Annotated in this window: 60 protein-coding genes (1 of these 60 running past the window's edge); all 60 read left to right on the top strand. The window is 47.2% G+C overall.

Annotated elements, in window-relative coordinates:
• On the top strand, window positions 1–2 hold a 2-nt sliver of the coding sequence (gene hcp, locus Selli1_RS12185) for a hydroxylamine reductase (RefSeq protein WP_281873116.1). It extends 1,591 nt beyond the left edge of the window; just 2 of its 1,593 coding nucleotides fall inside the window; the start codon falls outside the window, past its left edge; its stop codon straddles the left edge of the window (only 2 of its three bases are visible, at window positions 1–2).
• 256 nt (window positions 3–258) lie between these two features.
• Complete coding sequence (locus tag Selli1_RS12180) at window positions 259–1,029, top strand: ABC transporter ATP-binding protein (protein WP_087252475.1); 771 nt, start codon at window positions 259–261, stop codon at window positions 1,027–1,029.
• Between the two features lie 31 nt (window positions 1,030–1,060).
• On the top strand, window positions 1,061–1,372 hold the full coding sequence (locus Selli1_RS12175; RefSeq protein WP_087169428.1) for a PadR family transcriptional regulator: 312 nt from the start codon (window positions 1,061–1,063) through the stop codon (window positions 1,370–1,372).
• Between the two features lie 15 nt (window positions 1,373–1,387).
• Window positions 1,388–2,047, top strand: a complete 660-nt coding sequence (locus Selli1_RS12170; protein ID WP_087252476.1) for a hypothetical protein — start codon at window positions 1,388–1,390, stop codon at window positions 2,045–2,047.
• Window positions 2,048–2,064: 17 nt separating this feature from the next.
• Window positions 2,065–2,820 carry an ABC transporter ATP-binding protein gene (locus Selli1_RS12165; protein WP_281873115.1) on the top strand — a complete coding sequence of 252 codons (756 nt, stop codon included), beginning with the start codon at window positions 2,065–2,067 and terminating at the stop codon, window positions 2,818–2,820.
• Between the two features lie 39 nt (window positions 2,821–2,859).
• On the top strand, window positions 2,860–3,573 hold the full coding sequence (locus Selli1_RS12160) for a hypothetical protein (RefSeq protein WP_281873113.1): 714 nt from the start codon (window positions 2,860–2,862) through the stop codon (window positions 3,571–3,573).
• Between the two features lie 27 nt (window positions 3,574–3,600).
• Entirely contained in the window at window positions 3,601–4,278 is a 678-nt protein-coding gene (locus Selli1_RS12155; protein WP_087169424.1) for a hypothetical protein, read from the top strand.
• A 189-nt stretch (window positions 4,279–4,467) separates the two neighbouring features.
• The gene (gene pfkB / locus Selli1_RS12150) at window positions 4,468–5,385 is read left to right on the top strand and encodes a 1-phosphofructokinase (RefSeq protein WP_087252479.1); all 918 of its coding nucleotides are present in this window, start codon (window positions 4,468–4,470) and stop codon (window positions 5,383–5,385) included.
• 3 nt (window positions 5,386–5,388) lie between these two features.
• Window positions 5,389–7,305, top strand: coding sequence for a PTS fructose transporter subunit IIABC (locus tag Selli1_RS12145; RefSeq protein ID WP_204864401.1), 1,917 nt, complete (start codon window positions 5,389–5,391; stop codon window positions 7,303–7,305).
• Between the two features lie 137 nt (window positions 7,306–7,442).
• Complete coding sequence (locus tag Selli1_RS12140) at window positions 7,443–8,189, top strand: DeoR/GlpR family DNA-binding transcription regulator (protein ID WP_087169437.1); 747 nt, start codon at window positions 7,443–7,445, stop codon at window positions 8,187–8,189.
• A gap of 354 nt (window positions 8,190–8,543) precedes the next feature.
• Window positions 8,544–8,840, top strand: a complete 297-nt coding sequence (locus tag Selli1_RS12135; RefSeq protein ID WP_191437328.1) for a hypothetical protein — start codon at window positions 8,544–8,546, stop codon at window positions 8,838–8,840.
• A 91-nt stretch (window positions 8,841–8,931) separates the two neighbouring features.
• Entirely contained in the window at window positions 8,932–9,624 is a 693-nt protein-coding gene (locus Selli1_RS12130; protein ID WP_281873112.1) for a response regulator transcription factor, read from the top strand.
• Window positions 9,617–10,936, top strand: coding sequence for a HAMP domain-containing sensor histidine kinase (locus Selli1_RS12125; protein WP_204864403.1), 1,320 nt, complete (start codon window positions 9,617–9,619; stop codon window positions 10,934–10,936). The genes Selli1_RS12130 and Selli1_RS12125 overlap by 8 nt, the downstream gene beginning before the upstream one ends.
• A 362-nt stretch (window positions 10,937–11,298) precedes the next feature.
• On the top strand, window positions 11,299–12,201 hold the full coding sequence (locus Selli1_RS12120; RefSeq protein WP_281844695.1) for a ComEC/Rec2 family competence protein: 903 nt from the start codon (window positions 11,299–11,301) through the stop codon (window positions 12,199–12,201).
• A gap of 80 nt (window positions 12,202–12,281) precedes the next feature.
• The gene (locus tag Selli1_RS12115) at window positions 12,282–12,965 is read left to right on the top strand and encodes a response regulator transcription factor (RefSeq protein ID WP_087169417.1); all 684 of its coding nucleotides are present in this window, start codon (window positions 12,282–12,284) and stop codon (window positions 12,963–12,965) included.
• On the top strand, window positions 12,962–14,431 hold the full coding sequence (locus tag Selli1_RS12110; RefSeq protein ID WP_087252485.1) for a sensor histidine kinase: 1,470 nt from the start codon (window positions 12,962–12,964) through the stop codon (window positions 14,429–14,431). Before Selli1_RS12115 ends, Selli1_RS12110 begins: the two co-directional genes overlap by 4 nt.
• A gap of 81 nt (window positions 14,432–14,512) precedes the next feature.
• Window positions 14,513–15,127, top strand: a complete 615-nt coding sequence (gene hisH / locus Selli1_RS12105) for an imidazole glycerol phosphate synthase subunit HisH (RefSeq protein ID WP_087169415.1) — start codon at window positions 14,513–14,515, stop codon at window positions 15,125–15,127.
• Window positions 15,128–15,130: 3 nt separating this feature from the next.
• The gene (gene hisF, locus Selli1_RS12100; RefSeq protein ID WP_087169414.1) at window positions 15,131–15,892 is read left to right on the top strand and encodes an imidazole glycerol phosphate synthase subunit HisF; all 762 of its coding nucleotides are present in this window, start codon (window positions 15,131–15,133) and stop codon (window positions 15,890–15,892) included.
• A 14-nt stretch (window positions 15,893–15,906) separates the two neighbouring features.
• Window positions 15,907–16,581: a uracil-DNA glycosylase gene (gene ung / locus Selli1_RS12095; protein WP_191427020.1), complete on the top strand. Its 675-nt coding sequence runs from the start codon at window positions 15,907–15,909 to the stop codon at window positions 16,579–16,581.
• A gap of 18 nt (window positions 16,582–16,599) precedes the next feature.
• Window positions 16,600–16,971: an ArsR/SmtB family transcription factor gene (locus Selli1_RS12090; RefSeq protein ID WP_087169412.1), complete on the top strand. Its 372-nt coding sequence runs from the start codon at window positions 16,600–16,602 to the stop codon at window positions 16,969–16,971.
• Window positions 16,972–17,011: 40 nt separating this feature from the next.
• Window positions 17,012–17,548 (top strand): tetratricopeptide repeat protein, encoded by a 537-nt coding sequence (locus Selli1_RS12085; RefSeq protein WP_281873111.1) that lies wholly within the window; start codon window positions 17,012–17,014, stop codon window positions 17,546–17,548.
• Complete coding sequence (hflX, locus tag Selli1_RS12080; RefSeq protein WP_281873109.1) at window positions 17,545–18,783, top strand: GTPase HflX; 1,239 nt, start codon at window positions 17,545–17,547, stop codon at window positions 18,781–18,783. Before Selli1_RS12085 ends, hflX begins: the two co-directional genes overlap by 4 nt.
• A 9-nt stretch (window positions 18,784–18,792) precedes the next feature.
• Window positions 18,793–22,140 carry a helicase-exonuclease AddAB subunit AddB gene (gene addB, locus Selli1_RS12075; protein WP_281873107.1) on the top strand — a complete coding sequence of 1,116 codons (3,348 nt, stop codon included), beginning with the start codon at window positions 18,793–18,795 and terminating at the stop codon, window positions 22,138–22,140.
• Between the two features lie 5 nt (window positions 22,141–22,145).
• Window positions 22,146–25,703 (top strand): helicase-exonuclease AddAB subunit AddA, encoded by a 3,558-nt coding sequence (addA, locus tag Selli1_RS12070; protein ID WP_281873105.1) that lies wholly within the window; start codon window positions 22,146–22,148, stop codon window positions 25,701–25,703.
• Window positions 25,704–25,712: 9 nt separating this feature from the next.
• Window positions 25,713–25,982: a DUF1294 domain-containing protein gene (locus Selli1_RS12065; protein ID WP_281873104.1), complete on the top strand. Its 270-nt coding sequence runs from the start codon at window positions 25,713–25,715 to the stop codon at window positions 25,980–25,982.
• A gap of 15 nt (window positions 25,983–25,997) precedes the next feature.
• Window positions 25,998–26,900 (top strand): carbon-nitrogen hydrolase family protein, encoded by a 903-nt coding sequence (locus Selli1_RS12060; RefSeq protein WP_118637533.1) that lies wholly within the window; start codon window positions 25,998–26,000, stop codon window positions 26,898–26,900.
• A gap of 1 nt (window position 26,901) precedes the next feature.
• Complete coding sequence (gene crcB, locus Selli1_RS12055; RefSeq protein ID WP_281873102.1) at window positions 26,902–27,276, top strand: fluoride efflux transporter CrcB; 375 nt, start codon at window positions 26,902–26,904, stop codon at window positions 27,274–27,276.
• A gap of 203 nt (window positions 27,277–27,479) precedes the next feature.
• On the top strand, window positions 27,480–27,800 hold the full coding sequence (locus Selli1_RS12050) for a PadR family transcriptional regulator (protein WP_087169404.1): 321 nt from the start codon (window positions 27,480–27,482) through the stop codon (window positions 27,798–27,800).
• Window positions 27,800–28,528, top strand: a complete 729-nt coding sequence (locus tag Selli1_RS12045) for a DUF1700 domain-containing protein (protein ID WP_281873101.1) — start codon at window positions 27,800–27,802, stop codon at window positions 28,526–28,528. Before Selli1_RS12050 ends, Selli1_RS12045 begins: the two co-directional genes overlap by 1 nt.
• A gap of 1 nt (window position 28,529) precedes the next feature.
• Entirely contained in the window at window positions 28,530–29,363 is an 834-nt protein-coding gene (locus Selli1_RS12040) for a DUF4097 family beta strand repeat-containing protein (RefSeq protein ID WP_281873099.1), read from the top strand.
• A gap of 50 nt (window positions 29,364–29,413) precedes the next feature.
• Window positions 29,414–29,617 carry a PspC domain-containing protein gene (locus tag Selli1_RS12035; RefSeq protein WP_087169401.1) on the top strand — a complete coding sequence of 68 codons (204 nt, stop codon included), beginning with the start codon at window positions 29,414–29,416 and terminating at the stop codon, window positions 29,615–29,617.
• Between the two features lie 50 nt (window positions 29,618–29,667).
• Entirely contained in the window at window positions 29,668–29,865 is a 198-nt protein-coding gene (locus Selli1_RS12030) for an alpha/beta-type small acid-soluble spore protein (protein WP_204864409.1), read from the top strand.
• A 276-nt stretch (window positions 29,866–30,141) separates the two neighbouring features.
• Window positions 30,142–30,840: a WecB/TagA/CpsF family glycosyltransferase gene (locus Selli1_RS12025; protein WP_158099221.1), complete on the top strand. Its 699-nt coding sequence runs from the start codon at window positions 30,142–30,144 to the stop codon at window positions 30,838–30,840.
• Between the two features lie 197 nt (window positions 30,841–31,037).
• On the top strand, window positions 31,038–32,126 hold the full coding sequence (locus Selli1_RS12020; protein WP_087169398.1) for a PucR family transcriptional regulator: 1,089 nt from the start codon (window positions 31,038–31,040) through the stop codon (window positions 32,124–32,126).
• A gap of 48 nt (window positions 32,127–32,174) precedes the next feature.
• Window positions 32,175–32,861: a cell division ATP-binding protein FtsE gene (gene ftsE / locus Selli1_RS12015; RefSeq protein ID WP_087169397.1), complete on the top strand. Its 687-nt coding sequence runs from the start codon at window positions 32,175–32,177 to the stop codon at window positions 32,859–32,861.
• A complete protein-coding gene (gene ftsX / locus Selli1_RS12010; RefSeq protein ID WP_191427027.1) occupies window positions 32,851–33,759 on the top strand; it encodes a permease-like cell division protein FtsX in 909 nt (302 codons plus the stop codon). Before ftsE ends, ftsX begins: the two co-directional genes overlap by 11 nt.
• A gap of 21 nt (window positions 33,760–33,780) precedes the next feature.
• Entirely contained in the window at window positions 33,781–34,953 is a 1,173-nt protein-coding gene (locus Selli1_RS12005) for a murein hydrolase activator EnvC family protein (protein ID WP_281873097.1), read from the top strand.
• Between the two features lie 23 nt (window positions 34,954–34,976).
• The gene (locus Selli1_RS12000) at window positions 34,977–36,185 is read left to right on the top strand and encodes a S41 family peptidase (RefSeq protein WP_087252496.1); all 1,209 of its coding nucleotides are present in this window, start codon (window positions 34,977–34,979) and stop codon (window positions 36,183–36,185) included.
• Window positions 36,186–36,281: 96 nt separating this feature from the next.
• The gene (locus tag Selli1_RS11995; RefSeq protein ID WP_281873096.1) at window positions 36,282–37,616 is read left to right on the top strand and encodes a dihydroorotase; all 1,335 of its coding nucleotides are present in this window, start codon (window positions 36,282–36,284) and stop codon (window positions 37,614–37,616) included.
• A 5-nt stretch (window positions 37,617–37,621) separates the two neighbouring features.
• A complete protein-coding gene (pyrF, locus tag Selli1_RS11990) occupies window positions 37,622–38,548 on the top strand; it encodes an orotidine-5'-phosphate decarboxylase (protein ID WP_087169393.1) in 927 nt (308 codons plus the stop codon).
• 24 nt (window positions 38,549–38,572) lie between these two features.
• Window positions 38,573–39,355: a dihydroorotate dehydrogenase electron transfer subunit gene (locus Selli1_RS11985; protein WP_087169392.1), complete on the top strand. Its 783-nt coding sequence runs from the start codon at window positions 38,573–38,575 to the stop codon at window positions 39,353–39,355.
• On the top strand, window positions 39,355–40,260 hold the full coding sequence (locus Selli1_RS11980; protein ID WP_087169391.1) for a dihydroorotate dehydrogenase: 906 nt from the start codon (window positions 39,355–39,357) through the stop codon (window positions 40,258–40,260). The genes Selli1_RS11985 and Selli1_RS11980 overlap by 1 nt, the downstream gene beginning before the upstream one ends.
• A gap of 125 nt (window positions 40,261–40,385) precedes the next feature.
• Entirely contained in the window at window positions 40,386–40,811 is a 426-nt protein-coding gene (locus Selli1_RS11975; RefSeq protein WP_087252499.1) for a GNAT family N-acetyltransferase, read from the top strand.
• A gap of 163 nt (window positions 40,812–40,974) precedes the next feature.
• Window positions 40,975–41,655 carry an orotate phosphoribosyltransferase gene (gene pyrE, locus Selli1_RS11970; protein ID WP_087169390.1) on the top strand — a complete coding sequence of 227 codons (681 nt, stop codon included), beginning with the start codon at window positions 40,975–40,977 and terminating at the stop codon, window positions 41,653–41,655.
• A 13-nt stretch (window positions 41,656–41,668) separates the two neighbouring features.
• Window positions 41,669–41,821 (top strand): hypothetical protein, encoded by a 153-nt coding sequence (locus tag Selli1_RS11965; protein WP_171027886.1) that lies wholly within the window; start codon window positions 41,669–41,671, stop codon window positions 41,819–41,821.
• 12 nt (window positions 41,822–41,833) lie between these two features.
• Entirely contained in the window at window positions 41,834–42,337 is a 504-nt protein-coding gene (locus Selli1_RS11960) for a VanZ family protein (RefSeq protein ID WP_087169389.1), read from the top strand.
• Window positions 42,285–42,686, top strand: coding sequence for a DUF6142 family protein (locus Selli1_RS11955; RefSeq protein WP_087169388.1), 402 nt, complete (start codon window positions 42,285–42,287; stop codon window positions 42,684–42,686). The genes Selli1_RS11960 and Selli1_RS11955 overlap by 53 nt, the downstream gene beginning before the upstream one ends.
• Before the next feature lies 1 nt (window position 42,687).
• Window positions 42,688–44,736 (top strand): aminopeptidase, encoded by a 2,049-nt coding sequence (locus Selli1_RS11950; RefSeq protein ID WP_242960256.1) that lies wholly within the window; start codon window positions 42,688–42,690, stop codon window positions 44,734–44,736.
• Window positions 44,737–44,900: 164 nt separating this feature from the next.
• The gene (gene purE / locus Selli1_RS11945) at window positions 44,901–45,422 is read left to right on the top strand and encodes a 5-(carboxyamino)imidazole ribonucleotide mutase (RefSeq protein WP_087169387.1); all 522 of its coding nucleotides are present in this window, start codon (window positions 44,901–44,903) and stop codon (window positions 45,420–45,422) included.
• Between the two features lie 33 nt (window positions 45,423–45,455).
• The gene (gene purM / locus Selli1_RS11940) at window positions 45,456–46,481 is read left to right on the top strand and encodes a phosphoribosylformylglycinamidine cyclo-ligase (RefSeq protein ID WP_087169386.1); all 1,026 of its coding nucleotides are present in this window, start codon (window positions 45,456–45,458) and stop codon (window positions 46,479–46,481) included.
• The gene (gene purN / locus Selli1_RS11935; RefSeq protein ID WP_281844710.1) at window positions 46,475–47,101 is read left to right on the top strand and encodes a phosphoribosylglycinamide formyltransferase; all 627 of its coding nucleotides are present in this window, start codon (window positions 46,475–46,477) and stop codon (window positions 47,099–47,101) included. The genes purM and purN overlap by 7 nt, the downstream gene beginning before the upstream one ends.
• 72 nt (window positions 47,102–47,173) lie before the next feature.
• Window positions 47,174–48,448 (top strand): phosphoribosylamine--glycine ligase, encoded by a 1,275-nt coding sequence (gene purD / locus Selli1_RS11930; RefSeq protein ID WP_087169384.1) that lies wholly within the window; start codon window positions 47,174–47,176, stop codon window positions 48,446–48,448.
• 203 nt (window positions 48,449–48,651) lie between these two features.
• Entirely contained in the window at window positions 48,652–49,581 is a 930-nt protein-coding gene (gene cysK, locus Selli1_RS11925; protein ID WP_087169383.1) for a cysteine synthase A, read from the top strand.
• Window positions 49,582–49,679: 98 nt separating this feature from the next.
• Window positions 49,680–50,054 (top strand): GntR family transcriptional regulator, encoded by a 375-nt coding sequence (locus Selli1_RS11920; RefSeq protein ID WP_087169434.1) that lies wholly within the window; start codon window positions 49,680–49,682, stop codon window positions 50,052–50,054.
• A gap of 20 nt (window positions 50,055–50,074) precedes the next feature.
• A complete protein-coding gene (locus Selli1_RS11915; protein ID WP_281873094.1) occupies window positions 50,075–52,513 on the top strand; it encodes an ATP-dependent Clp protease ATP-binding subunit in 2,439 nt (812 codons plus the stop codon).
• 68 nt (window positions 52,514–52,581) lie between these two features.
• A complete protein-coding gene (locus Selli1_RS11910; protein ID WP_087169381.1) occupies window positions 52,582–52,995 on the top strand; it encodes an endosialidase in 414 nt (137 codons plus the stop codon).
• 130 nt (window positions 52,996–53,125) lie between these two features.
• Window positions 53,126–54,481 carry a DNA repair protein RadA gene (gene radA, locus Selli1_RS11905; protein ID WP_087169433.1) on the top strand — a complete coding sequence of 452 codons (1,356 nt, stop codon included), beginning with the start codon at window positions 53,126–53,128 and terminating at the stop codon, window positions 54,479–54,481.
• A gap of 74 nt (window positions 54,482–54,555) precedes the next feature.
• Complete coding sequence (locus Selli1_RS11900) at window positions 54,556–55,209, top strand: TetR/AcrR family transcriptional regulator (protein WP_281873093.1); 654 nt, start codon at window positions 54,556–54,558, stop codon at window positions 55,207–55,209.
• Window positions 55,210–55,292: 83 nt separating this feature from the next.
• Window positions 55,293–56,195: an ABC transporter ATP-binding protein gene (locus tag Selli1_RS11895; RefSeq protein ID WP_281873091.1), complete on the top strand. Its 903-nt coding sequence runs from the start codon at window positions 55,293–55,295 to the stop codon at window positions 56,193–56,195.
• A gap of 24 nt (window positions 56,196–56,219) precedes the next feature.
• A complete protein-coding gene (locus tag Selli1_RS11890) occupies window positions 56,220–57,476 on the top strand; it encodes an MFS transporter (RefSeq protein WP_281873090.1) in 1,257 nt (418 codons plus the stop codon).
• Window positions 57,477–57,671 lie beyond the last annotated feature (195 nt).

The raw sequence follows: 57,671 nt of genomic DNA, 5'->3' as shown, positions 1-57,671 counted from the left end.
AAGAAGCTAAGAAGAAGGATGTTTCCACAATCAGGAGACATCCTTTTTCTATGCGCAGGAAGAAACCAGATTAGAATCTACGGCTTAAAATGACAATTTGCAAATTTGAACAGTATTTTTTGCTGACTTGTACTGGAAAATAGAACGAAACGATTAAGATGTTATCTTTTAGTCAGAATCTATTGACAAATGCCTACCTTGCTATATAATATAGTCAAGAGAAGAACCTTATCATACAAGGTAGACTGGAGGGAAATCATGGGAACAGTGTTAGAAGTGCAGGATATTATTAGAAATTATTCTAAAAAAGGCGATGGAGCCCGTCCGGCAGAGGATGATATCAAGGTCATCCGCGGGATCAGTATGAAAGTCGAGAAGGGAGATTTCCTTGGCATTATGGGAAAATCCGGATGCGGAAAGTCAACGCTGCTCCGGGTGCTCGGACTTCTGGACCGGCCGACAGAAGGAAAAATTTATTTTGAAGATTTTGATACGGAAGAATTGTGGAAAGATGAGCTGGCAGACATCCGCAGAAGGAAGATCGGATTTATCTTCCAGGACTACTACCTGATGGACAGTCTGACGGTGAGGGAAAACATGATTCTGCCGATGATTTTAGACAAGGCGGATTCCGCGGAAATGAAAAAGCGGGCGGAAAAATATGCGGAACAGTTTGAGATTTCGCATCTTCTTGATAAGAAGCCGACGGAGCTTTCCGGCGGAGAGAAGCAAAGAGCCGCGATCTGCCGGGCGCTGATCAATGACCCGGAACTGATTCTGGCGGACGAACCGACGGGAAATCTGGATTCCAAATCCGGAAAAATTGTTCTGGATGCACTCAAAGAGATTAATAGATGGGGAAAGACTATCATCATGGTGACCCATGACCCTCAGATGGCGAGCAATTGTAAGCATGTGATTTTGCTGAAAGATGGCGTGATTTTAAAGACACTGGACCGCAAAGGAGACGATGAAAAAGAGCGGGAACGCTATTATCGGGAGATTCTCGGAGAAATGGAGCAGCTTTAAGTGAAACAACAAGAGACAGGCGGTGAGAAATATGGACAAAGCGCAGCTTATGAAAGGGATTCTGGAAGGATGCATTCTGAAGATCATTGATCAGGAAGAGACATACGGATATGAGATCGTAACAAGGCTCCAGGATTATGGATTTTCTGACGCAAAAGAAGGCACGCTTTATCCGCTTTTACTCCGCCTGGAGAAAAAGAAGCTGATTAAGGGAACCTTTAAAGAAAGTCCTCTGGGGCCGAAGCGGAAGTACTACGCACTGACTCAGGAGGGAAAGGACTATGTCGATCAGTTTTATCAGGCATGGCAGGAAGTGAAAGAGTCTGTTGACCGGATCTTCTGACAGGAGGCGAGAAAAATGTTATGGAAAAATGAATTGACAGAAATAAGAAATGAGAATGCAGAGCAGATCAGTGGAATGAACGGAACAATGTGGGACCAGCTTTCTCCGATGCTGGAATATCTGTCCTCTTTTTCGATCCCGATGTTTGAAGAAGAAGTGATAAAAAAAGATCTGATCGGTATGGCAAAGGAGGCGGAGATCGAACAGATCTCTCTGGAAGAAAAACTGGGAATGTCGTCGAAAGAATTTTGCGACAACCTGATAGAAAACGAAACAGAAAGAACCAGAAAAAGAAAGGTGGAGGAGCAGATTCTGGAGTTGGCTGTGAATTTTGTATGGTATCTGACTGTTTTCTGGCTCATTGGGGCTTTGCTGGATGCAGAACCAAGAATGGTTTATGCATCAGATATGTTATTCGCATTTTTCGCAGCATTGTCAGATGTATGGCTTCCTGGAAAACGTATTATGGCATGGGATAAACGTAAAGAATATCTTAGGCATTTGATTAAGATAGGGTCATTAGTACTTGTAGTATTTACAGATGTCCGAACAGATCAGGCTATTACAGGAAATGGATTTGTCATAGGAGGGTGTCTGATTTTGTTATCTGTTTTGGCAGCTTTTATCAGTGCAAACTACTGGAAAAAGCAGTCACAGAAATATGACTGGAAATAGAAAGCGGGGGAAAGAAGATGTATGTGCTTGAAGTTGAAAATTTAATTCGTAATTATCAGAAGGCTGTAGGGAAAAAGGGAAAAGAAGATATAAAAGTTTTAAAAGGACTGAACTTTCAGGTGGAAGAAGGAGATTTCACCGGAATTATGGGGAAATCCGGATGTGGAAAGACGACCCTTCTGAAAGTTCTGGGGATGATTGATAAGCAGACAGATGGAACGGTCCGATTCATGGGACAGGACACAAAAGGACTTTCCGGAGATACGCTGGCGGATATCAGAAGAACGAAACTCGGATTTATCTTTCAGGACTATTACCTGATGGACAGTCTGACAGTTGAGGAAAATATCATGTTGCCGATGATCCTCGGGCAGGAGGATGCGCAGAAAATGATGGATTCGGCAAAGGCATATGCGGAAAAGTTTCAGATCGATCATCTGTTAAACAAGAATCCGTATGAACTCTCCGGTGGAGAAAAACAGAGAGTGGCAATCTGCCGGGCACTGATTAACAATCCGGATCTGATTCTGGCCGATGAGCCGACGGGAAACCTGGACTCCAAGTCCGGCAAAATCGTGATTGAAGCACTTCGAACCATCAATCAGGAAATGAAGAAGACGATTGTCATGGTTACTCACGACCCGCAGATGGCAAGCAACTGCCGGAAGATTATCCTTCTGAAAGACGGAGTGATTCTGGAAACGCTGGAACGGGGAGAAAAGAGCCAGGAAGAATTTTATCAGGAAATCATCGGAAAGATGGAGGAACTGTAAAAAGTAGAGACAGGTCAAAGCGGGGGAAGAAGGGATCATATGATACTGAAAAAGTTGTGGGAAAATGATCTGATCAAAATCAGACAGGAAAATGTAAACCGGATATCCGTACTGGATGGGAAAATGTGGGATCAGCTTTATCCGATTGTAGAATATCTGGATTCATATCTGGATTCCTCGTCACTTCCGCTCTTTGAAGAGGAAGTGATTAAAAAGGAACTGATCGGAATGGCAGAAGAAGCCCTGATTGAAGGAATCACTCTGGAAGAGAAACTTGGCATGCCGGGACAGGAGTTTTGTGATCAGATACTGAATTCCAGAGAAAAAGATGACAGGAGAAAAATTGGAGAATATTTGGTAGAATTTGCAGTTCACTTCGTCTGGTTTCTGACATTTTTCAGTATAGAAAACATCTGGACAAATCAGATTGAACTGGATATGAGTACTGTGATCCTGGCAGTGATAGGTGCGGCCGCTTCTCTTTGGATTCACGATCAGATATTTATTCATCCGATTACAGATTACAGAGGGAAGATCGCATTCCGGTCTAAAAAATCACAGGCGCTGATCATCCTTTTGGTGATTCTGTGTCTGATCTTTGCAGACTGGCTGCTTTGGAGAATGGATATCCGGATTTCCATTCCAGGCGGAGGCAGAATCTTCTTTGCAGGAATGCTGGTATTATCCTACCTGATGCTGCTTGTAAGAAAACAGTACTGGAACCGCCGGTCAAAGGAATATGAATGGGCATGATGAAGAAAAGGCAGGAGGCATAAAGACATGTTCTGGAGGAACGATTTGACAACATTAAGAAAAGAAAATACAGGCCGTATCGCGGACATGGGAGAAGAGATGTGGGAACAGCTGTATCCCGCACTACAGTACCTGTCGACCAGGCAACTTTCACTTTTTGATCGGGAACTGATCAAAAGCGAACTGATCGGCATCGCGGAAGAGGCAGAGATCCAGGGGGCCAGGCTGGACCGGAAGATGGGGATGCCTTATCAGGCATTCTGCGATTTTCTGATTGAAAAACGGGGAATCAGGAAAAAAAGTTCCATTGGAGAACAATTACTGGAAACAGGGACTTGCTTTATATGGTGGCTGACGTTCTTTGCAGTAGTCAATCTGATTCAGAATGATAATGCTGTCCGCTCTAATGAGATTCTGGCGGCGCTGGTAGCAGCCATGGCGGTTGTTCTTCTGGGAGACCACATGTTTGAGTACAGAGGAAGACTTTCCGTGGATCAAAAGAAATGGCGGATACAGATTGGAGTGATGGTGGTCTGTTTTTTCGTTCTGGCGGCTGTGACATCCAGGTATCCGATTGCCATCCCTCTGACAGCAGGTAGATGGATTGTGATTGGGATTCTGCTTGTTGCTTCCGTTCTTCTGCTGCTTATCAGAAACTGGTACTGGAACAGCAGGTCAAAGCAATATAACTGGAAATCTGAATAAAGAATGGAAAAGAACTCCTGCGATGTTGGGGAATGAAATCGCAGGAGTTCTTTGTTACACTTAAATGATTGAATTTGACTGATTGTGAAAGATTTACAAAAAACAAGTAAAAATATTGTGAAATAAAATGATTGATTATGACTGGTAATGGTGCTATGATAAGCATAGAAAGAACGGAGGTAGAAAAGAATGATTTACACAGTAACATTTAATCCGTCACTGGATTACATTGTGACAGTCAATGATTTCCGGCTTGGAGAGACGAATCGGACGGCATCAGAGCAGATGCTCCCGGGAGGCAAGGGAATCAACGTGTCTACGGTACTGGAAAACCTCGGATTTGATAATACTGCCCTTGGATTTGTGGCAGGATTTACCGGAAGAGAGATTGTAAGCAAAGTGCAGGAGCTGGGATTCCAAAGTGAATTTATTGAGCTTGACGAGGGATGGTCAAGAATCAATATCAAAATGAAGGATTTTGACGGAACCGAGATCAATGGACAGGGACCGGCTATCAGTGAAGCGGCTGTGAAAGCACTTCTGGAAAAGCTGGACGGACTGAAAGAAGGAGATATTCTGGTGCTGGCAGGAAGCATTCCGGCAAGTATTCCGGAAACGATTTATGCGGAGATTATGAAGCGGTTGGATGGAAAAGGAGTGCTCACAGTGGTGGATGCGACCAATGACCTGCTGATGGAAGTACTTCCGTATCATCCATTCCTGATCAAACCGAATCAGCACGAACTGGGAGCGATATTCGGAGTGGAACTTGATACTCAGGAATCTGTTGTGCCGTATGCCCGGAAAATGCAGGAACGGGGTGCGCTGAATGTGCTCGTATCCATGGGCGGCAAGGGAGCCGTGCTTCTGGATGCAGACGGAGAGGTGCATATGCTTCCGGCGCCGGAAGGAACTCTTGTCAATGCAGTGGGCGCAGGAGACTCCATGGTGGCAGGATTTCTGGCAGGATGGCTGGAAAAGAAAGATTACGAACATGCTTTCCGGATGGGAGTGTCCGCAGGAAGTGCCAGTGCCTTCTCGGAGCGTCTGGCAACAAGAGCAGAGGTGGAAACATTGTATCGATCGATAGAGGATGGGAGGAAATAGAGGATGAGAATCACAGAATTACTGGATAAAAGAAGTATTTCTCTTACTGCCGCGCCGGCTTCCAAAAGCGAAGCACTTGATATGGCGGTGGATCTGATGGCGGCAGGCGGAAAGATCCGGGACAAAGAAGCGTACCGGAAAGAAGTGTATTTAAGAGAAGAAGAAAGTACGACCGGAGTCGGAGGCGGCATCGCGATTCCGCACGGAAAATGTGACGCGGTGGCAAAGCCCGGTCTTGCAGCGATGGTAATCAAAGACGGAGTGGATTTTGATTCTTTGGACGGGGAGCCGGTAAATCTGATTTTCCTGATTGCCGCGCCGAATACAAAGGATAATATTCACCTGGATGTGCTGAGCAAACTTTCCATTCTCCTGATGGATGAGCAGTTTTCAGAGAATCTGAAAAAAGCATCCACACCGGAAGAATTCCTTCGGATCATCGATGAGGCAGATGAAGAGAAACCGGATGTCGATGAACAGCTGGCGGCACAGACGGAGTCCGAACCGCAGGAAAAGGCATGCAGGATTCTGGCAGTGACTTCATGTCCGACTGGTATTGCACACACGTATATGGCTGCGGAAGGAATCGAAAAAGCAGCGAAAAAGGCAGGATGCTTTGTAAAGGTAGAGACGAGGGGATCCGGCGGAGCAAAGAACGTACTGACAGAAGAGGAAATCGCAGAGGCAGACTGTATCATCGTTGCAGCAGACGCAGAAGTACCAATGGACCGTTTCCATGGAAAACGTCTGATCGAATGCCCGGTTTCCGATGGAATCGGTAAGGCAGATCAGCTTGTAGAGCGGGCGATGCATGGTGATGTGCCGATTTACAAAAGCGGAAATCCGAATGCAGGCAAGTCACAGAAATCATCCGGAGGCGGAGCCCACAAGGTATATACACAGCTGATGAACGGAGTTTCCCACATGCTTCCGTTCGTAGTTGGAGGCGGTATCCTCATTGCCCTTGCGTTTCTGATTGATGGCCTCAGCATCGATATCAATTCCCTTTCCGATGAGATGCGTGCAAACTTCGGTACGATCACGCCGGTAGCAGCGGCATTGAAAGGAATAGGAGATACGGCATTTGGATTCATGCTCCCGGTACTTGCAGGATTCATTGCCATGAGTATCGGAGACCGTCCGGCACTGGCAGTCGGATTTGTAGGCGGAATGCTTGCATCTCAGGGCAAATCCGGATTTCTTGGAGCTCTTCTTGCGGGATTTGTAGCAGGATACCTGATTCTCCTTCTGAGAAAAGTATTTGCGAAACTGCCGCAGTCCATTGAAAAGATTGCGCCGGTGCTTCTGTATCCATTGTTCGGAATTCTGATTATGGGACTTCTGATGAATTATGTGATTGAGCCTCCGGTGGGAGCATTGAATACCGCGCTTAATACAGGACTGACCAATATGAGCGGAAGCAGCAAGATTCTCCTTGGAATTATCGTTGCAGGCATGATGTCTATCGATATGGGAGGACCGTTCAACAAGGCAGCATATGTATTCGGAACTGCATCCATTGCAGCCGGTAACTATGATATTATGGCAGCCGTTATGATCGGCGGTATGGTACCTCCATGCGCCATCGCTCTGGCGACACTGCTCTTTAAGAAGAAATTTACAAAAGAAGAACGGGAATCCGGTCCGGTAAACTTTATCATGGGACTTGCGTTTATTACAGAAGGAGCGATCCCGTTTGCGGCATCTGATCCGATCCATGTCCTTCCGTCCTGTATCATCGGTGCCGCAGTATCAGGTGCGCTTTCCATGGCATTTGGCTGTACTTTGATGGCTCCGCATGGCGGAATCTTCGTATTCCCGGTTGTGGATCATGCCCTGATGTATCTTGTATCCCTGGTAATCGGTACGATTGTCGGAGCCGTACTCCTTGGAATACTTAAAAAAAGGGTAGAAGAATAAAGAAAAAATCAAACAGCATTACGCCGCGAGAAGATTATCACATCCGCGGCGTATTTTGATCCGGGTGGGAGATTGACGGGAAAGGAGAATTCTACTATAGTTATATGAGAGAAAAAGGTTTAGTCGGAGGGAAGGTTATGCTGACAGAAAAACGACAAAAAGAGATCTTGAAACTTCTGGGAGAGAAGGGAAGCGTGACCGTTCAGGAACTGACAGAAAAGCTGAATGCGTCCGAGTCCACAATTCGGAGAGACCTGACACTTCTCCATCAGAAAGGAGAACTGGTCAAGGTGTTTGGAGGAGCTGTCCAGACAGAATCCAGGATCAATATCCGGGAAGAAAAAGTTGCTCTCAGGAAAGAATTGAAAAAAGAGGAAAAAATCCGGATTGCCAGGTATGCGGCATCGCTTGTGGAGCCGGATGATTTTGTCTACCTGGATGCCGGCACGACAACGGAATACATGATTCCGTTTCTGACAGAGAAGTCAGCCGTCTTTGTGACCAATGCGGTTTCCCACGCTCTGCAGCTCACGGAGAATGGGTTCCGGGTGATCCTGATCGGCGGCGAACTCAAAGCGGCGACCGAGGCGATTGTTGGAAACGAAGCCTACGTCAATCTCCAGAAATATAATTTTACAAAAGGTTTTTTCGGAACGAACGGGGTAAACCGGACGTCCGGGTTTACGACGCCGGATATCAATGAGGCGATGATAAAAGGATGTGCGATGAAACATGCCCAAAAGCCGTATGTACTCTGTGACAGCAGCAAATTTCTGGTATCGAGTCCTGTAAGCTTTGGAGAATTCGGGGATGCAATGATTATTACGGACCGATGCCCGGATGAAAGCATGTATTCGGACAGCAATATTATCATAGTAGAATAGGACAGATACATGTTATGATCCCGGAAAAAACAGCAGGAATTCATCCTGCTGTTTTTTTGTTGACAGAACACTGATCTTTCGATAAGATGGGAAATATTTAGAGGGATGATGAGCCGGAAAGGGGAAATCTGCATTAAGAATTGTTCAGAACTTTTTCAGGAACGGTTAAGATCTGCCGTTGATAATAGAAGTATCAAAGGAAGCAGATATAAAGATACATAACAAAGCAGCCTTTGAAACAGAAAAAGAAAGTGAGGAACAGATTTTATGCAGGAACAGAAAAAAGAAAAAGGAAAAAAAGGATTTGTAAAGAAAGGCCTCATTCTGGCACTGGTTGGAGCAATGGTGTTTGCCATGGCAGCATGTGGAGGAAAAGATGATAAAAAGTCCACAGCAAAAAGCACTGCCGGGAGCAGCTCAAGCTCCGAAAAAAAAGATTCCGATAAGAAAGTCACTGAATCTGAAAAGAAGGACTCCGATAAGAAAGGCGCTGAATCTGAAAAAAAGGACTCCGATAAAAAAGTCACTGAGTCTGAAAAGAAGGATTCCAAAAAGAAAAGCGGGAAAACTTCAAAGAACAACAAAACAAGAGGAAAAGCATCCGGGAATACGAAATCAGGAAAGACGGGTTCAGGAAAGAGTTCAAAATAATAAGAACAGGAATCAAAACAGGTGATACAGGGTGTGCTTCTTTCGGGAGGCGGACCCTGTTGTTTTGTCAGAGTGAGTGTAAGGTGAGTAAATGGAACGGATTTTAATGATTGAAGATGATGAAGACATCAGGGAAGGAGTGAGGATTCTTCTTGAAGGAGAAGGTTATGAAGTGCTTGAGGCAAAGAATGGGAGGGAAGGTCTGCAGCTGCTGGCAGAGGGGCCTGATCTTGTGATTCTGGACATCATGATGCCCGGGATGTCCGGACTGAAGACATGTGAAGAGATCCGGAAAATTTCGTATGTACCGGTACTGTTTCTGACCGCAAAAGCGCAGGAATCGGACAAACTGATCGGATTCATGGCAGGCGGGGATGATTATCTCCCGAAGCCGTTTTCCTATTCGGAACTTCTTGGAAGAGTCAAGGCTTTGATCCGCAGATGGAAAACATACCGCGGAAAGGAACCGGATCGAAAAAAGGACATGTATCTGGAACAGGCCGGAATCCGTTTGAATGAAATGTTTAATGAAGTTTTTGTCCGGGGTGGAAGTACAGAGCTTTCCGAAATTGAATATCAGATTTTAAAACTGATGATGCAGCATCCGGGGAAGATTTTTTCGGCCCAGAATCTTTATGAAAGTGTCTGGGATGAACCATATTTTTACAATTGCAATGGTACGGTAATGGTGCATATCCGGAAACTACGGGTAAAAATAGAGGAAGATCCAAAAAATCCACAGAGAATTCAGACTGTATGGGGGAAGGGGTACCGATTTGGATAATGGGAAGAAAAAAATTCATTCATTATATTTTGAACTGATCCGCCTGCTTCTGGTATCAGCAACAGTTTCTCTTTTGTTTTTTTTCATATTGAACCGTGCGGGGGAAAATCTGCTTACATTTTATTTTTATGAAAGTGATTATGTACAGAAAGCAAGTGACCATTCCATCAAAAATCTCCAGGAATATGTTACAGAAAACCATGTTTCCTCCAATGATTCTGAAAAGCTGACGAAATGGGTGAATGAACAGAAAATCGTTGCAATCAGTGTCTATAAGGAGGAACTTCTGACATATGATTCTCTGTATCCGGATGAAGAAGTGGAGAATGCCGCAATAGAAGGCGGGTATTATGAGTGGGAGTCTTACTATACAGTTGAATTTTCGGACGGAACCGCAGATGTATTTCTGTATGGATTCTTTTCCTACCAGTTTTACAGCTATGCGCTGATTGCCGAGATTCTGCTTGCTGTGGCGTTGTTTATTATGACAGCGGTACTGGGGATCCGTAAACCTGTAAAATATATTGGAAAGCTGAAAGAAGAATGTGAGATTCTGGGAAATGGCGATCTGGAATATCAGATTTCGGTAATAGGAAAGGATGAGCTTGCCGATCTTGCGTCCGGAATGGATCACATGCGCAGGGCTTTGAAAGAAAGTATAGAAAAAGAAGAAGAACTGTCCCGGGCAAATCGGAGAATGATTACGGAAATGTCCCACGATCTGAGAACACCGCTCACTTCTTTGCTTCTCTATACAGATATTCTGGCGAAAAAAGAGATCCATGATATGGAGCAGATCCGGGAATACATCCGCAAAATTGACCGGAAAGCCCACCAGATCAAAGTTATGTCGGACCATATTTTTGAGTATGCCCTCGTAACAGAAGATATGGAAGTCAGGACCGGAGAGCCGGAAAGCCTGGACAGCATCTTTTATGATCCGCTCTCTGAGATGGCGGGGTATCTGGAAGAAAAAGGCTACAGAGTCGATGTCGAATGGAAAGACGAGGATGGGAAAATCTGCGTGGATCCGGAATACATCAACCGGATTCTGGATAATCTCGTCTCTAATATTGTAAAATACGCAGATCCGGAAGAACCTGTCCGGATTCGGACAGTCTGCAGGGATTCCTGTCTGGGGATCTGTTTTTCCAACCGGATCTTGCGGGAAACGGACGAAAGAAAAGAGAGTACGAAAATCGGGCTTCACAACATTCGGAAGATGATGAAAAAAATGCGGGGAGTTTCCGAGGTATGTCAGGAAGACGGCATGTTCTTTCTGACGATACTCTTTCCAAGAACAGAAGAATAGAGCAAATCCTGCCGGGAGATATGATGTTTCCACAGGCAGGATTTTTTCGTGTACCCGGGAAAGTTCTGAACAAAAAAAGGAGGAGCCGTCCTGGCGGCTCCTGAAGGAAGAGAGAAAAATCTATCTAAAAAAATCTAAATGTCTAGGCGAAGGACAACAATCACAAAGAATTAGGAACTCTTTCCAACTGTTGTCTTCTTCTTCTCTGAAGATGTTTATAGTATAGCGCACAAATGTGAGTAATTTATGTCTCCACGATGAAGGATTTATAAAAGAACTTAAGAAAATATAAACATCATCTGAATGATTTGGAAAGCTTGCAGATACAATAAAAAGAAACAGGTTTTCCGGAGGATGAAGAAGTGAGAAAGAAGAGAAGAATAGTCATATATCTGTTTGTTCTGGCGCTTTTGGCAGGTATGTCTGTTATCTGGATTCTGGGCAGAAAAGCAGAGAATCCGGAACAGAATAATACGGAAACAGTATCCGGAAACATGGAGGTGCACTTTCTGGATGCAGGACAGGGGGACAGCATTCTTGTGCGGTCGGAGAATGAAAATTTACTGATTGATGCAGGGACCAATGAGGATGAAGAAATGGTCGTTTCCTATTTAAAAGAACAGGGGGTAGAAAAGCTTGATTATGTCATTGCCACACATCCTCATATTGATCATATCGGCGGGATGGATGCTGTAATTGAAACCTTTTCGGTGGGAACCTGTTTCCTTCCGGAAGAAACGTATGATACAGAAAGCTTTCAAGAAGTTCTTACCGCTCTGGATGAAGCGGACGTAAAGATCAGACATCCTGAGTTTATGGAAAACTATGAAATAGGAAGCGGCAGATTTGTATTTATCACGCCGGATTCTGAAAAACAGTATGAAGATATCAACGATTCATCACTCGGGATTCGTCTGACAAATGGTGCACACAGCTTCCTTTTATGCGGAGACATCAGTCAGAGAATCGAAAAAGAGATCCTGAAATCCGGGATCTCAATCCGCTCGGATGTCATGAAACTGAATCATCATGGAAGCCGGGACGCCAACTCATGGAAGTTTTTAAAAGCGGCATCTCCTTCTTTTGTCGTGATAACCTGCGGCACCAGAAATGAGTTCGGACATCCACATGAGAAAGTCATGAAACGGGTGGAGAAACTGGGGGCAGGTGTTTTCCGGACCGACCTTCAGGGAACCATCGTGTTTGAAAGTGACGGGGAAACTCTGAAATGCAGCACCGGTCCGGAGGAAGGAAGCAGAAAATAAGATTGTACACAAAAAGGACATAATTATCTGTTAAAATACAGAAAATAGATAGATTATCGAGAAGAAGGGATGAATTGTTTATGGAGCATATTAAGATACTGGTGGTGGATGACGAAAGCAGAATGCGCAAGCTTGTCAGAGACTTCCTGGAAAGAGCCGGATTCCAGGTGCTTGAAGCAGGAGACGGGATGGATGCGCTGGATGTTTTTTACGATAATCAGGATATCGGACTTATTATTCTGGATGTGATGATGCCGAAGATGGATGGATGGGAAGTATGCAGGGAGATCCGCAAGGAGTCCAAAGTTCCGATCATCATGCTGACGGCAAGAGGAGAAGAGCGGGATGAGCTGAATGGGTTTGAACTTGGCGTCGATGAGTACATTTCCAAGCCGTTCAGTCCGAAAATCCTTGTGGCCCGTGTCAATGCGCTCTTAAGAAGGACGAGCGGACTTGCCATGGATCAGACGGTTTCTGCAGGAGGTATTGAGATTGACAAGGCAGCCCATATCGTGAAAATTGACGGCAATCCGGTCGATTTAAGTTTCAAGGAGTTTGAGCTTCTTACCTATTTTATGGAAAATCAGGGGATTGCCCTGTCCAGAGAGAAGATTTTGAACAATGTATGGAACTACGATTATTTCGGAGATGCCAGAACGATTGATACTCACGTGAAGAAGCTTCGAAACAAGCTGGGGGACAAAGGCGAGTATATCCGGACCATCTGGGGGATGGGCTACAAATTTGAGGTTGCAAAATCATGAAAAAATTTGGAGCAAAGCTCTCTATCCGAAAAAAGATGATGTTCATTTTTGTCGGACTGATTCTTTTTCTTCTGATTCTTCTTGTGTTTGTAAACGGTACATTTGCAGAATGGTACTATATGGCAAATAAACGGTCGGACTTAGTGAGTATTTATAAGGAAATCAGTAAGGTGCAGGAGAAGGATCTTCTGGGAAACGACTCGGAAGTGCTGAAACTGAACCGTATGACCGAGAGAAATAATGTTTCCGTCCTTTTGATTGACAGTTCCATGAGGGTACAGTATGCGAACGTCTATGATGTGAGCATCCTGATAGATCAGGTTCAGGATTATGTGCTCGGCAACAAGCCGCCGCTGCTTGACAGCGGGGACTACCTGATTACAAGGGCGAGAGATGTGATGAGCGGAGCGGAATACCTGGAAATGTGGGCACAGTTTGATAATTCCAATTATCTGCTGATGCGGTGTTCCCTTGACAGTATCCGCTCTAATGTGTCGATTTCCAACCAGTTTATTTTCTATATCGGTATTCTGATTCTTGCGATTGGAATTATTCTTGTTTGGTTTTTCTCAAGAAGAATTTCGGAGCCGCTTCTGGAACTGGCGGAGCTGTCAAAAAAGATGGCAAAGCTTGATTTTGACGCAAAATATACAAGAGGCGGAGCAGACGAGATCGGAATTCTTGGAGAAAGTTTTAATACGATGTCAGATGAGCTGAAAGACAAGATTTCCGAATTAAAGACAGCCAACTATGAACTGCAAAGAGACATCAAAAAGAAGGAACAGGTAGAGACCATGCGTACAGAGTTTATCGGGAATGTATCGCATGAACTGAAAACACCGATTGCACTGATCCAGGGATATGCGGAAGGTTTGAAAGACGGGATCACGGATGATCCGGAAAGTATGGAGTTTTACTGCGATGTCATTATTGATGAGGCCAACAAGATGAACAGGATGGTGAAAAACCTTCTGACGTTGAACCAGCTGGAACAGGGCAGAGACGATACCCAGTTTGAACGGATCGATATCACAAGCCTGATCCGGGGTGTGGTGCAGAGCCTTGAAATCATGGCAAAGCAGAAAGAAGCGGATATCCGTATGAATACCCAGGAGCCGGTTTTTGTATGGGCAGATGAGTTCAAGGTAGAACAGGTTGTGCGAAACTATGTAAGCAATGCCCTGAACCATGTGAATGAAAACCGGATCGTGGATATCCGGATTGAAGAGCGGGACGGTAAGATACGGATCAGCGTCTTCAATACAGGGGAGCCGATACCGGAGGAGGATATCGAACACATCTGGGAGAAATTTTATAAAGTGGACAAGGCAAGAACCAGAGAATATGGAGGAAATGGAATCGGACTTTCGATTGTCAAGGCCATCATGGAATCCTTCCATCAGAATTACGGGGTAAAAAATTATGAAAACGGAGTACAGTTCTGGTTTGAACTTGACAAAAAGTAAAAATGCGGGCGCGTCCCGCATTTTTACATTTTCTTTTTGAAAGGGGTGTGTTAAACTTAGAAAGATAAGGAGTGGATAACAATGATTGCATTGATTGATTATGACGCAGGAAATATGAGAAGTGTGGAGAAGGCGCTTGATTTTCTTGGAGAGAAGCCGGTTGTCACACGAAAACGAGAGGAGATACTGGGAGCAGACCGGATTATCCTTCCGGGAGTCGGGTCTTTTGGAGACGCGATGCACAATCTGGAAGCATTTGGACTGACAGAGGTGATCAAAGAGGCGGTAGAAAAGAAAATTCCGCTGCTTGGAATCTGCCTTGGCATGCAGGTCCTTTTTGAAAAGAGCGAGGAAAGTCCGGGCGTGAAAGGTCTTGGAATTTTAGAAGGTGAGATTGTCAGGTTCCCGAAGACGGAAGGGCTTAAGATTCCGCATATGGGCTGGAATTCTCTTTCCTGTTCGAAGGACGGCAGGCTGTTTGAGGGACTTGAGGAGAATCCTTATGTATATTTTGTCCACTCATACTATCTGAAAGCGAAAGATCCAAAGATCGTAAAAGCAACTGCCGAATATGGAGTGACGATTCATGCCTCGGTGGAGAAGGGCAGCGTCTTCGGATGCCAGTTCCACCCGGAAAAGAGCGGCGGGACAGGGCTTCATATTCTGAAAAATTTCATAGAAAGACAGGGGGAGTAGCAGATGTTTACGAAGAGAATTATTCCATGTCTGGACGTGAACAATGGACGGGTTGTAAAGGGAGTCAACTTTGTAGATTTAAGAGACGCCGGAGATCCGGTGGAAGTCGCAAAGGTTTATGATAAAGAAGGGGCGGACGAACTGGTATTTCTGGATATTACCGCTTCCTCTGATGCAAGAAATACAGTCGTTGACATGGTAGAACAGGTGGCTGAGAATGTCTTTATTCCGTTTACGGTTGGCGGCGGAATCCGTACAGTGGAGGACTTCCGGACGATTTTAAGAGCCGGGGCGGACAAGATTTCCATCAATTCCTCTGCGCTGAATACTCCGGATCTGATCTCGGACGCGGCGTACAAATTCGGGAGCCAGTGCGTGGTGGTCGCCATCGACGCGAAGAAGCGTGCGGATGGAAGCGGATGGAATGTATACAAAAACGGCGGAAGGATCGACACCGGCCGGGATGCTGTGGAGTGGGCCATGGAGGCCGAGCGGCGCGGCGCAGGGGAAATTCTTCTGACGAGTATGGACGGAGACGGGACGAAGGCAGGATATGACCTGAACGTGACAAGACAGATTGCGGATGCGGTGTCGATTCCGGTGATTGCTTCCGGAGGAGCAGGAGAGCTGTCCCATTTCTATGACGCGTTCAGCGAGGGACATGCGGATGCGGCTCTGGCGGCATCGCTGTTCCATTATAAAGAGCTTACGATCCGGGAAGTCAAGGAGTATCTGAGGGACAAAGGAATCCCGGTCAGACTTTGATGTGAGGAGGCAGCATGGCAGCAATTCAGAATGACTGGCTGGATGCTCTGAAGGAGGAGTTCAGACAGCCTTACTATAAAAAATTATTTCAGACGGTCAACGAGGAGTACCGGACGAGGCAGATTTTCCCGCCGGCGGACGACATTTTCAATGCGTTCCACCTGACGCCGCTTCATGAGGTGAAGGTGGTGATACTGGGACAGGATCCGTATCACGGAGAGGGGCAGGCACACGGGCTCTGTTTTTCCGTAAGACCGGGAGTGGACATTCCGCCTTCTCTTGTCAATATTTATCAGGAGCTTCACGATGATCTGGGATGCACGGTCCCGAATCATGGATGTCTCACCAAATGGGCGAAGCAGGGAGTGCTGCTTTTGAATACGGTACTGACAGTACGGGCGCATCAGGCCAATTCCCACAAGGGAATCGGCTGGGAAGAGTTTACGGACGCGGCGATCCGGAAATTAAATGAGCAGGACCGGCCGATCGTCTTTATGCTGTGGGGAAGACCGGCCCAGGCGAAGAAATCCATGCTTCACAATCCTAAGCATCTGATTCTGGAGGCCCCGCATCCGAGTCCGCTTTCCGCATACCGGGGATTTTTCGGAAGCAGGCCGTTCAGTCAGGCCAACCGGTTTCTGGAGGCACAGGGGGTAGAGCCTGTGGACTGGCAGATTGAGCCGATGTAAGAAAAGGGAGTATGATGTATGAGCAGAAAAATTGATTGTATGGAGACAGAGTGCTGTGACTGTATCGAGATCCACGGGGACTGTATCAAGAAGGTCATGGAACGGATGCCTGCGGAAGAGACACTGAATGATCTGGCCGCCCTGTTTAAGGTGTTCGGAGATCCGACGAGAGTGAAGATTCTCTATGTGCTCTTTCAGTCAGAGCTTTGTGTCTGTGATCTGGCGGAGGTACTGCATATGACACAGTCTGCGATTTCGCATCAGCTTCGGATTTTAAAGCAGATGAAACTGGTTAAGAGCAGACGTGAGGGGAAGACGGTGTTTTATTCGCTGGCGGATGATCATATCCAGACAATTATGAATCAGGGAATGGAACACATTCTGGAATAAGAACAGGGAATCATAAAGAAAGATAAGGGTGATAAGGGAAATGAAAAAGCGAATTGGAATGATAATGGCGGCATGTCTTTTGTTCTTTACGATGACAGGATGTGCCACACAGATTGATAAAGGGAAATCCCTTCTTGAGGATGGAAACTATGAGCAGGCCGCCGAGGCTTTTGAAAAAGCTTCGAAGGATTCAGATATGGAAAAGGAAGCATACCGGGGACTTGGCATCAGCTATTATGAACTGGAGCAGTATGATAAGGCGGCGTCCGCTTTTGAATCAGCGCTTGAAAAAGGCGCCGGGGCAACGCCGGAGCTTTATAATCTGCTTGGAATTTCGTATATGCAGAGCGGCCAGTATGAAAAAGCGGCAGACTCTTTTGAGACCGGCAGCCAGATGGAAGGCGCCGGGGATGATCTGAAAAAGGAAATGGCCTACAACCAGATCTTCTCTCTGGAAAAGGCAGGAAAGTATACAGAAGCCAGGGAAAAGGCGGACGCATATCTTCAGACCTGGCCGGATGACGAAGATGTGAAAAAAGAGGCAGAGTTTTTAGAAACACAGGCGGGAAATGAATGATTGAAACAGGAAGGAAAAAGGAAAAGGTAATTCTGGTGGCGGCGGCTCTGGATGATCTGGAAAAGGCAGAGCAGTCGCTGGATGAGCTTGGCGAGCTGGTAAAGACAGCGGGAGCGGAAGTGGCCGGACAGATGATCCAGCTAAGAGACGCGGTTCACCCGGGGACTTATATCGGAAGCGGGAAGCTCGACGAGTTAAAGTGGCTTGTATGGGAAAAGGAAGCGGACGGCATTGTCTGTGATGATGAGCTCAGCCCGTCCCAGATCAACAATATGGAGGAAGTGCTGGACTGTAAGATTATGGACCGGACGCTTGTGATTCTCGATATTTTTGCGGCCAGAGCATCAACTAAAGAGGGAAAGATTCAGGTAGAACTGGCCCAGTTAAAATACCGGCAGTCGAGACTGACCGGACTTGGAAAGAGTCTTTCCAGGCTCGGTGGAGGAATCGGGACAAGAGGACCGGGAGAGAAGAAGCTGGAGATGGACCGGAGACTGATCAAAAGCCGGATCGCCCAGCTGAACCGGGAACTTGCGGATGTCCGCAGACACCGGGAGGTGACAAGGGAGCAGCGAAGCAGAAACCATATGCCGGTCTGTGCGCTTGTGGGATATACCAATGCCGGAAAGTCTACGCTGTTAAATACACTGACAGGTGCATCGGTGCTGGAAGAGGACAAGCTGTTTGCAACACTGGATCCGACAACCAGAGTGCTGAATCTTCCGGGAGGCCAGAAGATTCTTCTTACCGATACGGTCGGATTTATCAGCAAGCTTCCGCATAACCTGATCGAGGCATTCCGCAGTACGCTGGAAGAGGCAAAGTATGCGGATGTGATTCTCCATGTGGCGGACATGTCCAATCCACAGATGGATGAGCAGATGTATGTAACCTATGAGACACTGGAAGAACTCGGAGTGTTGAACAAGACCGTGATTACGGTGTTTAATAAATGTGACAAAGCAGGAGAAGACCTTCTGATCCGGGATTTCAAGTCGGATGCAAGAGTCGTGGTCTCTGCAAAGACAGGGCAGGGACTGGATACGCTGAAAGAGATTCTGGAAGACTGGATCAGAGAACAGAGAATGGAGATTAAGCGTCTTTATCCGTATGCGGAGGCAGGAAAGATTCAGATGATCCGCGCCTACGGAGAAGTGACGAAAGAAGAGTATCAGGCGGATGGAATCTATATTGAAGGATTCGTTCCGAGAGAACTGTACGGAAAAGTGAATTAGGAGAATGTCATGGCATTACAGTTTATTTTTGGGAGTTCCGGTTCAGGGAAGTCCCATTCTCTATATCAGAAGACAGTAGAAGAAGCGGCAGCAAATCCGGAGAAGACTTATATTGTTCTCGTGCCGGAGCAGTTTTCCATGCAGACTCAGAAAGATCTTGTGGAGGCAAGCCCGAATCATGCGATCATGAATATTGATGTGTTAAGTTTTGGAAGGCTTGCTTATCGTGTCATGGAAGAGACCGGGGGAAACGACCGGATTGTTCTGGATGACGAGGGGAAAAATCTGATTCTCCGGAAGATTGCCGGGGATTATGAGGACGATTTGACTGTCCTTCGTGGAAATCTGAAGCGGCAGGGATATATCAGCGAAGTGAAATCGGTCATTTCCGAGTTTACCCAGTACGATATTGGAGAAGAAGAGCTTGACCGGATGATGGAGCAGGCGGGGGAAGGAACCTCGCTTTATTATAAGCTTTCTGATTTGAAGAAGGTGTACGAAGGCTTCTATGCCTATCTGGAGGAAAAATATATCACAAGAGAGGAGATTCTGGATCTGCTCTGCGAGAGGGTGCCGCAGTCTGCCATTCTGCGGGACAGCATCATTGCGCTGGACGGCTTTACCGGATTTACCCCGGTTCAGAACCGGCTGCTGGAGCAGCTTCTCAAGGTGTGTCAGGAGGTCCGGGTGACAGTGACGATTCCGAAGAATGAGAATCCTTATCTTTATCAGGGACCGTACCAGCTGTTTTCTCTCAGTAAAGAGATGACGACAAAGCTCCTTGCCATCTGCCGGGAGAAGAAGATTACGGTGAACGATCCCGTATGGATGGAGGGAGAGATTCCGTACCGGTTCCGCGAAAATACTCCGATGGCCTTTCTGGAACGTCATCTTTTCCGCTACGGCAAGGCCCGTTACGAAGAAGAACAGGACCGGATCCGGATCTGCCATGCGGCAACGCCGGGGCAGGAAGTGGAAGCGGCAGCAAGAAAGATCCGTTCCCTTGTCCGGACAAAGGGATGGAGATACCGGGATTTTGCGGTGATCGTGCCGGATCTGTCCGCTTATTCGGATGATATCCGGACAATTTTTTCCGAATACGGGATTCCGGTATTTGCAGACCAGAAACGAAGTGTGCTGTTAAATCCATTTGTAGAATACGTCCGCAGTGTGACGGCCATGATCCAGAAGGGATTTACCTACGAAAGCGTATTCCGGTTTCTGAGGACGGGCCTTAGCGGATTTACGATGGAGGAAGTTGACACACTGGAAAACTATGTGCTTGCCCTTGGAATCCGGGGATACAAAAAGTGGCAGGGCGCCTGGATCCGGAAAAGCAAAGGGATGAGCGAAGAAGAGCTTGCAAAAGTCAATCATCTTCGTGTCCGGTTTATCGAAAAGGTGGACAGCCTTGTCTTCGTGTTGCGGCAACAGAAAAAGACGGTAAGGGACATTACGGAAGCGCTTTATGATTTTCTCGTGCAGGAAGGCATGTACGGGAAGGTCCGGGAACAGGAACGGTTTTTTGAGAAGAGCGGCGAGGCCGCCCTTGCAAAGGAATACTCTCAGGTTTACCGGATTGTCATCGATCTGTTTGATAAATTTGTAGCGCTTCTCGGGGAGGAGACGGTTTCTCTGGAGGAATACGGGGAGCTTCTGGACGCCGGACTCGAGGAAGCGAAAGTCGGTGTCATTCCGCCGGGAATTGATGAAGTCATGGCCGGAGACATGGAGCGGACGAGGCTTACTGATATCAAAGCCCTGTTTTTCCTTGGCGCAAACGACAGCTTCCTTCCAGGGCAGCTTGGCTCGGGCGGGCTGCTCTCCGAGTATGACCGGGAGAAAATCCGGTCCGGAGGGACGGAACTTTCCGCCGGAGGGAAAGAACAGGCCTATATTCAGAAATTTTATCTGTACACGATGCTGACTAAACCACAGGAACTGCTGTACCTGTCTTATGCTTCGGTGGCGGCGGACGGGACTTCTCTCAGACCGTCTTATCTGATCCGGGATATTCAGAAGCTGTTTCCGCGTCTGACTGTGACGCGGGAGGAGGAACGGCCCCTGAAAGAGACGGAACTGACCGGGAAAAACGGTCTGGAACTTCTGATCCAGGGACTTCAGAATGAGGAGACGGAAGATCCGCAGTGGCAGGAGCTTTATGCCTGGTATAAAAAGGATTCGAAACGCAGTCAAAGTCTGGAACAGGTGATGCAGGCACATTTTTACCGGATGCCGGATGACCGTCTCTCAAAGAAGGCGGCAGAGATTCTTTACCGGGAAGGAATCGACAAAGGTGTGACCCGGCTGGAGAAGTATGCATCCTGTGCTTTTGCGCATTTTATGGCCTATGGACTGCGGTTAAGTGAGCGGCAGGAGTATGAATTCAAACCTCTGGACTGGGGAAATCTTTTCCACAAGGCAATGGAACATTTTGCGGGAAAGGCGGAAAGGCTGGATATCCCGGTTACGGATATCACCGACGAGATGCGCCGGGAAATGGTGGACGCCTGTGTGGAGGAAAGTATTATTGATTATGAAAACACCGTGCTTTACAGTACGAAGCGCCGGGAATATCTGATTACGAGGATGAAGCGGCTTGTGGACCGGACGGTATGGGCGCTGCTTCGTCAGCAGAAAATGGGGGATTTCCGGCAGACCGGGACAGAAGTCCGGTTTGCGGGAGGCGTCATCGACCGGGTCGATACGTGTGAAGATGAAAATCAGGTCTATGTCAAGGTGACGGATTATAAGACCGAATCCAAGTCCTTTGACATCACGTCCTTTTATTACGGACTTCAGCTTCAGCTTGCGGTCTACATGAATGCGGCCCTGGAGCTGGAGCGGAAAAAGCATCCGAATAAGGAAGTAATTCCGGCGGGAATCTTTTATTATCAGATGAAGGATCCGATGGTTCCGAAATCCGACGAAGAGCAGGCCGAGGAGGAGCTGTTAAAAGAGCTCCGTCCCGATGGTCTTGTGAATTCCGATCCGGATGTTCTCGGACATCTGGATCATACGGGAGCGAAAAGTTCTCTTGCGGCGCCGTTTGGAAGGAACAAAGACGGAAGCGTATCCAAAACCTCCCGGGCCGCGTCAAAGGCGGAATTCGGACTTCTGTCTTCTTATACAAAGAGGAAGACGAAGCAGCTTAAAGAAGAGATCCTGAAAGGGAATGTCAAAAAGGAGCCTTATGAACTGGGGATGAACACCGGGTGCGATTACTGCCCGTACCACAGTATCTGCGGTTTTGACGAAAGAATCGAGGGGTGCGGTTACCGAAGCCTTGTATCGAAAAAACGGGAGGAGATTTTCCGGCTGATTGCGCGAGAACTCTCGGAACAGGAAGGGAAGTGAGAATCATGGGATGGACAAAAGAACAGGAGCAGGTCATAGCGGCCAGAGGATGTAATCTTCTCGTTTCGGCGGCGGCAGGCTCCGGAAAGACGGCCGTCCTTGTGGAGCGGATCATTACCAGGCTGACGGAAGGGGAAAATCCTCTCGATGTGGATCAGCTTCTCGTTGTGACCTTTACAGAGGCAGCGGCAGCCGAGATGAAAGAGAGAATCCGCGGTGCCATTGAAAAGAAGCTGGAGACAGATCCGGACAATGCGCATCTGCAGCGGCAGGCAACGCTCATCCACCATGCAAAGATCACGACGATTCACAGCTTCTGCCTGTCCGTGATCCGGGATTATTTCCACACGATTGATCTGGAGCCGGGGTTTCGGACGCTGGAAGAAGGAGAACGAAAACTGCTGATGCAGGAAGTGATGGAAAACCTTCTGGAAGAGGAGTATGCAAAAGGGGAAAGCTCATTTACTGACTTTGTGGAGATGGCATCAACGGGAAGAGACGACAAAAAAGTCGAGGAGTTGATTCTGGAGCTCTACGAGTTTTCACGAAGCAATCCGGATCCGGAAGAATGGCTTCTGGACAGCATCGAAGGATATGAATCCGTCAAAAGCGAACCGTGGGATACGATTCCGTTTGTCCAGGCGGCTATGGAGCATACAAAGGAAACACTGGAGGATATGGAAAGTGAACTGCGTTACGCGGCAGAGCTGTGTGAGGAGCCGGACGGACCGGCCGCATATGCCGATACGATTTCCTCGGATATCGGACTGATCCGCTCTCTGCGGTCAGAGGAGACTTTTGGGGAGCTTCAGGAGCAGATTGCGGGGGCGTCGTTCGCAAGGCTTGCTGTGAACAGAGACAAATCCGTTTCTGAGGAGAAGACAGCATTTGTCAAGTCCTTACGAGAGCAGGTTAAAAAGGAGCTGTCCGCCCTGAAAGAACAGTTCTTCTATGAGACAGAGGCGGACTTAAAAGAGGATATGAGACAGGCAGCCCCGTTTGCCGGAGAACTAGTGCGGCTGACTATTGCGTTTGGCCGGGCTTTTGAAGAAAAGAAGAGAAATGCCGGTGTGATTGACTTTGGGGATATGGAGCAGTATGCGCTCCGGATCCTGAAAAAAGAAGAAATCGCCGAGGAATACCGGAAGAAATACGAAGAGATCATGATCGATGAGTATCAGGACAGCAACCTGATTCAGGAGACGCTTCTGATGCAGATTTCACGGATCAGCCACGGGCAGTATAATGTCTTTATGGTAGGGGATGTAAAGCAGAGTATCTACAGGTTCCGGCTTTCCAGACCGGAGCTTTTCATGGCAAAGTACGCATCCTACGAGACGGACGGAGAGGGGAACCAACGCAGAATTGACCTGCACAAAAATTTCCGCAGCCGGGGGGAAGTGCTGGATGCGGTCAATTTCCTGTTTTATCAGATCATGACAGTATCTCTTGGAAGAGTGGAGTACGACGAGCAGGCGGCCCTGTACGTGGGGGCACAGTTCGAGGAAAAGGAAGGATTTGATACGGAGATCCTGCTGATCGAAGAGGGAGAGTCGCTGGAGGCAAAAGAGCTGGAAGCGCGGGCTGTGGCGGCCCGGATCAAGGAGCTTCTGAAAAATACGGAGGTGTTGGACAAGGAGACCGGTGTCTATCGAAAGGCATCCTACAGAGATATCGTGATTCTTCTCCGAAGCCTCAAAGGGTGGACGGATGTCTTTTCGAAGGTGCTGAATGAGGAAGGAATTCCGACATTCTGCGGGACAAAGGAAGGATACTTCCAGACAAGGGAGATCAGTCTTCTTTTGGACTATCTGAAAATTCTGGATAATGAAAAGCAGGATCTTCCGCTTGCGGCAGTGCTTTCCTCCTGTTTTGGCGGACTGACAAATGAGGAGCTTGCAAGGATCCGGTGCGCGTATCCGGAAGAGCCGTTTTACCAGGCGGCGGCAGATTTTGCGAGGGACACGAAAGATGAGAAACTTGGCGTATTTTACGAACAGGTACACAGGTTTCGGGAACAGGTGCCGTACACAGCGATTCATGAACTGCTGGAGCAGATTGTATCCAAAACTGGGTACCGGGACTATGTCCTTGCCATGCCGGGCGGCATACAAAGAAGAGCGAATCTGGATATGCTGATCGAGAAGGCAAAAGCGTATGAAAGCACGAGTTACAAAGGACTATTTCATTTCCTGCGGTACGTGGAGCAGCTGCAGAAATATCAGGTCGATTACGGGGAAGCCAATACAAGCGATGAGATGGCTGACACGGTGCGCCTCATGAGTATTCATAAAAGTAAAGGTCTGGAGTTCCCGATCGTGATTGTCTCCGGAATGGGAAAGAAGTTTAATACCCAGGATATTCAGAGAAAGGTGGTTATCCATCAGGATCTGGGGATCGGTGTGGATGCAGTCTATTTAAAAGAGCGGATGCAGGCACCGTCCTTTTTGAAAAAGATGATCCAGAATGAAACGCGTTTGGAAAATCTGGGGGAGGAGCTCCGTGTCTTATACGTGGCACTTACAAGAGCAAAGGAAAAGCTCATCATTACCGGAACCATGAAACATGCAGAGGAAAAGCAAAAGCAGTATGAGCGGGTGAAAAGCCAGAAAGAGCGGCAGCTTTCCTTCGGGCTTTTGCAAAAGGCAGGAAGCTATCTGGACTTCCTGATTCCGGCGCTGGTCCGGCTGGATGATCCAGAATGGTCAGAGAAGGTGCCGATTCGTGTAGAAATTCTGACGGAAGAAGACGTGCTGATGGAATCCGTGATGGAGGAAGAAAGAAAACAGATCCGCAGGGAGGATATCGAAGCCATTGATCCGGAGCAGCTCTATGATGAGGAAATCCGGAATCATCTGATGGAAAGCTATCTCTTTCGGTATCCGTATGAAGAGGAAAGCCGGTGGAAGAGAAAGTTTTCTGTATCGGAACTGAAACGGGCGGCGCATGAGCCGCAGCCGGAAGAAGAGGATGGTGTCCGCCTGTTTGAGAAACCGGAGGAAGAGATCATTCCCAAATTTAGGAAAGGGGAAACGAAGATCCGGGGAGCGGCAAGAGGAACAGCCTACCACCGGATTCTGGAACTTCTGGATTTTGGAAAATCCTATACCATGGAAACACTGGAAGAGGAAATCCGGCAGTTCGTGGAAGCGGAAAAAATCGATGAGGCATCCGCCGGGGCTGTGGAAAGAGAAGACATTCTGAAGTTCTTACAGTCGGACTGTGCGGCCCGGATGCAGAAAGCGGCACAGAACGGAAAGCTGAAAAAAGAGCAGCCGTTTGTGCTTGGCGTGGAAGCAGACCGGATTTATCCGGAAAACGGCGGAGAAAAAAGTGGAGAACTTCTGATTGTGCAGGGGATTATTGACCTGTTTTTCGAGGAAGACGGGGAAATCGTCCTGCTCGATTATAAGACTGACCGTGTCAGAATGGAAGAAGAACTGACAGAGCGTTACCGTATTCAGCTGGAATACTATCAGGAAGCTCTGGAAAAGAGTCTTGGAAAACATGTAAAAGAAAAACTGATCTATTCCTTTGCACTTGGAAAGGAGATCAGAGTATAGGAGGAAGCGATGATCTGGCAGTACCTGCTTTTGGTGATGGCGGCCTGGAACGTAATCGTACTGATATTGTACGGAATTGATAAATGGAAAGCAAAGCATGACAGATGGCGGATTTCCGAGGCAGCGCTCCTTGGAAGTGCCTTCTGCCTTGGAGGGGCGGGAGCTCTTTTTGGCATGACCGTTTTTCACCATAAGACAAAAAAATGGAAATTCCGGATTCTGGTACCGCTCTCTGTTGTTTTACAGGCGGCAGTTGTGTACGGAATCCTTCCGCGATAAAGGAGAGCAAAAGAAATGAAAATTGCACTGGTACAAAAAAAGGCAGTGCCGAATGATGTGAAAGCAAATCTGGATCTGGCTGTCCGTTATATGGAGGAAGCCGGGCGGGCAGGCGCGGATCTGGTGCTTTTCCCGGAAATGTGGTCGATTGGATATGCGCCGCCTTTTCCGGAGGCATTTGATGATCCCTTTCAGAAAGAAAGAGAAAAAGAGCGAAAGGCATGGATTTCTCAGGCGGTTGGAGAGGACAGTGCCTATATCCGGACACTCAGGGAGACGGCAAAGCGGCTCTCCGTCGGCGCAGTGATCACCGGTATGTATGAAGGGGAAAAAGGACCGCAGAATGAAGCATTTCTGATAGGAAGAGAAGGAGAAATCCTTCTTCGATATGCCAAGGTACATACGTGTGACTTTTCCCTGGAGGCGCTGTTACAGAGCGGAACGTCCTTTGAAACCGCAGAATTTGACGGTGTCCGGATCGGAATCATGATCTGCTATGACAGAGAATTTCCGGAAAGTGCAAGGGTTCTCATGCTGAAAGGAGCAGAACTGATTCTTGTGCCGAATGCCTGCGACATGAATCCCGCCCGCCTGCACCAGCTGGAGGCACGTGCCTTTGAAAATATGACCGGAATTGCCATGGCCAATTATCCGGGCAGGGGATGGGGACAGTCCTGTGCGTTTTCTCCGGTTGTGTTCGGTGAAGATGGATATCAGGATCCGACAATTCTGATGGCATCGGAGGAGGAGGGGATTCTGATGGCGGAGTTTCCTATAGAAGAGATCCGGGAGTACCGGAAAAACGAAACGTGGGGGAATGCCTACCGGAAAACCGGAGCCTATGAAAAGCTTCTGGATCCGGCTGTAGAAGAGCCGTTTATACGAACCCCACTGACAAAGGAAAAGGAGGAAGGTTAAGATGCCGGGAGTTTGTTATGTGGCGCTGGGAGGAGCACTTGGCGCATCGGCAAGGTACGCACTGAGTCTTCTGCCGGTCAGGGGAGATTTTCCGGTCTGGACCTTCCTGGCCAATCTGCTGGGCGCGGTGGTAATCGGTTTTCTGGCAGGAATACTGGCGGGGGAGGATCCTGATGTGTCAAAAAGACACGCATGGTTCTGGAAGACCGGATTCTGCGGAGGCTTTACCACATTTTCCACATTTTCGCTGGAAGCCTGGACGCTTCTGGAACAGGGAAAAATGCTGAGCGGAGGACTTTATATTGCCCTGAGTGTAATCTGCTGTCTGGCAGGTGTATGTCTTGGAAGAATGATTGCAGTTCAGGTGCGGGGATAGAAGACAGGAGAATCCTGGAAACGGGGTTCTCTTTTATTTTGCAGAAAAGTCCTTTGTGGCAGTCTTCAGAAAATCTTTCGCATTTCTTTTATATAAATTCATTGACGTACAATATTATACGACGTATAATATAGAAAACGATATGATATAGGAGTCAATAAGTTTCGGGGAGGATACCCCGGCATATAAAAGGAAGTGAGGCTATGGTTTTTAATACCGGAGCAGCCCTTTTGGATGCAATTGTGCTGGCGGTTGTATCGCGGGAAGAAGAGGGGACATACGGTTATAAGATTACGCAGGATGTCAGAAAGGCGATTGACATTTCCGAATCCACACTCTACCCGGTGCTTCGCAGACTGCAGAAAGATGAGTGCCTGGAGGTCTACGACAGACAGTATGACGGAAGGAACAGACGGTATTATAAAGTAACTGACAAGGGAGCGGTCATGCTGGAGCTGTACAGGTCCGAGTGGCTGAAATATTCAAAAAAGATTACTGATATTTTTGAGGGAGGAATGATTTGATGAATCGTCAGGAGTTTTTGGAAAGATTGAGAATACTTCTCGGCGATCTTTCAGAAGAAGAGCGGGAAGAGGCCGTCCAGTATTATGAAGACTATTTTGCGGATGCAGGACCGGAGATGGAGGAACAGATCATAAAAGAACTGGGAAGTCCGGAGAAAGTTGCCCTGATGATCCGGGAAGGATTAAGAGGGGAAGATGCAGGGGATGCGTACGCTGAGAATGGATTTTTTCAGAGCCGGTACGACGACAGAGAGGTGCCGGCGGACTATACGACAAGCAGCGGTTACACGGGAAAAGAGGAGTCGTACCGCGGATACGGAGACGGGCAGCCGGAGAGGAGGCCCTGGACCAGCAGGACATTAAAAATTATTTTGATCATACTTATTATCTGTGTAGGATTTCCTGTCGTGATTCCAATCGTCGGCGGAGCTGTAGCAGGGCTTTTTGGACTGATTGCAGGAGCCTTCGGAATCTTTTTTGCTTTTGTTATTTTTTCATTCTGCATTGCGGTTTGCGGAGTGGCGATGGCAGTGGCAGGAGTGACAGTAATGTTTTCTTCAATTTCAGCAGGATTCCTCGTCTGCGGAATCGGGCTTCTTCTGCTTTCCGCGGGAATTCTGCTTACCGTGTTCAGCGTCAGACTCTGCTGCGTCATGGTTCCGTTTATTTTCCGGGTGTTGACAGGAGTCACAAGGAGACTGTTTTACAGAGGAAAGGAGCGCGCATAGTATGAGAAAGAGGTGGAAAGGTGTTCTGATTACTTGTGGAATACTGGCTGTTCTGGGAGCGGGGATGTGTGTTTCGGCAGCAGCGATCGGAATAGACCGGTCAGAAATACCATCTGATTTTTTCCCGCATGTCAGATGGCTTCATGAAAATGACACAGAGCATCACGAAAAAACAGGAGATACTGTATATTTCAAGAGTTTTTCGGGAATTCAAAGTCTGGATATCCGGGCAGAAGCAATGAAAGTCGAGGTAAAGACCAGTACGGGCCAGTCCGGTCAGATACGGATTGACACAAGAGATGTGGATACGGAGTCCGATCTGGAAGTGAAAAAAGACGGGACAAAACTTGTGGTTCGCTCAGAAAAGGAAAGAAATAATCATTGGCAGGATGACTCGGATGCTACGGTGATTATTACTGTACCGAAGAAGATTGAATTTGATAAGGTAAAAGGATATGCCGGTGCAGGATCTATATGGTTTGAGGAGATTCGATGCGAGAAGCTGGATCTCGATGTTGACGCTGGAGCTGTAGAGGCAGATACATTTTCGGTAGGGAAGATAGAGATTGAATGTGATGCAGGAAGTGTAGAACTGAGCAGAGGGAACAGCCCGTCCGATACAGACGTTTCCTGTAATGCAGGAGGCATTACACTCGAACTTTCCGGGGACCGGTCTGAATACGATTATAAGATGAAGGCAAGTGCAGGAGATATCAGTATCGACGGTGAATCCGTTGCTTCGGGACTTCAGGAAAACTATGATCAGAACCACGGAACAGGGAAAAAGATCAAAGCTGACTGTATGGCAGGAAGCATCGAAATTGTATTTGAATAATTCGGGAAGAAACGGAGAACTCAGATAAACGGACAGGAGGAATAGAAGATATGGAACCGGAAAAAAGATTATACCGTTCAAATCATGACAGGTTGCTCTGCGGAGTGTGTGCAGGTGTGGCAGAATATTTCCACATTGATCCGACCATCATACGGCTGGGATACGTTTTGTTTACCTGCGCAAGCTTCGGGACAGGAGTCCTGGGATATTTCATCGCGGCCGTTGTGATGCCGGAGCGTCCGGAAGGCGTATAAAGAAGGAAAAGGATGGAAATACTCTCTCCATGAAAGGAGAGGGTATTTTTATGTCTCAGAAAAAAGAAAAGAAAATCAACTTAAGCGAACTGACAGAAGAGGAAAAGTTAAAATACGAGATTGCGGAAGAACTTGGACTTCTGGACCAGGTGATGAATGACGGATGGAAGTCTCTTTCCTCGAAGGAGACAGGGAGAATCGGAGGAATGGTGAACCGAAGGAGGAGGGAAAAGAAAACCGGGGAGTGAATGGAGATACGCCAGGGGCAAGCTCGGAAATCGGAGGAGGGGAAATGGAAGAGGGAAGCGAAATGACCGATTTCCTCGCTTGATGGCTGTCGCCATACGCCCAGAAACATATGTACGCCGTCCAGCAAACGAGTTTGCTTTCCGTCGTCCAATGTTCCTGGCCCCCTGGCTTGTAGCTTTACAAAAGTGTTAATTTGTGTGAAGAGTTTGTGAGAATTGTTGAAATTCGGCTGGGGGTCTGCTATAATTGCCCGGTTAGGAATGATAGGTGATAGTATGTGTGAAAAGTTTGAGGTTTTAGGCGTACAATTAGACGGATATACAGCAAAAGAGGCAATGCAGGAAGCAATCCGCTATATGGAAACGGAACCGATCAGTACTATAGAGATCCTGGCCGGAAGTTCAGTAATCGAACTGACAGAAACAGGTGATCTTCGGGAGAAGATTGCACAGATGGATCTTCTTGTCGTGGGAGACAGGACACTTCTGGAGTTGTCGGGGGTGGAAGACCGGACGCTTCTTCGGGAGGCTGAAACGAATCTGTTTGTCAAGATGTTTCTCAGATATCTGAAAAAGGATCGTCGGAAAGTATTTCTGCTGGCGCCGGGAGACGACAAACAGGAAATTCTGAGGGAGTATCTGGAGCGGTACTATTCCGGAATTGAGATTTCCGGTGCCGAGATCGTTGAGGACAGGCCCGGAGTGAGTGATATGATTGTCAATAAGATCAATGGAGCTGAGATTGACTGTATCATTTCCGTGCTTCCATCTCCGCTTCAGGAAGATTTTATTGGCGAGAACAAGTCTGTGCTGGATGCCAGAATCTGGGTGGGCCTTGGTGAAGTAATTAAGAATATACAACAGAAAAATAATAAAAAAAGCCGACTGCAGGATTTTTTTGTAAAATTCAAACTGAAATCGGAAATAAAAAGGAAAGAAAAGGAACAGCAGGGGCAGTCGGGAAGCAAACAGTAATTTCGTCACAATGCACAGAGTCATGCAGTGGAAAGACCGGATGCGGGGAGAGGAAATGCATAAAAAAATGCTATTTCCTCTTTCTTTTTTTGTGAATTTATATTAGTATATAACATAGGTGAGTTTTAGAAAACGAAAGAAAAGAACAATGCGATTGTGAAAATTGCATACAAAAAATGGAGAAAAGAGGAGTCGGAATGATATCAAACCAGATACTACAGAATACCATTGAAGGATTAAAGGGAATAACGAGAATTGATTTATGTGTCATGGATATCGATGGGAAGGTGCTGGCATCGACATTCCCTGAAAACGGCGATTATGAGAATGCGGTACTTTCTTTTGTAGCATCTCCGGCCGACAGCCAGGTGATCCAGGGATATCAGTTCTTCAAGATTTTTGACGAACATCAGCTGGAGTACATCCTTCTTGCAAACGGAGGAAATGACGACGTATATATGATCGGAAAGATTGCGGCATTCCAGATTCAGAATCTGCTTGTCGCATATAAAGAGCGGTTTGATAAAGATAATTTTATCAAAAATCTTCTGCTGGATAATCTTCTTCTGGTGGATATTTATAACCGTGCCAAAAAATTGCATATTGACACTGACGTCAGACGTGTTATCTTTATTATTGAAACTTCTCACGATAAAGATACGAATGCACTTGACAATGTTCGTACTCTTTTTGGTGGAAAGACAAGAGATTTCATCACGGCCGTAGACGAAAAGAATATTATTGTCGTAAAGGAGCTTTCCGCGGGAGAAGGCTATGCCGAGATGGAAAAGGTTGCCGAAGAGATGCTTTCTATGTTAAAATCAGAAGGCGAAGAGGGGGCTCATATCGCATACGGTACGATCGTAAGTGATATCAAGGAAGTGTCAAAATCATATAAAGAGGCAAAGCTTGCTCTGGATGTCGGGAAGATCTTCTTTGAGGAGAAGGATATCATTGCATACAGCGCGCTTGGCATCGGCCGGCTGATCTACCAGCTTCCGATTCCGCTGTGCAAGATGTTTATCAGGGAGATTTTTGAGGGAAAATCCCCGGATGACTTTGATGAGGAGACGCTGACAACAATCAACAAGTTTTTTGAAAACAGCCTGAATGTATCTGAGACATCGAGACAGCTGTATATCCATAGAAATACACTGGTATACCGTCTTGACAAGCTTCAGAAGAGCACCGGGCTGGATCTTCGTGTGTTCGAGGATGCCATTACTTTCAAGATTGCGCTGATGGTAGTCAAATACATGAAGTATATGGAGACACAGGAATACTAAAAGGCAGCCAGATTACAAGGAGTATCAGTAATTAGCAGGAGGAGACTTATGATTGAATTTAAGGAAGTAACGAAGGAGTATTCCAAAGGGATTGCTGCGCTCAATGGTGTAAACCTGAAGATTGAAAAAGGAGAGTTTGCATTTATTGTCGGTGACAGTGGTTCCGGGAAATCTACACTGATTCGTTTACTGTTAAAGGAACTGGATCCGACCAGCGGCAGTATTATTGTCAACGGCCAGAACCTGAACCGTCTGAAACACAGAAAGATACCTCAGTACCGGAGACATCTGGGGGTTGTATTCCAGGATTTCCGTCTTCTGAAAGACCGGAATATCTATGAGAATATTGCATTTGCTCTCCGCGTGACAGAGACATCACCGCGTATTATCAAGCAGAAAGTGCCGGCAGCATTGTCGCTTGTGGGACTGGCACAGAAATATAAAGCGTTTCCGAAAGAACTCTCCGGAGGGGAACAGCAGAGGGTGGCCATTGCAAGAGCAATTGTTAATGAGCCTGCGATCCTGCTGGCGGATGAGCCTACGGGAAATCTCGACCCGACCAATTCATGGGAGATCATGAAGCTTCTTGAGGAGGCCAATGACCGTGGAACGACGGTCCTTGTCGTGACACATAACCAGGAAATCGTAAACGAGATGAAAAAACGCGTTATCACAATGAAGAAGGGCGTTATTGTAAGCGACGAACAAAAAGGTGGGTATAATAATGAAAATTAGTACAATAGGATATTCGACAAAGCAGGGGGTTAAGAACATTTTCCGTAACAAGCTGTTCTCACTTGCTTCTGTTGCAACGATGGCAGCATGTATTTTCGTGTTTGGCCTTTTCTTTGCGATCGTCATGAACTTCAATTACATGGTTCAGAAGGCAGAAGAAGGGGTTGCGATTACAGTTTTCTTTAATGAAGGCACCTCCGAAGAGCAGATTCAGGCCATCGGAGATGACCTGAAACAGCAGGACGGTGTCCTGAGAGTAGAGTACGTCTCAGGAGAAAAGGCATGGGAAGAGTTCCAGGAAGATTATTTTGCAGGCAATGAAGATGCGGCAGAGGGATTTGCTGATGACAACCCGCTGATCAATTCCAATCACTATGAGGTGTATATGAGCGATGTCTCAAAACAGCAGGATATCGTAGAGCACGCACAGAGTCTGGAGGGAGTCGGCAATGTCAACAAATCTGACGTTGTTGCCAAGACACTGACAAGACTGAACTCCCTGATCTGGTATGTATCCATTGCGATTATCGCGATCCTGCTTGCTGTATCCGTATTCCTGATCAGCAACACAGTTACAATGGGTGTGACGGTACGGCGTGAAGAGATTGCCATTATGAAATATATCGGTGCGAAGGACGGGTTTGTCCGGGCGCCGTTTGTAATCGAAGGTCTTATCATCGGAATCGTGGGAGCGATTATTCCTCTGATTCTTCTCTACTTCATGTATAATAAGGCAGTAGAGTATATTATGACGAGATTCAGTCTTCTGAACAATATTATTGATTTTATTCCTGTCATGGATGTTTACCGTACGTTGCTTCCGGTAGGGCTTGCTCTGGGTGCCGGTATCGGATTCCTTGGAAGTTTTATCACCATTCGGAAGCACTTGCGCGCGTAGTCATAAGGAGGACAAAAGATCATGTTGAAAAAGAAAGCCAGACATATGGCAGTTGCGTTCATGGCGGGCATCATGATATTTTCACTTACCGCAGTTCCTGTGCAGGCTGATTCTATTTCAGAGGCCGAGCAGAGAGGAAAGGAGCTTCAGCAGCAGAAAGAAGCGGCGGAGAATGAGAAAAATTCACTTGCCGGTCAGCTGAATCAGGTGATCAGCGATATGCAGGAAGCGGAGGAAAAGCTGACAAAGAAGCAGGATGAGATCAAAAAAGCACAGGATGAACTTGTGCAGGCCCAGATTCAGGAAAATGACCAGTATGAAGCGATGAAGCTTCGCATAAAATATATGTATGAGAACGGAAACACCAGCCTGCTTGAGATCCTTTTAAGTGCCAGGAGTATGGGAGACCTGCTGAATAAAGCAGAGTATGTTCAGACAATCTCCGAGTACGACAGAAACATGCTGGAAAAGTATGAACAGCTGACAAAGGAGATTGAAAAGAAAGAACAGGTACTGAAGAAAGAGGAAGAGGAATTAAAGACACTTCAGAATGACCTGATTGCAAAGCGTGACAGTGTCAACCAGCTTCTCGCGGAAAAGGAAGTGCAGATTTCCAGTCTGGAACAGCAGATCGGTGAAAATGCCGCAAAGCTTCAGCAGCTGATTAAGGAGGCCGAAGAGGCCAAGAGACGTCAGGCGGAAGCGGAAGCTGCCAGAAAGGCAGCAGCAGAAGCTGCAAGGAGAGCCGCTCAGGCCGCATCTTCTTCCGGAAGTTCATCAAGTGCGGGAAGTTCCTATGTGTCCGGAAACGGTACACTGGCTTACCCGGTTGCAAGTCCGCGGATCACAAGCGGGTATGGATATCGTACAGCTCCGACGGCAGGTGCGACGAGCAGACATGACGGTATCGATTTTGGCGGAGCGACCGGAACGCCGATCTATGCGTCGGAAGCCGGAACCGTTGTCACGGCATCTTATAACAGCGCACGTGGAAATTATGTAGTAGTCAATCATGGAAATGGAATCCAGACATGGTACCAGCATTGCAGCGCCGTGTATGTCAGTGCAGGACAGAAGGTGTCCAGGGGACAGAATATTGCGGCGATCGGTGCGACGGGAATTGTAACCGGACCGCATCTTCACTATGAAGTACATGTAAACGGAACACCGGTGAATCCATTGAGTTACTTATAATTTCAGACTCAGAAAGGGATCAGATGGAAGATCAAAGGAAAGAAAAACGAATTTTACTTAAGGGGGCGCTTTATGGCGCCCTCACGATGTTTATGGCGGCACTGCTTGTGCTGGCAGGATTAACAGCAACGGGAAGGATCAGTCTTCACACGGATGCAATCAGTGCCGGCACGTCAAGGAAGGCTGCCGAGATACAGAGTATTATCGAAAATCAGTTTCTCTATGAGGATGAGGTAAGAGAGGAAGATCTGCAGGATATGTCACTGAAAGGCTATGTGGCGGGACTTGGAGATCCCTACTCGGTCTATTATGACAAGGAGGAGACAGAAGACCTTCTTGCTTCCACCGAGGGAAAATATGCGGGGATAGGGGCTTTGATGGCACAGGATCAGGAGACACTTGAGATTACCGTGCAGGAAGTCTACGAAGACACCCCGGCTGAGGACGCAGGAATGAAAAACGGAGATGTCCTTCTGTCGGTAGACGGAAAGGACGTGACGGGAATGTCCCTCTCAGATGTTGTAGATCTGGTAAAAGGAGAAGAAAATACGAAGCTCACCGTAACTGTACGCAGAGATGGCAGCAGTATTGATATGGAAATGACAAGAAAGATTGTGGAGAACCGGACTGTAAAGACCGAGATGAAGGAAGGCGGAGTCGGATATCTTAAGATTACCGAGTTTGACAGTGTTACTTATGAACAATTCCAGAACGGACTGGAAACGTTGGAAAAAGAAGGAATGACAGCTCTTGTCGTGGATCTTCGTGACAACCCGGGAGGAAATCTGGATACCGTTTGTCAGATTCTTGATCTGCTTCTCCCTGAGGGGACAATTGTCTATACTGAAGACAAAAACGGGGAGCGTGTGGACACGAAAACATCAGATGATGAGCACCAGTTTACGAAGCCCCTCGCAGTTCTTGTGAACGGCAGAAGTGCAAGTGCCTCTGAAGTTTTTTCCGGCGCGGTTCAGGACTATGGGACAGGAACCATCATCGGGACACAGACTTACGGGAAAGGGATCGTACAGACGCTCTACTCCCTGTCTGACGGCTCCTGCTTAAAACTTACGACGGCACAGTATTTTACGCCGGACGGCCGAAATATCCATGGAGAAGGAATTACCCCGGATATTGTTGTGGAAAAGTCAGCGGATGATCAGACGGACAATCAGCTGGAAAAAGCGGTCGAGACAGTACAAAATGCCGTAGATGGAACAGAAAAGGAATGATATTTTCATTCCTTTTTTTTATGTCCTATGGTAAGATAGATATGATATATACTTGAGCATGAGGAATATGCAAAAGCAGAAAGGAAAGAAAACTGAATGAAAACATGGATTCAGAATGGACATGTGCTGGATCCGCTTACCGGAACAGATCAGGTCTGTGATGTTCTGGTAGACGGAGAAAGAATCAAAAAAGTAGGAACCAGAGAAGAAATACAGAGATGCCTTGAAAGTGAGGATGTGCAGATGCTGGATGCTTCCGGCTGCTACGTGATGCCGGGATTTATCGATCTGCATGTACATTTCCGCGATCCGGGGCTGACGTATAAAGAGACTTTGAAAACAGGAGGCGAAGCGGCTGCCCGGGGCGGGGTAACAACAGTATGCGCCATGCCGAATACAAAACCGGTGATTGATACGAAAGAAAAGGTGGAGGAAGTACACCGCCGGGCAAAGGAAGAGTCGCCGGTGAATATCATCCAGCTTGGAGCAATCACGGTAGGAGAAGAGGGAAAAGAACTTGCCGATATCAAGGGAATGGCAGAAGCAGGGTGCATGGCACTTTCCGAGGACGGAAAGTCAGTCATGAATTCCGCACTGTACCGTAAGGGAATGAAACTTGCGAAAAAGTACGGACTTCTGATTTTTGCGCACTGCGAGGAGATCGATCTGCGCCGGGATCCGGATACCGGAGAGGACGGCGTGATGAACAAATGTCAGAGAAGCGAGGAGCTTTCGCTTCCGGGAATCACCAATTCCGTTGAGGACATTATCACCGCTCGTGATATTTTTCTTGCAAAGGATACCGGAGTACACCTGCATCTGTGCCACTGCTCCACAAATGGCACAGTGGATCTGATGCGGATGGCAAAGGCGGAAGGCATTTCTGTTTCAGCAGAAGTCTGCCCGCACCATTTTACCCTTTCCACCGATGATATTACGGAGGACCATGGACGGTTCAAGATGAATCCTCCTCTTAGGGAGATGGAAGACGTGGAAGCGCTCCGCCAGGGATTGAAGGAAGGAGTCATGGAGGCCATCTCCACGGATCATGCCCCGCATTCCGTTGAGGAGAAAGACGTACCGATGAGAAAGGCGGCGTTTGGAATTGTAGGACTGGAGACCAGCGCGGCGCTGACTTATACAGAGCTTGTCGAGGGAGGCGTGCTTACGCCGATGCAGATGGCAGAGCGGATGAGTTTTGCGCCGGCAAAAATTCTGGGATTGAAGGACAAAGGTTCTGTATCCGAGGGAAAGATCGCGGATCTGGTTGTCTTCGATCCGTCCAGAGAGTATGAGATCGATACGGACACCTTTTTCTCGAAAGGGAAGAATACTCCGTTTGACGGATGGAAGGTCAAAGGAGATGTCAAATACACACTGGTAGACGGAAACGTTGTCTATAAAAATCAAGCATATGAGGAACAGGAGTAGAGAGTATGATTAACAAATTAGTGGAAAACATTAAGAAAACAAATGCACCGATCGTAGTAGGACTGGATCCGATGTTGAATTATATACCGGATCAGGTAAAAGCAAAAGCATTTGCAGAATTCGGAGAGACACTGGAAGGAGCTGCGGAAGCAATCTGGCAGTTCAATAAAGAGATCGTGGACAAGACTTACGATCTGATTCCGGCAGTGAAACCGCAGATCGCCATGTATGAGCAGTTCGGTATTCCGGGACTTGCGGCATTTAAAAAGACAGTAGATTACTGCAAGGAGAAAGGGCTTGTTGTTATCGGAGATATCAAGAGAGGGGATATCGGATCTACATCCGCAGCCTATGCGGTAGGACATATCGGAAAGGTACAGGTGGGAAGCAGATCCTACGCCCCGTTTGACGAGGATTTTGTGACAGTCAATCCGTATCTTGGTTCCGACGGAGTCAATCCGTTTATCGATGTCTGCAAAGAAGAAAAGAAAGGTCTCTTTATTCTTGTTAAAACATCCAACCCGTCAAGCGGTGAATTCCAGGATCAGCTGATCGACGGACGTCCGCTCTACGAACTGGTTGGAGAAAAAGTTGCCCAGTGGGGAGAAGGATGCATGGGAGATGAGTACAGCTACATCGGCGCGGTTGTAGGAGCAACGTACCCGGAGATGGGAAAAGTGCTCCGCAAGATTATGCCGAAGTCCTATATTCTGGTACCGGGATACGGCGCACAGGGCGGACAGGGCAAGGATCTCGTACACTTCTTTAACGAGGACGGTCTTGGAGCAATTGTCAACTCATCCAGAGGCATTATCGCGGCCTACAAGCAGGAGAAATACGCACGTTTTGGAGCCGAGAATTTTGGAGATGCTTCCAGAGCGGCTGTAGAAGATATGATTGCGGATATCAGTCAGGCACTGAACAACAGATAATACCGGATAAGGGGAAAAGAAGAGATGGCAGAAAGAGAAAAAGAACTGGCAGTGATTCATTCTCAGGAACAGCTGGCAGATGGAATTTTCAGTATGTGGATTAAGACGAAGGCGGCCGAAAGTGCAGTGCCGGGTCAGTTTATTTCCATGTACACAAACGATGGAAGCAAACTGCTTCCGCGCCCGATCAGTATTTGTGAGATCGACCGGGAGCAGGGAATGCTCCGGGTCGTATACAGGGTAACAGGAGAGAATACCGGAACAGAAGAGTTTTCCAAAATGAAAGCGGGAGATACACTTCCGGTCATCGGACCTCTTGGGAACGGCTTTCCTCTTGAGGCGGCAAAAGGAAAGAAAGCGTTTCTGATGGGAGGCGGAATCGGGGTACCTCCGATTCTCGAACTTGCCCGTCAGATTGACTGCGAAAAGCAGATTATTGTGGGATACCGGGATGCGCAGACATTCCTGAAAAAAGAGTTTGAGCAAAATGGAACGGTATATATTTCCACAGAGGACGGAAGTGTAGGAACAAAAGGAAACGTGATGGATGCGATCCGTGAAAATCAGCTGGATGCGGACATTATCTATGCATGCGGACCGACACCGATGCTCCGTGCAATCAAAGACTATGCGGAGGGAAAAGGCATTCCGTGCTACATTTCTCTGGAAGAGAGAATGGCATGCGGAATCGGCGCCTGCCTTGCCTGCGTGTGCAAATCAAAGGAAGTCGATCATCACAGCCATGTGCACAACAAGCGCATCTGTAAAGACGGTCCGGTATTTCTTTCGACGGAGGTGGAATTATAATGGCAGATACAAGAGTAACGATTGCGGGAGTAGAGTGGAAAAACCCGGTTACAACAGCCTCCGGAACCTTCGGATCCGGTGCGGAATTCTGTGAATTCGTAGATCTGAACAAACTTGGTGCTGTGACGACAAAAGGTGTTGCCAATGTTCCATGGGAAGGCAATCCGACCCCAAGAGTGGCGGAAGTCTACGGCGGTATGATGAATGCGGTAGGACTTCAGAATCCGGGGATTGATGTCTTCTGTGAGAGGGATATTCCGTTCCTCCGTCAGTATGACACCAATATCATTGTGAATGTCTGCGGACGTTCCGAGGAAGATTACTGTGAAGTCGTGGAACGGCTTGCGTCCGAAGATGTGGATATGCTGGAGATCAACATTTCCTGTCCGAACGTCAAAGAGGGCGGAATCGCTTTCGGACAGAATCCAAAGGCGGCAGAAGCAATTACAAAGGCGGTAAAGAAATATGCAAAACAGCCGGTCATCATGAAGTTAAGCCCGAACGTGACGGACATCACGGAGATGGCAAAAGCGGTAGAGGCGGGTGGAGCCGATGCGGTTTCCCTGATCAATACGCTGACCGGCATGAAGATCGATATTAACCGGAAACAGTTCGTACTGGCAAATAAAACCGGAGGAGTATCCGGACCGATTGTAAAACCGGTGGCAGTGCGGATGGTATATCAGGTGGCAAACGCCGTGAAGATTCCTGTGATCGGTATGGGAGGAATCAGTACCTGGGAAGATGCTGTGGAATTTATTCTTGCGGGAGCAAGTGCCGTATCAGTCGGAACAGCGAATTTCTTCAATCCAAAGGCGACAGAAGAAATCGCAGAAGGCATTGCGGCGTACATGGACAAGAACGGATTCCAGACCGTGGCCGACATGACAGGCATTGTCAAATAACATTTGATTTTGGAAAAACGAAAGAAGATCGAAATACCAAAAAGAAAGAGTCTGGCGTATCGTAAAGGTACGCCTTTTCTTTTTCAACTTCTCTGTAAAAAGAAAGGAAGAAGGAGGAAAGCGGTATGATTCGCATGATGGAAGAAAAGGATCTTGACCAGGTGGCAGCAGTCTGGTTAAGTGGAAATAAAGAGGCACACCCGTTTGTGCCGAAGCAATACTGGGAGGAAAACCTTCCGGAGGTCAAAAAGCAGTTTTTGCAGGCGGAGATCTTCGTGTATGAGGAAGAGCAGGCTGTAAGAGGATTTGCCGGACTTCAGGGAGACTACCTTGCAGGAATCTTTGTGGAACAGAAATTCCGTTCCCGCGGGATCGGAAAGAGGCTTCTCGATGAGGTCAAAAAAACGCATCCGAAACTGACGCTGCATGTCTATCGGAAAAACAAGGGTGCAGCAGCGTTTTATGAAAGAGAAGGATTCCGGATTGCCGGAGAAGGTGTGGATGAAGCAACCGGGGAAGTAGAATACACGATGAGTTATACGAGAAAATAACCGGATATCAAATCTGATATGGAGGCCCCTGGGAATTGAAAAACTTCAGGGAGTATGTTAGAATTGAAAAGAATTTAACCGTTGCTGCCTGATGATGACGGGCAGAAGGATAAAAATAAAGAGTCTGGATGAAAAGTCCACAAACACGGAGGTTTGAAAAGAGATGGAAGCATACAAGAAAGAGTTTATCGAATTTATGGTGGAGAGCGATGTGCTCAAATTTGGAGAATTTACATTAAAGAGCGGACGGAAATCTCCGTTCTTCATGAACGCAGGAGCTTATGTGACAGGATCTCAGTTAAAGAAGCTTGGAGAATACTACGCAAAAGCCATCCACGACACATACGGTGATGATTTTGACGTGCTGTTCGGACCGGCTTACAAGGGGATTCCGCTCAGCGTTGTAACAGCGATTGCATACAGTGAGCTTTACGGAAAAGAAGTACGTTACTGCTCTGACAGAAAAGAGGAAAAAGACCACGGCGCAGACAAGGGAAGCTTCCTTGGAAGCCAGTTAAAAGACGGTGACCGTGTGATCATGATCGAAGATGTAACGACATCCGGAAAATCCATGGAAGAGACCGTGCCGAAGGTCAAAGGTGCTGCAGATGTAACAATCAAAGGACTGATGGTATCTCTGAACCGTATGGAAGTAGGGAAAGGCGGCGAGAAATGTGCGCTGGACGAAGTAAAAGACCTGTATGGATTTGATACGGCGGCGATTGTTACAATGGAGGAAGTTGTAGAGCATCTTTATAATCAGCCTTGCCAGGGAAAGATTGTGATAGATGATGCATTAAAAGCAGCAATTGACGCATATTATGAACAGTACGGAGTAAAATAAGGAGGCCTGTAAGATGGAAGAAAAAGTATACCGCAGCATGGGAGTCATCGGTGCATGCAATCTTGCAGTCGGAATCATTCTGATGGTTGTCGGAGTGACCTGCGGGATTTTGTCAATCATCGGAGGAGCGCACTTATTTAAAAATCAGAAAAAGCTTACATTTTAAGGCGGTGCCGATTTGAGAACACAGGAAAGAAACTGGCTGAGGAGACTTGGCAAATTGTTGTTTGTTCTTTACATTGTGTTTCTGTTCTGGTTTTTGTTATTTTCAGACTGGTATGGCCGAAGCGGTGAGATGAGGGAGTATCATTACAATCTGGAACTGTTCAGAGAAATCCGGAGATTCTGGACGTACCGGGAACAGCTCGGCCTGCTGACATTTACCAATCTGATTGGAAATGTACTGATTTTTGTGCCGTTTGGTTTCTTTATGCCGATGGCAAGCAGATACTGGAACCGGAGCTTTTTCCTTACCGTGTTTTATAGTTTTGGAATCAGCTTTTTTGTGGAAGTATTTCAGCTCCTTACGAAAGTAGGGAGCTTTGATGTAGATGATCTGCTTTTGAATACAGCCGGGGGACTGTGCGGATATATACTGTTTGCGCTATGTAATGTAATAAGGAGAAACTATGTGGAAAAACGACAAAGAAAACGACAGAGGCAGAAGAAGAATAAGAGGTAGAAAAAGACGGGAGAGGGAAAGAGAAAGACGAAAAAAAAGGATCCAAAAGAGAGATGAAAATAGAACACCTCATGCATCCAGAGGAATCACATCCTGTATCTATGCGGGAGGTTTTTTTGTGGCGCTGATTGTTATGATTATTATTTCCATTGTCACAGGAGGAAATGCTCCGGCGTTCGTCGGCGGGCTTGCGCTTGTGATCTTTTTTGGCTCATGGATGGGTGTTATCACCGGTTTCCGGGGATTCAAAGAACGAGACAAAAATTATATTACCTGTAAGATCGGAGTTGCATGTAATCTGGCAATTCTGATTGGTTTCGCGGGAATTTTTATCAGGGGGCTTTTGTAAGATGGATGATGTGATGGTAAGAGAACGATATGAGCTTTCCAAAGAGCGTCTCGGCGTTATCATGTTAGAGGAGACGGTCAAAGAGCCGTACCGGGATTATTTCAGAAAGACAGCAGAATTTCTTCTGATGCTGGACGAGGTACAGGAACTGGTACGAAACAGAGACTGGGAGAGTGCGGATATTTTGATGCTGGCGGAGGAGAACCGGAAGCTTTATGAGGATATTCTCCCGGAACAGTATGAGACAAGCTATGGAAATCCGGCTTATGCACAGAAAATGCTGGGAGAGACGTTTGGCAGTTTTTTAAGTGCGCTTTACAGTGAGATGCGTTCCGGCATTGTGTATGCATATGAAGGACAGATGGAATATCTCTCCATTCTGAACGAATTATTTATTGAGATTTATAACTGCTTTGAAGAGGAACCGGAGTATCAGGCAGTCAGAGATATTTTTTACTGGTACGCGAATGATTACTGTGAAGTATTTGCGGCAGACCGGATTATGGATCAGATCGATCCGGACCGTACCTTTGCGGTGGATATTATCTGCAGGAGTGATTTGAGCGATCTGAAGTATCTGTACCGCTATGGCGAATATATTTCCGACAATGAGATCGAGACGGCAAAATATATTGCCGATCTTCCGGAGGAGACGATTCAGAAGATGGCGGATGTTTATACAGAGGGATTCCGCAAAGGATTTGTTCTTGGAAATAAAGATCTGTCAAAGAAGACAACGGTAAACATCCGGTTTAAGCTTGGATTTGAGCGGGTCGTAAAGCAGGCAGTCGCAAACTTTGAAGCTATGGGGCTGCGCCCGACGATCTACCGTGCAGGGGCAAGTGTGCTGACAAGACGCGGTGTTTCCAGAAACGGGTATTTCGGAAGAATTCCAAATCAGCAGTATGATTACGACCATAAGGACGATCAGGCGCTGTTTATGGACAAGCACTATGTGGAGCGCAGGCTGGAAGTGATGAAGACTGTATACGAGCAGAATAAAGAGCTGGCAGCAGGATTTGCCGGCCCGGCAGTGATGGAAGTCTTCGGTGAGATTCCGTTTGCTCCGCAGAAGAAAGAAGAGGCGCTTACTCTTACGAAAAAGCAGGAAGAAATGCTGCTTTCCTTTGACGGCAAGGCAGGCCAGATCACAAATACCTATATTCCGGGCGATGAGAGAAGCTTTACGATCATCTCATGGCCGGTGCCGGAGATCGGAGAGAAGTTTGAGGAGATCTTTGGAGAAGTGATCCGGATCAATACGCTGGATTCAGACCTGTATTCCAAAGTACAGCAGACCATGATTGATGCTCTGGATGAAGGGGAGTCCGTACACATTCTCGGATCAGGCGAAAACCGTACTGATCTGACGGTACAGCTTTACCGCCTTCAGGATCCGCAGAAAGAAACGATTTTTGAAAACTGCGTTGCGGATGTCAATATTCCGGTGGGAGAAGTATTCACCTCTCCGGTGCTCAGAGGCACGAACGGAGTGCTGCATGTAAGCCGGGTATATTTAAACGGTCTTCAGTACCGGGATCTGGAAATCCGTTTCCAGGACGGCATGATTTCCGGGTATGGATGCGGAAATTTTGAGGATGAAAAAGCGTGCAGGGACTATGTGAAGGAAAACATTCTGTTTAACCATGAGACCCTTCCGCTGGGGGAATTTGCCATCGGAACCAATACGACTGCCTATGTGGCAGGACGCAGATTCGGAATCGAGGACAAGTATCCGATTCTCATTGCGGAAAAGACCGGACCGCATTTTGCGGTAGGCGATACGTGCTACAGCTACAGTGAGGATACGAAGGTCTACAATCCGGACGGAAAAGAGATTGTGGCAAGAGATAACGAAGTCTCCATTCTGCGAAAAGAGAATCCGGAACAGGCCTACATGCACTGCCATACAGATATCACCATCCCGTACGATGAACTGGGAGCGATCACGGTGATCCGGAAAGACGGAAGTGAAATTCCGCTTCTGAAAGACGGACGTTTTGTCCTGCCGGGAACAGAGATTTTGAACGAACCTTTGGACTGCCGCTAAATCATAAGCAGGGCAGGTTCCCAGTTATAAGAAAATATAATCACTACACAGGCGGGCATCGGTTGACAGAGCCCGCCTGTATTAGTAAAATAACTTATAAATAGGAATCTATTTATTTAGAAAACTTATAAATCATAGACCTGAGAAAAGAAAGGAAGGACACTATGCCAAAAGTAGGAATTGTTATGGGCAGCGACTCAGATATGAAAGTAATGAGCCAGGCTGCTGATATGCTGGAAAAATTAGGAGTAGAATACGAGATGACAATCATCTCCGCACACCGTGAGCCGGATGTTTTCTACGAATACGCGAAATCTGCGGAAGAAAAGGATTTCAAAGTAATCATCGCAGGAGCCGGAATGGCTGCGCATCTTCCTGGCATGTGCGCTGCAATCTTCCCGATGCCGGTCATCGGTATTCCAATGACAGGAAAGGTACTGGACGGTCAGGACGCACTTTATTCCATCGTACAGATGCCGCCTGGAATCCCGGTTGCAACAGTAGCAATCGACGGCGGAAAGAATGCCGCAATCCTTGCAGCGAAAATTCTTGCAACCTCTGATCCGGAGCTGCTTCAGAGATTGAAAGACTACTCAAAAGAGATGAAGGAAGAGGTCGAGGCAAAGGCGGAGAAGCTTGCAAAGCTTGGACATAAAGAATACATGGCTCAGAAAGCCGCAAAATAAATTCAGAAAACACGATCTTATGGAGGAACGATCATGGATTATAAGAATGCAGGTGTGGATATCGAAGCAGGTTACAAGTCAGTAGAACTGATGAAAGAGCACATCAAAAAGACGATGCGTCCGGAAGTGATCGGAGGACTGGGAGGATTTTCCGGTGCCTTTTCACTGGAGAAAATCAAAAACATGGAGGAGCCTGTATTGTTATCCGGTACAGATGGATGCGGAACAAAGGTAAAGCTTGCCATGGTACTGGACAAGCATGACACCATCGGAATCGATGCAGTGGCAATGTGTGTCAATGACATTGCCTGTGCAGGCGGTGAACCGCTGTTTTTCCTTGACTATATTGCCTGCGGAAAAAATGAACCGGAAAAGATCGCTACGATCGTAAGCGGAGTTGCAGAAGGATGCGTACAGTCCGGCGCGGCTCTGATCGGCGGTGAGACAGCAGAGCATCCTGGACTGATGGCAGAGGATGAATACGATCTGGCCGGATTTGCCGTAGGTGTCTGCGACAAGAAGGATATGATTACAGGAGAGACATTAAAAGAAGGAGATGTCCTGATCGGCATCGCTTCCTCCGGTGTACACAGCAACGGATTTTCTCTTGTAAGAAAAGTATTTGACATGAGCAGAGAGTCTCTGGAGACGTATCATGAGTGTCTGGGATGTACGCTCGGAGAGGCACTTCTTGCACCGACAAGAATTTATGTAAAGGCTCTCAAGAGTATCCGCGAGGCAGGCGTGACTGTAAAAGCATGCAGCCACATCACAGGAGGCGGATTCTATGAGAATGTACCGCGTATGCTCAAAGACGGCACACATGCAGTAATCAGAAAAGACAGCTATGAAGTTCCGGCGATCTTCCGCATGCTTGCGAAAGAAGGGGATATCGAGGAACATATGATGTACAATACCTTCAACATGGGAATCGGAATGGTGATTGCCGTGGATGAAAGCGATGTGGAAGCAACACTTTCCGCAATCGAAGCAGCAGGAGACAAAGCCTGCGTGATCGGAAACATTGAGGCAGGAGAAAAAGGAGTCACATTATGCTAAGAGTGGTAGTCCTGGTATCCGGCGGCGGTACGAATCTTCAGGCCGTTCTGGATGCGGTGCGGGATGGAAAGATCACAAACACCGAAGTGGCCGGTGTGATCAGCAACAATAAAAAGGCATATGCCCTGACGCGGGCCGAGCAGGCAGGGATTCCGGCAAAATGCGTTTCCCCGAAAGACTTTGAGGACCGTGCCCGGTTTAACCATGCCCTCATGGAGACGGTGGATGCGTTCCAGCCGGATCTGATCGTGCTTGCCGGATTCCTTGTGGTGATCCCGGCGGAGCTGATCCGTAAATATGAAAACCGGATTATCAATATCCACCCGTCTCTGATCCCGTCTTTCTGCGGAACGGGATATTACGGGCTGAAAGTACATGAGGCTGCCCTGGCGCGTGGAGTGAAGATTACAGGAGCGACCGTGCATTTTGTAGATGAAGGGACAGATACCGGACCGATTATTCTTCAGAAAGCAGTGGAAGTGTTCCCGGACGATACGCCGGAAGTGCTTCAGAGACGTGTGATGGAGCAGGCAGAGTGGCAGATCATGCCGGAAGCGGTCAATCTGATCGCCAACGGGAAAGTGTCTGTAAAAGACGGACATGTCGTGATTCAGAAATAGAGACAAAAAGGGGTATTGTAGGAAAGAAAGACAATACCCTTTTTCTGGTTGATACAGTAAGGAGGATGTCAGATGAAAGTAATGATTGTCGGCGGAGGCGGGAGAGAACACGCTATCGCCATGAGTGTCGCAAAGAGCAGCAAGGTGGAGAAGATTTACTGCCTTCCGGGAAATGCAGGGATCGAGGAGGTTGCAGAGTGTGCGCCGATCGGACCGATGGAGTTTGAGAAGATCCGGGACTTTGCAAAGGAAAAGAAGATCGATCTTGCTGTGATCGGAATGGATGATCCGCTGGTAGGAGGACTGACGGATGTCCTGGAGGAAGCCGGAATCCGTACCTTCGGACCACGGAAAAATGCGGCGATCCTCGAGGGAAGCAAAGCGTTTTCCAAAGATCTGATGAAGAAATACAATATTCCGACGGCTGCTTACGAAAATTTCGACAATGCAGAGGAAGCGGTTTCCTATCTGGAGACAGCCAAATATCCGATTGTCTTAAAGGCAGACGGACTTGCGCTTGGAAAGGGCGTTCTGATCTGCAACAGTTTTGAGGAAGCAAAAGAAGGCGTCAAAGAGATCATGCTGGATAAGAAATTCGGAGCATCCGGAAATACAATGGTAGTGGAAGAGTTCATGACAGGAAGAGAAGTATCGGTTCTCTCTTTTGTGGACGGCAAAACCGTAAAAACGATGACTTCCGCACAGGACCACAAGCGTGCCAAAGACGGAGATGAAGGATTAAATACCGGTGGAATGGGTACATTTTCACCGAGCCCGTTCTATACCGAAGAGATTGCGGCATACTGTGAGCAGCACATTTTCCAGCCGACCGTGGACGCTATGCGTGCGGAGGGAAGAGAGTTCAAGGGAATCATCTTCTTTGGCCTGATGCTTACAGAAGACGGACCGAAGGTACTGGAATATAATGCAAGATTTGGAGATCCGGAGGCGCAGGTTGTACTTCCAAGAATGAAGACAGACATTGTAGATGTCATGGAAGCATGCATTGACGGAACGCTGGATCAGGTCAATCTGGAATTCGAAGACAATGCGGCAGTCTGCGTTGTGCTGGCGTCTGACGGCTATCCGGTTTCCTACGAGAAAGGCATCCCGATTACCGGGTTTGAAAACTTCAAAGACAAAGAAGGATATTACTGTTTCCATGCGGGAACGAAGAAAAATGAGAAAGGCGAGATCGTAACAAACGGCGGCCGTGTTCTTGGCATTACCGCAAAGGGAGCAGACTTAAAAGAAGCAAGAAAGAACGCTTACGAGGCAACGGAGTGGATTTCCTTTGCCAACAAATATATGCGCCATGATATCGGAAAGGCCATTGACGAGGCATAAAGGTGCGGGAAAACCGGAAGAACGGGTACAGAAAGAGGCTCTGTATCCGTTTTTTCATTTAACAGGAAACTTCGTTCCCTGTTAAACAAAAACGCTCCGCGGGATGCGCACTCGCGGAACTCTTTGTTCTTTCCAGCCTTGATTGCAAAAGGAGAAAGAAGGGCATATAATAAGAAGAACGAGAAGAAAAGGAGTAAGGTCAGATGATTTATGAAAATATACTTGAGGCGGCAGGGAATACCCCTCTGATCCGTCTGCAGCACATGACAGGGAAGGATGACGCGCAGATTCTTGTGAAATTTGAGGCGGTCAATGTGGGTGCTTCCATCAAGACGCGGACGGCACTTGGAATGATCGAGGCGGCTGAAAAGGAAGGAAAAATTACAAAAGATACCGTGATTGTGGAGCCGACAAGCGGAAACCAGGGAATCGGTCTTGCATTGATCGGTGCAGTAAAAGGATATCGTACAATCATCATCATGCCGGATTCTGTCAGTGAGGAGAGAAGAAAACTGGTCCGTCAGTACGGAGCGGAAGTCCGACTGATCCACGATGCGGGGAATATTGGCGACTGCATTCAGGAATGCCTGAACACTGCCCTTCGGATGGCCGAAGAAAACCCGAATGTTTTCGTGCCGCAACAGTTCGAAAATGAGAATAATGTCCGGGTGCACTATGAATGGACCGGACGGGAGATTCTTTCACAGGCAGACTGCACCATCGACGGATTTTGTTCCGGAATCGGTACCGGGGGTACCATCACGGGAATCGGGAAGGCACTGAAAGAGGCAAATCCGGACACCGTCATCTGGGCAGTCGAACCGGAACATGCGGCGATTCTTTCCGGAAAGGAAGTGGGAACCCACGTGCAGATGGGAATCGGGGACGGGCTGATTCCGGGCATCCTCGATCAGGAGATTTATGATGATATTACAATTGTGACAGACGAGGAAGCCCTTCAGACAGCCAGAGAACTTGCGGCGAAAGAAGGACTGATGTGCGGGATCTCCAGTGGAACGAATGTGGCAGCAGCCCGCAGAATGGCAGCACAGCTTGGAAAAGGAAAAACTGTGGTAACGATCCTCCCTGACACGGCAGAACGGTACTTCTCCACGCCGCTGTTTGAAGCATAGGAAAGCCGGATAAAGTATCTTTTTCTTGCAAAATCATGCCATCTGTTATATGATGTGTGTAACAAACGAAAGAAAAGGGTGGAGCGTTTATGAAAGAAATCATGATAGAGATTGATTTTAACAGTGATGAAGCGATCTACATGCAGCTGCGCAACCAGATCATTATGGGGATCGCACTTTCCGCGATTCAGGATGGAGACACGCTCCCATCGGTGCGAAAACTCTCCGAGCAGATCGGCGTGAACATGCACACGGTCAATAAGGCTTATACCGTACTGAAGCAGGAGGGATTCATACAGCTTGACAGAAGGAGGGGAGCTGTGATTGCGGTCAGTGAGGATAAACTTCACGCGCTGGAAGATATGAAGAGGCAGCTCCGTATGGTCCTTGCAAGAGGATACTGTAAAAATATTACGCGGGAAGAAGTACACGAGCTGGTGGACGAGATTTTCCACGAATACGAGACAGAGTAAATCAGATCAGGAGGATAGGCATGGAGAACAGATATACAAGGCAGGCCCAGGAAGCACTGGATGCGGCCGGAAACTACGCGAAGGATTTCAAGCATCCGTACATCGGGACAGAGCATCTGCTTCTGGGGCTGAAATCTGTCTATTCCGGAGTGGCAGGGCAGGTACTGGATATGAACGGCCTGAAAGAGGATGAAGTGGTGAAAGTCGTGGGAGAACTGGTGTCCACGGTAGGGGAAGAGACCTTTTCGGGGACACCGGAAGAAAGCCCGAGACTGAAATTCATACTGGAAGAAAGCCGGAAGATCGCGGAGCGTTTCCGTATGGAAGAAATTGGAACGGAGCATATGCTTCTGGCAATTATTCAGGATACTGACTGCGTGGCGGCAAGGATTCTCATCACTTTGAATTTAAATCTTCAGAAGGTGATGCAGGACTGCCTCGCTGCTATCGGAGAAAATCCAAAAGCATTTGCCGAAAAAAATGAAGGCGCTGCAAAAGGCGCAGTTCTGGAACAGTACTGCACCGACCTGACAGCCCTTGCGGAAGATGGAAGGCTGGATCCGGTGGTCGGCCGTGAGGAAGAGATGCAGAGACTGATGCAGATCTTAAGCCGCAGAACAAAGAACAATCCGTGCATGGTCGGTGAGCCGGGTGTAGGAAAGACGGCAATTATCGAAGGCATTGCACAGCGGATCGCCAAAGAGGCGGTCCCGGAAAAAATGAGAGAAAAAAGAGTACTGTCACTGGATCTGGCGGCTCTGATTGCCGGCTCCAAATACCGGGGAGAGTTTGAAGAGCGGATGAAACGACTGGTCAATGAAGTGAAGGCGGACGGAAACATTATCCTGTTCCTGGATGAGATTCATACGGTAGTCGGCGCAGGCGGCGCGGAAGGCGCCATGGATGCGTCCAATATTTTAAAACCGTCTCTGGCAAGAGGGGAGATCCAGCTTATCGGGGCAACAACGATCACGGAATACCGGAAATACATTGAAAAAGATGCCGCGCTTGAGAGACGATTCCAGCCGGTCATGGTAGAAGAACCGTCCAAAGAAGAGACTGTTCGGATTCTGGAGGGAATCCGTGAGAAATATGAAGCACATCATAAGATTGCAATCAGCCAGGAGGCGCTTGAGGAGGCAGTGGTACTCTCTGACCGTTATATCAGCGACCGATTCCTGCCGGATAAGGCGATTGACGTTCTGGATGAAGCCTGCTCCAAAGCAGCGCTTCGCGGCTTCAAAGTACCGGAGAACATTGAGCAGATGGAACAGCTGGTAAGGAATCTGGATCAGGATCTGGAAGCATCCATCAAAGAAGGGCGTATGGAAGAGGCATCACTTCTTGTGAAGGAGAAAAAGGCAACCAGTGAGAAACTTCGTCAGGCCAAAGGAAGACTGAACCGGAAACAGAAGAATTCCCGGATTGTCCTGACAGAAGGGGATATCGCGGAAGTTGTGGCAGAATGGACAAAGATTCCGGTGCAGAAGCTTGCCCAGTCAGAGACAGAGCGTCTCAGAAAACTGGAGAAGACATTGCACAAACGAGTGATCGGCCAGGAGGATGCGGTGAGTGCGGTAGCAAGAGCAGTAAAAAGAGGCCGGGTCGGCCTCAAAGATCCGACCAGACCGGTAGGCTCATTCCTCTTCCTTGGACCGACAGGAGTCGGAAAGACCGAGCTTTCCAAGGCACTGGCTGAGGCACTGTTCGGGGACGAAGAGTCCATGATCCGGATCGACATGTCCGAATACATGGAAAAACACAGCGTATCCAAGCTGATCGGCTCCCCTCCGGGATATGTAGGACATGAGGACGGCGGACAGCTCAGCGAAAAAGTCAGACGGCATCCATATTCCGTGGTACTCTTTGATGAGATTGAGAAGGCGCATCCGGATGTATTCAACATCCTGCTTCAGGTACTGGATGACGGACATATTACAGATTCTCAGGGAAGAAAAGTAGACTTCAGAAACACGGTCATCATTATGACATCCAATGCGGGCGCTCAGTCCATCGTGGATGCAAAACGTCTTGGATTCAATGCCGTGCAGGACGAAAAAGAAGATTACAAAAAGATGCAGAGCAATGTAATGGATGAAGTGAAACGGATCTTCCGTCCGGAGTTTTTAAACCGGATCGATGAGATCATTGTGTTCCATGCCCTGACAGAAAAAGAACTGGAAAAGATTGTAGGACTGTTGTGTCAGGATCTGGTCAGAAGGGCAAAGGAGCAGCTGGATATTACACTGAAAATCCGAAGCTCTGTGAAAAAGAAGATTGCCGAATCCGGAAATGACCGGAAATACGGAGCAAGACCGTTGAAACGTGCGCTGCAGACACAGTTGGAAGATCCGCTGACAGAAGCGATACTGAATGGAGAGATCAAGCGGGGCGATCTGGTGGAAGCAGGAGTTTCTAAAAAAGAGATAAAATTTACAGTGAAAGAGACAAAGAACTAGAAAAAAAGAGCCGTTTATTATATAATGAGACTACGGTAAATATAAGATACGACCAGGAGGAAAAAGACATGACAGCAGTCAAAGAGTTACTGAGGGCGAATGAGGATGGAACGATCAGCTTCGGCGATTATACCTTACCTTCCAAGACGAAGAAAGAAGGATTCGAGTTTGAGGGAGATATCTATAAGGTGAAGACCTTTTCAGAGATCACAAAGCTTGAGAAAAATGGCATGTTCGTTTACGAATCGGTCCCAGGAACTGCAGTAGAAGGATTCCGCGCGGAGGAAAGCGGAGTATCTTTTCAGGTGAGCGGTAAAGAGGATGCTCAGTTTACACTGGAACTGGAGGCGGACAGCGAATACACTGTATATCTGGATGATGTGAACGCAGGGAAGATGAAGACAAACCTGAGTGGAAAATTAAGTGTCAGTGCAGAGCTGCAGCCGGATCAGACTGTTTGTGTGAGAATCATAAAAGCATAACTGGACAGGCAAAATGCTGCAAAGACCGGAAGATGGCTTTGCAGCATTTTTTTATTCTATCAGGAAAGTATATTGGACTTACTTCAGGTATTATCAGAGAGAAATTCAGTCAGGAAAGAGGAAAATCAGAATGGCAAAGACAAAAAAGACGGTATTTTTCTGTCAGAATTGCGGGCACGAGGAGGCAAAATGGCTTGGGCAGTGTCCTGCATGCAAGGAATGGAATACATTTGTAGAAGAAAAGAAAATCCCGGAAAAGGGCAGTATGACCAGAGACCGGGAAAAAGCAGAGCCGGTTTCCCTCTCACAGATAGAAACAAAAGGGGAGGACAGAATCCGGACAGAGATGGAAGAACTGGACCGTGTACTTGGTGGAGGGATTGTCAAAGGCTCTCTCGTTTTGGTGGGCGGGGATCCGGGAATCGGAAAGTCCACGCTGCTTTTGCAGATGTGCCGGATTCTGGGAGATAAGAAAGAAGATATCATTTATATTTCCGGAGAAGAATCTGCAAGGCAGATCAAACTTCGGGCAGACCGGATGGGGGACTTTAGTGACCGGATTACCCTTTTGTGTGAAACAAATCTGGAAACAATCGAGGAAGTGATTCAGAGGAAAAAACCGGATGTGGCAGTGATCGATTCTATCCAGACGATGTACAGCGAGGAGATTGGTTCTGCGCCGGGAAGTGTTTCGCAGGTACGGGAGGCAACCAACACATTGATGCATCTGGCAAAAGGTATGGGAATTACGATCTTTATTGTCGGCCATGTGACAAAGGAAGGAACAGTGGCCGGTCCGAGAGTGCTGGAACATATGGTGGATACGGTTCTGTATTTTGAAGGAGACAGACATGCGTCCTACAGGATTCTGCGGGGAGTCAAAAACAGATTTGGTTCCACCAATGAGATCGGCGTCTTTGAAATGAGAGAGGACGGGCTTCACGAAGTCAAAAATCCGTCTGAATTTATGCTGAACGGCAGGCCGGAACAGGCGTCAGGTTCCATTGTAGCATGCTCCATGGAAGGAACAAGGCCGATTCTTCTGGAAATTCAGGCGCTGGTCTGCCGGACAAACTTTGGTATGCCGAGAAGAACGGCAGCGGGCACAGATTATAATCGTGTAAATCTGCTGATGGCAGTACTGGAAAAACGGCTTGGCATGGCTCTGGGAGACTGCGATGCTTATGTGAATATTGCAGGTGGAATCCGGATGAATGAACCTGCCATTGATCTTGGTATTGTTCTGGCGCTTGTATCCAGTTATCAGAATAAAGTCACAGATCCGCATATGATTGTGTTTGGAGAAGTCGGATTAAGCGGGGAAGTCCGTGCGGTCAGCATGCCAAAGCAAAGAGTTCTGGAAGCGAAAAAACTTGGATTTCAGACCTGTATGCTGCCGGCTGTTTCCATGGACAGCGTTGGCAAGGTTGAAGGGATGAGGTTGATCGGGGTAAAAAATGTCGGCGAAGCAATTCAATATCTATAAAAGGGTTGACAAACATACCGACAGTATGATAAATTCTATACATACTAAAAGTATGTATAGAGGAGAGGATTGAAATGGCACGAAACAAGCATCCGGAAGAGACTGTGGAAAAGATCCTGGATGTAGCAAGCCGCCTGTTTCTGGAAAAAGGTTATGAGCATACATCTATCCAGGACATCATCAACAACCTGGGGGGCTTGAGTAAGGGGGCAATTTATCATCATTTCAAATCAAAAGAAGACATCCTGATCGCAGTAACAGACCGTATGACAATGGAATCAAACCAGGGACTTGCAAAGATACGGGATGCATCCGCCATGAACGGGAAGGAGAAGCTGCAGGAGATTTTCAAGGCTTCAATCAACCGTCCGGTACAGAAAGATATTTTTACGGTGGCTCCGGATTTTCAGAATAATCCCCGGCTGCTTGACAGTCTTCTCCGGGAGACGGTCGAAGTAGTGGCACCGTACTATATTCTTCCGATTATCAAAGAGGGAATTGAAAATGGATCGATCCAGACAGAGTTTCCGGAACAGCTTGCTGAGCTGATTATACTGGCGGCTAATATCTGGATGAATCCGATGGTGTTTGACAGTAGTCCGGAAGAGTCCTATGCAAAATTTATGGTATTCAGACAGATGATGCAGGGATTCGGACTGGACATTGTGGATGAAGAAATGGTGCAGAGACTGCAGGAACTGGCAGTGATTTACAACAAAAAGAAATAGTAAAGGGATTCTGCCCTGAAAAACGGGCAGTTCTTTTATAAAATTTTACATACCGACGCCCGGTATTAAAAGGAGGAAAGAATATGGTCATAGCAGAAGCAAAAGGAATCGGGAAATGGTATGAGGACAAGTGTGTACTTTTGCAGTGCAGTATGGAGATCCGGGCAGGGGAAAGTTATGGACTTGTAGGAATCAATGGAGCCGGTAAGACAACATTGATGAAAATTCTGCTGGGACTTCAGAGGGCAGAGGAAGGAAGTGTTCTTCTATGTGGCGAAAAGCCGCAGACAGACAGAAGATATCTGACCCGGATCGGCAGTATGATAGAAAGGCCCGTATTTTATGAACATCTGAATGCGGTGGAAAATTTAAAAATGCATCTTGCGTATATGCAGACATCTGGAAATATTTCAGAGATCCTGCATCAGACCGGATTGTTTTCAGTCAGGAATAAGCCGGTATCTACATATTCGCTTGGTATGAAACAGAGGCTTGGACTGGCGCGTGCTATGATTCATCATCCTGATCTGTTTGTACTGGATGAACCTTTTAACGGGAATGACACTTTTGTTTTTGGCAGTCTCGCAGACGGAAGGAGAGGAAGATACGATTTTTCTTATTTGGGAAGGACAGACGGCACTAGTGAGTGCGCTAAACTTTGCGTGCTGCACTATCTTTGCAACAACGGCAACAGGAAATGTGATCATCAGGGATTATGGAAAAGAGAAAGCTTCCCTTCTTTTTTCTTACCCTGTTCCAAGAAAAAAGATCTATCAGATCAAATGTCTGTTGGTAGGTGCGTTGACTTTGCCAGTCGCAATTACAGGAATTGGAGTACCGCTTGGAGTGTTGTATGCAGTGTCATGGGTAACAGGGATTCAGCTTCAGATGATTTCAGACAGATTCTGGATGGAGGTACCTGTAGCAGGAATGAGCGTAGTATTTGTGGCGGGAGCCATGTTTACCTGCAACAGAACAACAAATAAAATAGAAAAAATGGAGGTATAATCATGATGAAAAAAGCACGATTTTCGAGAGACTTTATCCTTGTTGTAATCGGGCAGATCATTTCCCTGTTTGGAAATGCAGCACTGCGCTTTGCGATCCCGCTTTATCTACTGAACCAGACCGGCTCTTCTGTGCTTTATGGTACGGTGACGGCCTGCGCATTCCTGCCATCAATAGTTATGTCGCCGATTGGAGGAATTGTGGCAGACCGTGTAAACAAAAGGACGATTATGGTTGTTCTTGATTTTTTTACAGCTGCATTAACTATTTTCGTTTCAATTTTTTTGGAGCAGGACGGTCAGATTTTCCTTTTGGCAGGTGCTCTGATGCTGCTGTATGGAATTGCCGGAGCGTATCAGCCATCTGTTCAGTCCGCAATTCCCGTATTGGTAACACAGCAGCATGTCATGAAAGCAAATTCGGTGATTAATACGGTGAATTCATTGTCTTCTCTGACCGGACCTGTACTCGGAGGAGGCCTTTACAGTACTTATGGACTGCGTACTGTTCTGATTGTCTGTTCAGCCTGCTTTTTTGCATCGGCAGTAATGGAAATCTTTATTCATATTCCATATAAGAAGCCGGAGAAAAAAGAGGGAATCTGGAAAATCGTCCGTGCAGATTTTGAGCAAAGTTTTCAATTTATAAGAAGAGAGCGCCCGGAGATCGGAAAAGTTGTGCTGGTAATCTGCGGAATCAACCTGTTTTTGTCAGCAATGATTATAGTAGGAATGCCATACATCATTACAGAAGTATTGGAGATTCAGACCAATCTGGCAAACAGACTTTGTGGATTTGCAGAAGGAGCACTTGGAGCAGGAGGGCTTGCCGGTGGCATATGTGCGAGAATCTTTTCAGAAAAGCTACAGATAGAAGATGCAGGAAAAGCAATACTGATCTGCGCGTTGTGTTTGTTTCCAATGGGGATTTCGATGCTTCTTCCTGTTTCTGCGCTGACAGTTTATGGAGTAATGGCAGTATGTTGTTTTATAGTCATGCTGTTTTCCACGATTTTTACAGTACAGATGATATCGTACATTCAAATTGCGACACCTCGGAATCTGATAGGAAAAGTAATTGCAATGACACTGACGGTGTCGACATGTTCACAGCCTTTAGGTAATGCACTGTATGGAATCTTGTTTGATGCATGTCGGGATAAAGAAGCATTTGTTATATTGTTTGCCGGAATCACGTCTCTTCTTCTGGCAGCAGGAACCGGGAAATATTTTGGAAGCCTGAGATCACAGCCGCGCTGAAAAGCGCGGCGAAACAGGTAAAAAAAGCAAAAAAAACCAAAGTGCGAAAAAAGATAGAAAAAGTCAAAAGTTAGTGTATAATTATTATTGGCAAAAATAGGAATTTTTCCTAAATAAAAAGGGAAGCAGAGAAAATCCCTACTTCCCAATCATACAGTTTTTCTTTATGATGTTAGTTGCAAAATAAAACACGTA

The sequence above is a fragment of the Sellimonas catena genome (assembly GCF_027924685.1).
Taxonomy (GTDB): Bacteria; Bacillota; Clostridia; order Lachnospirales; family Lachnospiraceae; genus Sellimonas; species Sellimonas catena.
The sequence above is the reverse complement of the archived record's forward strand: the minus strand, read 5'-3'. Positions and strand labels throughout refer to the sequence as shown.

What these genes read in the sequence shown, in the direction of transcription:
- Selli1_RS12140 (WP_087169437.1), top strand. Translation starts at nt 7,443, where the DNA reads ATGCTGACAGAAAAACGACAAAAAGAGATCTTGAAACTTCTGGGAGAG.
- ung (WP_191427020.1), top strand. Translation starts at nt 15,907, where the DNA reads ATGGCAGCAATTCAGAATGACTGGCTGGATGCTCTGAAGGAGGAGTTC.
- Selli1_RS11955 (WP_087169388.1), top strand. Translation starts at nt 42,285, where the DNA reads ATGTGGAAAAACGACAAAGAAAACGACAGAGGCAGAAGAAGAATAAGA.
- Selli1_RS12115 (WP_087169417.1), top strand. Translation starts at nt 12,282, where the DNA reads ATGGAGCATATTAAGATACTGGTGGTGGATGACGAAAGCAGAATGCGC.
- ftsE (WP_087169397.1), top strand. Translation starts at nt 32,175, where the DNA reads ATGATTGAATTTAAGGAAGTAACGAAGGAGTATTCCAAAGGGATTGCT.
- addB (WP_281873107.1), top strand. Translation starts at nt 18,793, where the DNA reads ATGGCATTACAGTTTATTTTTGGGAGTTCCGGTTCAGGGAAGTCCCAT.
- Selli1_RS12155 (WP_087169424.1), top strand. Translation starts at nt 3,601, where the DNA reads ATGTTCTGGAGGAACGATTTGACAACATTAAGAAAAGAAAATACAGGC.
- Selli1_RS12145 (WP_204864401.1), top strand. Translation starts at nt 5,389, where the DNA reads ATGAGAATCACAGAATTACTGGATAAAAGAAGTATTTCTCTTACTGCC.
- Selli1_RS11975 (WP_087252499.1), top strand. Translation starts at nt 40,386, where the DNA reads ATGATTCGCATGATGGAAGAAAAGGATCTTGACCAGGTGGCAGCAGTC.
- Selli1_RS12005 (WP_281873097.1), top strand. Translation starts at nt 33,781, where the DNA reads ATGTTGAAAAAGAAAGCCAGACATATGGCAGTTGCGTTCATGGCGGGC.
- Selli1_RS11915 (WP_281873094.1), top strand. Translation starts at nt 50,075, where the DNA reads ATGGAGAACAGATATACAAGGCAGGCCCAGGAAGCACTGGATGCGGCC.
- Selli1_RS12065 (WP_281873104.1), top strand. Translation starts at nt 25,713, where the DNA reads ATGATCTGGCAGTACCTGCTTTTGGTGATGGCGGCCTGGAACGTAATC.
- pyrF (WP_087169393.1), top strand. Translation starts at nt 37,622, where the DNA reads ATGATTAACAAATTAGTGGAAAACATTAAGAAAACAAATGCACCGATC.
- addA (WP_281873105.1), top strand. Translation starts at nt 22,146, where the DNA reads ATGGGATGGACAAAAGAACAGGAGCAGGTCATAGCGGCCAGAGGATGT.
- purM (WP_087169386.1), top strand. Translation starts at nt 45,456, where the DNA reads ATGGATTATAAGAATGCAGGTGTGGATATCGAAGCAGGTTACAAGTCA.
- Selli1_RS11985 (WP_087169392.1), top strand. Translation starts at nt 38,573, where the DNA reads ATGGCAGAAAGAGAAAAAGAACTGGCAGTGATTCATTCTCAGGAACAG.
- hisF (WP_087169414.1), top strand. Translation starts at nt 15,131, where the DNA reads ATGTTTACGAAGAGAATTATTCCATGTCTGGACGTGAACAATGGACGG.
- hflX (WP_281873109.1), top strand. Translation starts at nt 17,545, where the DNA reads ATGATTGAAACAGGAAGGAAAAAGGAAAAGGTAATTCTGGTGGCGGCG.
- radA (WP_087169433.1), top strand. Translation starts at nt 53,126, where the DNA reads ATGGCAAAGACAAAAAAGACGGTATTTTTCTGTCAGAATTGCGGGCAC.
- Selli1_RS12160 (WP_281873113.1), top strand. Translation starts at nt 2,860, where the DNA reads ATGATACTGAAAAAGTTGTGGGAAAATGATCTGATCAAAATCAGACAG.
- Selli1_RS11980 (WP_087169391.1), top strand. Translation starts at nt 39,355, where the DNA reads ATGGCAGATACAAGAGTAACGATTGCGGGAGTAGAGTGGAAAAACCCG.
- purE (WP_087169387.1), top strand. Translation starts at nt 44,901, where the DNA reads ATGCCAAAAGTAGGAATTGTTATGGGCAGCGACTCAGATATGAAAGTA.
- Selli1_RS12000 (WP_087252496.1), top strand. Translation starts at nt 34,977, where the DNA reads ATGGAAGATCAAAGGAAAGAAAAACGAATTTTACTTAAGGGGGCGCTT.
- Selli1_RS12130 (WP_281873112.1), top strand. Translation starts at nt 8,932, where the DNA reads ATGGAACGGATTTTAATGATTGAAGATGATGAAGACATCAGGGAAGGA.
- purD (WP_087169384.1), top strand. Translation starts at nt 47,174, where the DNA reads ATGAAAGTAATGATTGTCGGCGGAGGCGGGAGAGAACACGCTATCGCC.
- Selli1_RS12170 (WP_087252476.1), top strand. Translation starts at nt 1,388, where the DNA reads ATGTTATGGAAAAATGAATTGACAGAAATAAGAAATGAGAATGCAGAG.
- cysK (WP_087169383.1), top strand. Translation starts at nt 48,652, where the DNA reads ATGATTTATGAAAATATACTTGAGGCGGCAGGGAATACCCCTCTGATC.
- purN (WP_281844710.1), top strand. Translation starts at nt 46,475, where the DNA reads ATGCTAAGAGTGGTAGTCCTGGTATCCGGCGGCGGTACGAATCTTCAG.
- Selli1_RS12175 (WP_087169428.1), top strand. Translation starts at nt 1,061, where the DNA reads ATGGACAAAGCGCAGCTTATGAAAGGGATTCTGGAAGGATGCATTCTG.
- Selli1_RS11890 (WP_281873090.1), top strand. Translation starts at nt 56,220, where the DNA reads ATGATGAAAAAAGCACGATTTTCGAGAGACTTTATCCTTGTTGTAATC.
- Selli1_RS11895 (WP_281873091.1), top strand. Translation starts at nt 55,293, where the DNA reads ATGGTCATAGCAGAAGCAAAAGGAATCGGGAAATGGTATGAGGACAAG.
- Selli1_RS12050 (WP_087169404.1), top strand. Translation starts at nt 27,480, where the DNA reads ATGGTTTTTAATACCGGAGCAGCCCTTTTGGATGCAATTGTGCTGGCG.
- Selli1_RS12045 (WP_281873101.1), top strand. Translation starts at nt 27,800, where the DNA reads ATGAATCGTCAGGAGTTTTTGGAAAGATTGAGAATACTTCTCGGCGAT.
- pfkB (WP_087252479.1), top strand. Translation starts at nt 4,468, where the DNA reads ATGATTTACACAGTAACATTTAATCCGTCACTGGATTACATTGTGACA.
- Selli1_RS12040 (WP_281873099.1), top strand. Translation starts at nt 28,530, where the DNA reads ATGAGAAAGAGGTGGAAAGGTGTTCTGATTACTTGTGGAATACTGGCT.
- Selli1_RS11965 (WP_171027886.1), top strand. Translation starts at nt 41,669, where the DNA reads ATGGAAGAAAAAGTATACCGCAGCATGGGAGTCATCGGTGCATGCAAT.
- Selli1_RS12025 (WP_158099221.1), top strand. Translation starts at nt 30,142, where the DNA reads ATGTGTGAAAAGTTTGAGGTTTTAGGCGTACAATTAGACGGATATACA.
- ftsX (WP_191427027.1), top strand. Translation starts at nt 32,851, where the DNA reads ATGAAAATTAGTACAATAGGATATTCGACAAAGCAGGGGGTTAAGAAC.
- Selli1_RS11950 (WP_242960256.1), top strand. Translation starts at nt 42,688, where the DNA reads ATGGATGATGTGATGGTAAGAGAACGATATGAGCTTTCCAAAGAGCGT.
- Selli1_RS12110 (WP_087252485.1), top strand. Translation starts at nt 12,962, where the DNA reads ATGAAAAAATTTGGAGCAAAGCTCTCTATCCGAAAAAAGATGATGTTC.
- Selli1_RS11910 (WP_087169381.1), top strand. Translation starts at nt 52,582, where the DNA reads ATGACAGCAGTCAAAGAGTTACTGAGGGCGAATGAGGATGGAACGATC.
- Selli1_RS12135 (WP_191437328.1), top strand. Translation starts at nt 8,544, where the DNA reads ATGGCAGCATGTGGAGGAAAAGATGATAAAAAGTCCACAGCAAAAAGC.
- Selli1_RS12030 (WP_204864409.1), top strand. Translation starts at nt 29,668, where the DNA reads ATGTCTCAGAAAAAAGAAAAGAAAATCAACTTAAGCGAACTGACAGAA.
- Selli1_RS12085 (WP_281873111.1), top strand. Translation starts at nt 17,012, where the DNA reads ATGAAAAAGCGAATTGGAATGATAATGGCGGCATGTCTTTTGTTCTTT.
- Selli1_RS12165 (WP_281873115.1), top strand. Translation starts at nt 2,065, where the DNA reads ATGTATGTGCTTGAAGTTGAAAATTTAATTCGTAATTATCAGAAGGCT.
- crcB (WP_281873102.1), top strand. Translation starts at nt 26,902, where the DNA reads ATGCCGGGAGTTTGTTATGTGGCGCTGGGAGGAGCACTTGGCGCATCG.
- hisH (WP_087169415.1), top strand. Translation starts at nt 14,513, where the DNA reads ATGATTGCATTGATTGATTATGACGCAGGAAATATGAGAAGTGTGGAG.
- Selli1_RS12035 (WP_087169401.1), top strand. Translation starts at nt 29,414, where the DNA reads ATGGAACCGGAAAAAAGATTATACCGTTCAAATCATGACAGGTTGCTC.
- Selli1_RS12060 (WP_118637533.1), top strand. Translation starts at nt 25,998, where the DNA reads ATGAAAATTGCACTGGTACAAAAAAAGGCAGTGCCGAATGATGTGAAA.
- Selli1_RS12180 (WP_087252475.1), top strand. Translation starts at nt 259, where the DNA reads ATGGGAACAGTGTTAGAAGTGCAGGATATTATTAGAAATTATTCTAAA.
- Selli1_RS12090 (WP_087169412.1), top strand. Translation starts at nt 16,600, where the DNA reads ATGAGCAGAAAAATTGATTGTATGGAGACAGAGTGCTGTGACTGTATC.
- Selli1_RS11995 (WP_281873096.1), top strand. Translation starts at nt 36,282, where the DNA reads ATGAAAACATGGATTCAGAATGGACATGTGCTGGATCCGCTTACCGGA.
- pyrE (WP_087169390.1), top strand. Translation starts at nt 40,975, where the DNA reads ATGGAAGCATACAAGAAAGAGTTTATCGAATTTATGGTGGAGAGCGAT.
- Selli1_RS12020 (WP_087169398.1), top strand. Translation starts at nt 31,038, where the DNA reads ATGATATCAAACCAGATACTACAGAATACCATTGAAGGATTAAAGGGA.
- Selli1_RS11900 (WP_281873093.1), top strand. Translation starts at nt 54,556, where the DNA reads ATGGCACGAAACAAGCATCCGGAAGAGACTGTGGAAAAGATCCTGGAT.